General features: G+C 45.1%; 57 protein-coding genes and 2 pseudogenes (2 of these 59 only partly in view). 43 read left to right on the forward strand and 16 right to left on the reverse strand.

What is annotated here, in order from left to right:
* The 13 genes and pseudogenes from AC0YN0_RS13145 to AC0YN0_RS13205 form a co-directional block, all read left to right on the forward strand.
* On the forward strand, window positions 1–504 hold the 3' portion of the coding sequence (locus AC0YN0_RS13145) for an HNH endonuclease (protein ID WP_475821609.1). Its footprint begins 348 nt before the window's first position; only the last 504 of its 852 coding nucleotides appear in the window; its start codon lies beyond the left edge, outside the window; it ends in the stop codon at window positions 502–504.
* Window positions 505–784: 280 nt separating this feature from the next.
* Window positions 785–1,120 carry a hypothetical protein gene (locus AC0YN0_RS13150; RefSeq protein ID WP_475821610.1) on the forward strand — a complete coding sequence of 112 codons (336 nt, stop codon included), beginning with the start codon at window positions 785–787 and terminating at the stop codon, window positions 1,118–1,120.
* Between the two features lie 459 nt (window positions 1,121–1,579).
* The gene (locus tag AC0YN0_RS13155; protein WP_475821611.1) at window positions 1,580–2,347 is read left to right on the forward strand and encodes a nucleotidyltransferase domain-containing protein; all 768 of its coding nucleotides are present in this window, start codon (window positions 1,580–1,582) and stop codon (window positions 2,345–2,347) included.
* A gap of 448 nt (window positions 2,348–2,795) precedes the next feature.
* Window positions 2,796–3,191 carry a hypothetical protein gene (locus AC0YN0_RS13160; RefSeq protein ID WP_475821612.1) on the forward strand — a complete coding sequence of 132 codons (396 nt, stop codon included), beginning with the start codon at window positions 2,796–2,798 and terminating at the stop codon, window positions 3,189–3,191.
* Between the two features lie 885 nt (window positions 3,192–4,076).
* A complete protein-coding gene (locus AC0YN0_RS13165; protein WP_475821613.1) occupies window positions 4,077–4,493 on the forward strand; it encodes a DUF7674 family protein in 417 nt (138 codons plus the stop codon).
* A gap of 773 nt (window positions 4,494–5,266) precedes the next feature.
* A pseudogene (locus AC0YN0_RS13170) lies at window positions 5,267–5,710 on the forward strand (phosphoglycerate mutase family protein).
* 105 nt (window positions 5,711–5,815) lie between these two features.
* Complete coding sequence (locus AC0YN0_RS13175) at window positions 5,816–6,397, forward strand: hypothetical protein (protein WP_475821614.1); 582 nt, start codon at window positions 5,816–5,818, stop codon at window positions 6,395–6,397.
* Between the two features lie 312 nt (window positions 6,398–6,709).
* A complete protein-coding gene (locus tag AC0YN0_RS13180) occupies window positions 6,710–7,165 on the forward strand; it encodes an SRPBCC family protein (RefSeq protein WP_475821902.1) in 456 nt (151 codons plus the stop codon).
* 726 nt (window positions 7,166–7,891) lie between these two features.
* Window positions 7,892–8,449 (forward strand): hypothetical protein, encoded by a 558-nt coding sequence (locus AC0YN0_RS13185; RefSeq protein ID WP_475821615.1) that lies wholly within the window; start codon window positions 7,892–7,894, stop codon window positions 8,447–8,449.
* A gap of 49 nt (window positions 8,450–8,498) precedes the next feature.
* Window positions 8,499–8,924 (forward strand): hypothetical protein, encoded by a 426-nt coding sequence (locus AC0YN0_RS13190; protein WP_475821616.1) that lies wholly within the window; start codon window positions 8,499–8,501, stop codon window positions 8,922–8,924.
* A gap of 97 nt (window positions 8,925–9,021) precedes the next feature.
* Window positions 9,022–9,396: a VOC family protein gene (locus tag AC0YN0_RS13195; RefSeq protein WP_475821617.1), complete on the forward strand. Its 375-nt coding sequence runs from the start codon at window positions 9,022–9,024 to the stop codon at window positions 9,394–9,396.
* Between the two features lie 213 nt (window positions 9,397–9,609).
* Window positions 9,610–10,260, forward strand: coding sequence for a hypothetical protein (locus AC0YN0_RS13200; protein WP_475821618.1), 651 nt, complete (start codon window positions 9,610–9,612; stop codon window positions 10,258–10,260).
* Between the two features lie 111 nt (window positions 10,261–10,371).
* A complete protein-coding gene (locus AC0YN0_RS13205; RefSeq protein WP_475821619.1) occupies window positions 10,372–10,866 on the forward strand; it encodes a DUF6933 domain-containing protein in 495 nt (164 codons plus the stop codon).
* A 311-nt stretch (window positions 10,867–11,177) separates the two neighbouring features.
* Here AC0YN0_RS13205 and AC0YN0_RS13210 read toward each other — a convergent pair whose 3' ends face one another.
* From AC0YN0_RS13210 to AC0YN0_RS13220, 3 genes are read right to left on the reverse strand one after another with little or no spacing between them, the layout of a single operon-like run.
* Window positions 11,178–12,179, reverse strand: coding sequence for a sugar ABC transporter substrate-binding protein (locus AC0YN0_RS13210; RefSeq protein ID WP_475821620.1), 1,002 nt, complete (start codon window positions 12,177–12,179; stop codon window positions 11,178–11,180).
* Window positions 12,160–13,803, reverse strand: coding sequence for a response regulator (locus tag AC0YN0_RS13215; RefSeq protein WP_475821621.1), 1,644 nt, complete (start codon window positions 13,801–13,803; stop codon window positions 12,160–12,162). The genes AC0YN0_RS13210 and AC0YN0_RS13215 overlap by 20 nt, the downstream gene beginning before the upstream one ends.
* A gap of 7 nt (window positions 13,804–13,810) precedes the next feature.
* Window positions 13,811–15,610, reverse strand: a complete 1,800-nt coding sequence (locus tag AC0YN0_RS13220; protein WP_475821622.1) for a cache domain-containing sensor histidine kinase — start codon at window positions 15,608–15,610, stop codon at window positions 13,811–13,813.
* A gap of 282 nt (window positions 15,611–15,892) precedes the next feature.
* Between AC0YN0_RS13220 and AC0YN0_RS13225 the strand changes: the two genes are divergently transcribed.
* The 10 genes from AC0YN0_RS13225 to gyrA all read left to right on the forward strand — a co-directional run bounded on the left by AC0YN0_RS13225 (window position 15,893) and on the right by gyrA (window position 29,088).
* On the forward strand, window positions 15,893–16,903 hold the full coding sequence (locus AC0YN0_RS13225; protein WP_475821623.1) for an ABC transporter substrate-binding protein: 1,011 nt from the start codon (window positions 15,893–15,895) through the stop codon (window positions 16,901–16,903).
* Between the two features lie 87 nt (window positions 16,904–16,990).
* Entirely contained in the window at window positions 16,991–18,505 is a 1,515-nt protein-coding gene (locus AC0YN0_RS13230) for a sugar ABC transporter ATP-binding protein (protein ID WP_475821624.1), read from the forward strand.
* A gap of 4 nt (window positions 18,506–18,509) precedes the next feature.
* Entirely contained in the window at window positions 18,510–19,538 is a 1,029-nt protein-coding gene (locus AC0YN0_RS13235) for an ABC transporter permease (RefSeq protein WP_475821625.1), read from the forward strand.
* Window positions 19,531–20,496 (forward strand): galactofuranose ABC transporter, permease protein YjfF, encoded by a 966-nt coding sequence (gene yjfF / locus AC0YN0_RS13240; RefSeq protein WP_475821626.1) that lies wholly within the window; start codon window positions 19,531–19,533, stop codon window positions 20,494–20,496. The genes AC0YN0_RS13235 and yjfF overlap by 8 nt, the downstream gene beginning before the upstream one ends.
* Window positions 20,497–20,599: 103 nt before the next feature.
* A complete protein-coding gene (locus tag AC0YN0_RS13245) occupies window positions 20,600–21,652 on the forward strand; it encodes an ABC transporter substrate-binding protein (RefSeq protein WP_475821627.1) in 1,053 nt (350 codons plus the stop codon).
* 159 nt (window positions 21,653–21,811) lie between these two features.
* Window positions 21,812–22,636, forward strand: a complete 825-nt coding sequence (locus tag AC0YN0_RS13250) for a GDSL-type esterase/lipase family protein (RefSeq protein WP_475821628.1) — start codon at window positions 21,812–21,814, stop codon at window positions 22,634–22,636.
* Between the two features lie 24 nt (window positions 22,637–22,660).
* Window positions 22,661–23,614: an ABC transporter ATP-binding protein gene (locus AC0YN0_RS13255; RefSeq protein ID WP_475821629.1), complete on the forward strand. Its 954-nt coding sequence runs from the start codon at window positions 22,661–22,663 to the stop codon at window positions 23,612–23,614.
* Window positions 23,607–24,593, forward strand: coding sequence for an ABC transporter permease (locus AC0YN0_RS13260; protein ID WP_475821630.1), 987 nt, complete (start codon window positions 23,607–23,609; stop codon window positions 24,591–24,593). The genes AC0YN0_RS13255 and AC0YN0_RS13260 overlap by 8 nt, the downstream gene beginning before the upstream one ends.
* A 47-nt stretch (window positions 24,594–24,640) precedes the next feature.
* On the forward strand, window positions 24,641–26,611 hold the full coding sequence (parE, locus tag AC0YN0_RS13265; RefSeq protein WP_475821631.1) for a DNA topoisomerase IV subunit B: 1,971 nt from the start codon (window positions 24,641–24,643) through the stop codon (window positions 26,609–26,611).
* Between the two features lie 14 nt (window positions 26,612–26,625).
* Window positions 26,626–29,088 carry a DNA gyrase subunit A gene (gene gyrA, locus AC0YN0_RS13270; protein ID WP_475821632.1) on the forward strand — a complete coding sequence of 821 codons (2,463 nt, stop codon included), beginning with the start codon at window positions 26,626–26,628 and terminating at the stop codon, window positions 29,086–29,088.
* On the opposite strand, the gene AC0YN0_RS13275 is transcribed toward gyrA, so the two are convergent.
* Entirely contained in the window at window positions 29,069–29,236 is a 168-nt protein-coding gene (locus AC0YN0_RS13275; protein WP_475821633.1) for a hypothetical protein, read from the reverse strand. The genes gyrA and AC0YN0_RS13275 overlap by 20 nt on opposite strands.
* 234 nt (window positions 29,237–29,470) lie before the next feature.
* Between AC0YN0_RS13275 and AC0YN0_RS13280 the strand changes: the two genes are divergently transcribed.
* The gene (locus AC0YN0_RS13280; RefSeq protein ID WP_475821634.1) at window positions 29,471–29,875 is read left to right on the forward strand and encodes a MarR family winged helix-turn-helix transcriptional regulator; all 405 of its coding nucleotides are present in this window, start codon (window positions 29,471–29,473) and stop codon (window positions 29,873–29,875) included.
* 84 nt (window positions 29,876–29,959) lie between these two features.
* Entirely contained in the window at window positions 29,960–30,181 is a 222-nt protein-coding gene (locus AC0YN0_RS13285; RefSeq protein ID WP_475821635.1) for a hypothetical protein, read from the forward strand.
* Between the two features lie 141 nt (window positions 30,182–30,322).
* Here AC0YN0_RS13285 and AC0YN0_RS13290 read toward each other — a convergent pair whose 3' ends face one another.
* Genes AC0YN0_RS13290 through AC0YN0_RS13300 form a run of 3 tightly spaced genes read right to left on the reverse strand, consistent with a single transcriptional unit; the run spans window position 30,323 to window position 33,172 of the window.
* A complete protein-coding gene (locus AC0YN0_RS13290) occupies window positions 30,323–31,573 on the reverse strand; it encodes a CapA family protein (protein ID WP_475821636.1) in 1,251 nt (416 codons plus the stop codon).
* Window positions 31,574–31,589: 16 nt separating this feature from the next.
* On the reverse strand, window positions 31,590–32,306 hold the full coding sequence (locus AC0YN0_RS13295) for an RluA family pseudouridine synthase (RefSeq protein ID WP_475821637.1): 717 nt from the start codon (window positions 32,304–32,306) through the stop codon (window positions 31,590–31,592).
* Window positions 32,306–33,172: a class I SAM-dependent methyltransferase gene (locus tag AC0YN0_RS13300; RefSeq protein WP_475821638.1), complete on the reverse strand. Its 867-nt coding sequence runs from the start codon at window positions 33,170–33,172 to the stop codon at window positions 32,306–32,308. Before AC0YN0_RS13300 ends, AC0YN0_RS13295 begins: the two co-directional genes overlap by 1 nt.
* Before the next feature lie 84 nt (window positions 33,173–33,256).
* Here AC0YN0_RS13300 and AC0YN0_RS13305 point away from each other — a divergent pair, with 84 nt between their 5' ends.
* From AC0YN0_RS13305 to AC0YN0_RS13325, 5 genes and pseudogenes are all read left to right on the forward strand, one after another.
* Entirely contained in the window at window positions 33,257–33,913 is a 657-nt protein-coding gene (locus AC0YN0_RS13305; RefSeq protein ID WP_475821639.1) for a phosphatase PAP2 family protein, read from the forward strand.
* 16 nt (window positions 33,914–33,929) lie between these two features.
* Window positions 33,930–34,115, forward strand: a complete 186-nt coding sequence (locus AC0YN0_RS13310) for a hypothetical protein (protein WP_475821640.1) — start codon at window positions 33,930–33,932, stop codon at window positions 34,113–34,115.
* A gap of 100 nt (window positions 34,116–34,215) precedes the next feature.
* Complete coding sequence (locus tag AC0YN0_RS13315; protein ID WP_475821641.1) at window positions 34,216–36,837, forward strand: GH116 family glycosyl-hydrolase; 2,622 nt, start codon at window positions 34,216–34,218, stop codon at window positions 36,835–36,837.
* Window positions 36,838–36,969: 132 nt separating this feature from the next.
* Window positions 36,970–37,422 (forward strand): annotated as a pseudogene (locus tag AC0YN0_RS13320) (LytS/YhcK type 5TM receptor domain-containing protein); the annotation flags it as partial.
* A 126-nt stretch (window positions 37,423–37,548) separates the two neighbouring features.
* Complete coding sequence (locus AC0YN0_RS13325) at window positions 37,549–38,238, forward strand: ATP-binding protein (RefSeq protein WP_475821903.1); 690 nt, start codon at window positions 37,549–37,551, stop codon at window positions 38,236–38,238.
* A gap of 95 nt (window positions 38,239–38,333) precedes the next feature.
* Here AC0YN0_RS13325 and AC0YN0_RS13330 read toward each other — a convergent pair whose 3' ends face one another.
* The 3 genes from AC0YN0_RS13330 to AC0YN0_RS13340 form a co-directional block, all read right to left on the reverse strand.
* Window positions 38,334–38,441, reverse strand: coding sequence for a YjcZ family sporulation protein (locus AC0YN0_RS13330; protein WP_442956487.1), 108 nt, complete (start codon window positions 38,439–38,441; stop codon window positions 38,334–38,336).
* 161 nt (window positions 38,442–38,602) lie between these two features.
* On the reverse strand, window positions 38,603–39,031 hold the full coding sequence (locus AC0YN0_RS13335; protein WP_475821642.1) for a VOC family protein: 429 nt from the start codon (window positions 39,029–39,031) through the stop codon (window positions 38,603–38,605).
* 165 nt (window positions 39,032–39,196) lie between these two features.
* Window positions 39,197–39,448 (reverse strand): hypothetical protein, encoded by a 252-nt coding sequence (locus AC0YN0_RS13340; protein WP_475821643.1) that lies wholly within the window; start codon window positions 39,446–39,448, stop codon window positions 39,197–39,199.
* A gap of 202 nt (window positions 39,449–39,650) precedes the next feature.
* On the opposite strand from AC0YN0_RS13340, the gene AC0YN0_RS13345 reads away from it, so the two are divergent.
* The 8 genes from AC0YN0_RS13345 to AC0YN0_RS13380 all read left to right on the forward strand — a co-directional run bounded on the left by AC0YN0_RS13345 (window position 39,651) and on the right by AC0YN0_RS13380 (window position 48,665).
* The gene (locus AC0YN0_RS13345; RefSeq protein ID WP_475821644.1) at window positions 39,651–40,328 is read left to right on the forward strand and encodes an ABC transporter ATP-binding protein; all 678 of its coding nucleotides are present in this window, start codon (window positions 39,651–39,653) and stop codon (window positions 40,326–40,328) included.
* Window positions 40,328–42,796, forward strand: a complete 2,469-nt coding sequence (locus AC0YN0_RS13350) for an ABC transporter permease (protein ID WP_475821904.1) — start codon at window positions 40,328–40,330, stop codon at window positions 42,794–42,796. Before AC0YN0_RS13345 ends, AC0YN0_RS13350 begins: the two co-directional genes overlap by 1 nt.
* 37 nt (window positions 42,797–42,833) lie before the next feature.
* Window positions 42,834–43,508, forward strand: a complete 675-nt coding sequence (locus AC0YN0_RS13355; protein WP_475821645.1) for a response regulator transcription factor — start codon at window positions 42,834–42,836, stop codon at window positions 43,506–43,508.
* Window positions 43,509–43,511: 3 nt separating this feature from the next.
* Window positions 43,512–44,531 (forward strand): sensor histidine kinase, encoded by a 1,020-nt coding sequence (locus tag AC0YN0_RS13360; protein WP_475821646.1) that lies wholly within the window; start codon window positions 43,512–43,514, stop codon window positions 44,529–44,531.
* A gap of 16 nt (window positions 44,532–44,547) precedes the next feature.
* Entirely contained in the window at window positions 44,548–45,063 is a 516-nt protein-coding gene (locus AC0YN0_RS13365) for a heme-degrading domain-containing protein (protein WP_475821647.1), read from the forward strand.
* Window positions 45,064–45,172: 109 nt separating this feature from the next.
* Window positions 45,173–46,534 carry an MATE family efflux transporter gene (locus AC0YN0_RS13370; protein ID WP_475821905.1) on the forward strand — a complete coding sequence of 454 codons (1,362 nt, stop codon included), beginning with the start codon at window positions 45,173–45,175 and terminating at the stop codon, window positions 46,532–46,534.
* A 151-nt stretch (window positions 46,535–46,685) separates the two neighbouring features.
* A complete protein-coding gene (locus AC0YN0_RS13375; protein WP_475821648.1) occupies window positions 46,686–47,567 on the forward strand; it encodes an AraC family transcriptional regulator in 882 nt (293 codons plus the stop codon).
* A gap of 579 nt (window positions 47,568–48,146) precedes the next feature.
* Window positions 48,147–48,665 carry a hypothetical protein gene (locus AC0YN0_RS13380; RefSeq protein WP_475821649.1) on the forward strand — a complete coding sequence of 173 codons (519 nt, stop codon included), beginning with the start codon at window positions 48,147–48,149 and terminating at the stop codon, window positions 48,663–48,665.
* 180 nt (window positions 48,666–48,845) lie between these two features.
* On the opposite strand, the gene AC0YN0_RS13385 is transcribed toward AC0YN0_RS13380, so the two are convergent.
* Window positions 48,846–50,114, reverse strand: coding sequence for a carboxylate--amine ligase (locus AC0YN0_RS13385; protein ID WP_475821650.1), 1,269 nt, complete (start codon window positions 50,112–50,114; stop codon window positions 48,846–48,848).
* Window positions 50,115–50,400: 286 nt separating this feature from the next.
* Between AC0YN0_RS13385 and AC0YN0_RS13390 the strand changes: the two genes are divergently transcribed.
* The gene (locus tag AC0YN0_RS13390; protein ID WP_475821651.1) at window positions 50,401–50,856 is read left to right on the forward strand and encodes a DinB family protein; all 456 of its coding nucleotides are present in this window, start codon (window positions 50,401–50,403) and stop codon (window positions 50,854–50,856) included.
* Between the two features lie 249 nt (window positions 50,857–51,105).
* On the opposite strand, the gene AC0YN0_RS13395 is transcribed toward AC0YN0_RS13390, so the two are convergent.
* Window positions 51,106–51,465 carry a winged helix-turn-helix transcriptional regulator gene (locus AC0YN0_RS13395; protein ID WP_475821652.1) on the reverse strand — a complete coding sequence of 120 codons (360 nt, stop codon included), beginning with the start codon at window positions 51,463–51,465 and terminating at the stop codon, window positions 51,106–51,108.
* 128 nt (window positions 51,466–51,593) lie between these two features.
* Between AC0YN0_RS13395 and AC0YN0_RS13400 the strand changes: the two genes are divergently transcribed.
* Both AC0YN0_RS13400 and AC0YN0_RS13405 read left to right on the forward strand, forming a co-directional pair.
* Window positions 51,594–52,232, forward strand: coding sequence for an NAD(P)H-dependent oxidoreductase (locus tag AC0YN0_RS13400; protein WP_475821653.1), 639 nt, complete (start codon window positions 51,594–51,596; stop codon window positions 52,230–52,232).
* Window positions 52,233–52,528: 296 nt separating this feature from the next.
* The gene (locus AC0YN0_RS13405) at window positions 52,529–53,104 is read left to right on the forward strand and encodes a dihydrofolate reductase family protein (RefSeq protein ID WP_475821654.1); all 576 of its coding nucleotides are present in this window, start codon (window positions 52,529–52,531) and stop codon (window positions 53,102–53,104) included.
* A 124-nt stretch (window positions 53,105–53,228) separates the two neighbouring features.
* On the opposite strand, the gene AC0YN0_RS13410 is transcribed toward AC0YN0_RS13405, so the two are convergent.
* Window positions 53,229–54,149, reverse strand: coding sequence for a ketopantoate reductase family protein (locus AC0YN0_RS13410; protein WP_475821655.1), 921 nt, complete (start codon window positions 54,147–54,149; stop codon window positions 53,229–53,231).
* A 148-nt stretch (window positions 54,150–54,297) separates the two neighbouring features.
* On the opposite strand from AC0YN0_RS13410, the gene AC0YN0_RS13415 reads away from it, so the two are divergent.
* Both AC0YN0_RS13415 and AC0YN0_RS13420 read left to right on the forward strand, forming a co-directional pair.
* A complete protein-coding gene (locus AC0YN0_RS13415; RefSeq protein ID WP_475821656.1) occupies window positions 54,298–54,849 on the forward strand; it encodes a TetR/AcrR family transcriptional regulator in 552 nt (183 codons plus the stop codon).
* A gap of 57 nt (window positions 54,850–54,906) precedes the next feature.
* Window positions 54,907–55,452 carry a hypothetical protein gene (locus tag AC0YN0_RS13420; RefSeq protein WP_475821657.1) on the forward strand — a complete coding sequence of 182 codons (546 nt, stop codon included), beginning with the start codon at window positions 54,907–54,909 and terminating at the stop codon, window positions 55,450–55,452.
* Between the two features lie 150 nt (window positions 55,453–55,602).
* Here AC0YN0_RS13420 and AC0YN0_RS13425 read toward each other — a convergent pair whose 3' ends face one another.
* The 3 genes from AC0YN0_RS13425 to AC0YN0_RS13435 form a co-directional block, all read right to left on the reverse strand.
* Window positions 55,603–56,103, reverse strand: a complete 501-nt coding sequence (locus AC0YN0_RS13425) for an SRPBCC family protein (RefSeq protein ID WP_475821658.1) — start codon at window positions 56,101–56,103, stop codon at window positions 55,603–55,605.
* 123 nt (window positions 56,104–56,226) lie between these two features.
* Window positions 56,227–56,562: a DUF1801 domain-containing protein gene (locus AC0YN0_RS13430; RefSeq protein WP_475821659.1), complete on the reverse strand. Its 336-nt coding sequence runs from the start codon at window positions 56,560–56,562 to the stop codon at window positions 56,227–56,229.
* Window positions 56,563–56,727: 165 nt separating this feature from the next.
* On the reverse strand, window positions 56,728–57,671 hold the 3' portion of the coding sequence (locus AC0YN0_RS13435; RefSeq protein WP_475821660.1) for an MATE family efflux transporter. 409 nt of this gene lie beyond the right edge of the window; 944 of the gene's 1,353 nt are visible here — the last part of the coding sequence; its start codon lies beyond the right edge, outside the window — the gene reads right to left on this strand; its stop codon occupies window positions 56,728–56,730.

Here is a 57,671-nt window from a genome sequence, read left to right on the forward strand (position 1 = left end):
GAAAAATGTAGGAGTTGCAAAAAACTAATAAATTATGCTGATTGGATTGCAGACAAAATTGAGGAATTCAAACCAAGTATAATCCATTCTGCATTTCATGTACTTATGTTGAATAAACATTTCCTTCGGGATTTTCATGAGAGAATAGCAACTTATTTACAAAGAGATAGGGATTTATTGCATCAGTCATACCCGAAGTATATTACTAAACTTGGGAAGGTAAGAAGAATGTCGACGTGGCCAGTGTGGCTTAAACGAGGGATTTTCTTTAGAGACAAAGGGGTATGTACCATTTGTAGAAATCCACTTTCAGGGGATCTTTTTCTTGGTATTGATCCTGATTTAGATCACATTGTTCCGCTCGATAAATATGGGAATAATGATCCTTCAAACCTCCAGATTTTATGTAATAAATGTAACAATAAAAAAAGAAATTTAAGTAGCGATACCAGCTCATATGATATTCCATTTTGGAATTTACCAGTGATTGATAATGATCTGTAGAATTTGAGAGTAAATTCGATGAAGGAGCTGACATCCTATAACACCATATTCACGCATCGGGCAGTCGCCCTCGGTCCGGCACGAAGTTAGAGGTTAATTCGGAGTGGCATTTCAATTTCGAGAAAGCATAATCAGCCGGACACATCCGCACCGACTAAGCGCATCGCGCCCGGCGACATTCGTCGCCTTAAGTCGGTGGGACGTCGTGAATACAATAACGTTATGTTAAAGACGTGTAAATCGAATTTTCGAGGTGATTTCACTGAAGCTCAGAGGGACAATGATAGAACAATCATATAGAAACGATCTTTTGAAATCCAATGATTATATACTTCACGATCCCAAGGGTGCAAGATTACTTTCAGTAATAATCTCTACTTTTGAAGAATTAAAAACAGCATATATTTTAGGGTGGATACCAGAACAAGGTGAAGATATTTATACAGTGTTAGTCAATGGTTCATCAATTGCCTTTATCGAGTTGGATAGAGTAGATATGACAACAGAACCAATTGTAAGCAAAACATCAATAAAAGAATATATACAAGGCATGAGTAAAATGCATCAGATAAAACTTGCAGTTGCAATAGATCTATCAGAGGAAAAATTAAAGTGAACTAAATTATTGTTATAAGTAACTCGAAGAAGCCACATACTTCACATAACACCATATTCACGCATCGGGCATTCGCCCTCGGTCCGGCAGGAGTCTGAAGTGAATTCGATGAGGGATTTCAGTATTCGAGGAAGCTGAAGCAGCCAGACACATCCGCACCGACTAAGCGCATCGCGCCCGGCCACTTTGTGGCCTTAAGTCGGTGGGACGTCGTGAACACACCAACGTTAGCCGAAACTTCCTAGATCAAGAACATATGGGTAAACCCTCAAAGCGAGAAGCATCTAAGGTCAAGTTCGGATAAGGGCATATGAAGGTCAAGATCGGATAAGGGCATATGAAGGTCCGAAGTTGAGAAGTCAGGTAGCAGATTCAGCCGGACACATCCTAATCGGTCAGACGTCGAGAATTCAAGAACGTTAGCCGAAAGAAGTTTTTACATGTTTAGGAGGAGTCTATATGATATTAGAAAAAGTTATAAATAGAATTGTAATACAAAGTGAATATAAGGATTTTGTTGATAAGTATATAGAAAATATACTTACCGAATTTAAAGGTAAGATTCATAGCATTTATATGTGTGGCTCGATTCCAAAAGGAACTGCTAAACCTTTTAAGTCAGATGCAGACTTTACTATTGTATGTGTAAATCCCAAAGATATTGATTACGAAAGATTGTCAATTATTAAAGACAAGCTTTTGGAAGAATATCCAGTAGTAACTAAGATTGATACGATAATTTGCTCGATTGACGATGTATTAAGTAAACCGAATGAGTGGGGTTTTTGGATTAAGATAATTTGTGTTTGCATATATGGTCATGACGTTGGTGAAAAAGTGCCACCGATAATTACTTCTCCAGAGTTCATTTTAGACTTAAATACAGAGACCAAGGAGGAAGTAGATCGTATACATAGTTTACTTTCTAATGCTAATGATAACACAATGAAAACTAGATATATTAAAGGTTATTCTAAGAGATTAATTCGTGCATTATACTCTTTGGTTTTAGAAGATACAGGTGTATGGCAAGATGACATTATTAAGATGAAGTATGCCATATTAGACTATTGCGAGATTGACTCCGCTTTAGTTGATTATCTGTATGCTTGTTACTTGGATAGTCATGTACTTGTTGAAGAGTTTCTGGGAATTGCAGATGAAGTATATAGCTATTTTGAGAACGCCTTAAATACAATGGCTGCTTCCAGAACTTCCTTCGGCTAACACCATATTGATGCTCGGGGTCACTCTGAGAAGCGAGTGACCACATCCAACCCCTAAGCCCGTCGGGACGTCACTACATCAGGTGTTTGGCAAGCCTCACAACTATAAGCAACGGCTCTAAGGGGCCAGGACGTCGTCAATACAAAACGTTAGCCGAAATTTCCTAGGTCAAGAACATCTGGGTAAACCCTCAAAGCCAGAAGCATCTAAGGTCAAGATCGGATAAGGGCATAAGAAGAACAAGACATTTTCGGTGGGTAACTCGAAGAAGAGGAAGCATCGGCTAACACCGCATTCACTCTTCGGGCTACGCCCTCGGTCCGGACCGAAGTTGAGAAGCCAGGTAGCAGATTCAGCCGGACACATCTGACTCCGTCGGACGTCGAGAATGCAAGAACGTTATACGAAACATTGGCAAATTACATGAAATCAAAGGATGAATAATCATATGAAATATCCTTTTGGTCATGAGATGGGACTTGCAATGACTATGGGTCCAAAGCTTAAAAATGAAGTTGAACTACAATTGATTAAGGATTTGGAGGTTTATTATAAATTTGAAGGAGAACTCAGATTCGATTGGTCAAACAGTTGCATTGAAGGTAAATGTATGAATTATTTAGATGGTTCTTTAGATAGTTTTTCAGGGATCATGATTTACAATACAGCAAATCAGTTAGTATGTGATGGCTGGATGGATTTTTTATATGTTAAAGAAAGAGATCAATTAATAGTTTATTGGGAGTTTATTGATATATATATTAATGGCATTAAAGTAGAAAAAAAGAATGAAGTTGGAATGCCAGATCACATCAAAAATATGATTGGAAATCTCGAAAAATAAATAGGAAAAATGGTCAAAGATTTTCTAGTATTCCAGGATGACCAATGCATCGTATAACACCGTGTTCACGCATCGGGCATTCGCCCTCGGTCTGGCAGAGGCATTTCGGGGAAGTGGAGGCAGCCAGACACATCCGCACCGACTAAGCGCATCGCGCCCGGCCACGTTGTGGCCTTAAGTCGGTGGGACGTCGTGAATACAATAACGTTATCTGACATACTCCAAGTACATAAAATAAAATCAATAGGAGATAGATACACTTTGAAATTATTTATTGGTTTCGTTGTTATATTCATTAGTCATTATTTATTAGGAGTCATTTATAATAGTTCATATTTTGAGGCCCCACACGTTTCATATGTTATTGAATTCATAGTTTTGATTCTTATTGGTATACCGAACGGAATTCTTGCAACAAGATCATATAACAAAAGTCATTATATTAAATGGATTTTATGGTCTACGATACCCGGTTTATTATTTATGACATATGCCAGATTAGAAATACAAGACTCTCCTGGTGGTTATATATCGTTTCCATGGGATTGGGGATTATGGGAGTTATTCTTACCAGCAATATATTTCCTAGTTCAAGTATTATTTTTGATATATATTCTTTCAAATAGAAAAAAACAAATGAATAATTAGATATTTTAAACAATATGATAGATAATTTCAAAGAAGTAGAGTATGTCAGATAACACCGCATTCACGCATCGGGCTGCCGCCCTCGGTCGCCTAGAAGTAATTACGAGGAAGATGAATCAGTCAACAACACGCACCAACTAAGATAAGATCTATCTAATTTGGTGGGGTTCGTGAATACAACAACGTTAGAAGAAATAACCAGGTTCGAAATTAATGATCTATTCAAAGGTGAGTTCGATGATGATTCAGAAAGAGCAAGTAATGGACAAGTTAATAAACGCTTGTCCGTCTTACAAAAAAAGATATTCTAATTACCTTAAAGCTAATTATGAACTTGGGGAAGAAAGACTACTTTATGTTGATATTTATGATTTTATTGATTATTTGTTTGAGAGATATCAGAAGGAATGCATAGAAGAACTAGATAAGGTTTTTGATTGTATAGAAGAATTACATCTTAATGGAGACGATTATGTTAAGGAATGGGCAACTGTTGGATTTCTAGAAGATCTGCAGAATAAATTACTACGAGAGAATATTGAGCTTAATGAATTTGAAATTTATTTAAGATCTGAGTCAAAAATTTGGTGGAATAATTTAATTAATGTTTGGAATGGAAAGACAGAATACTTAGGCGGGCCAGATAAGGAATAAGGACATCTATCTAGATTCTTCAGAAAGTTGGTGACTTCATCTAACACCATATTCACGCATCGGACATTCGCCCTCGATCCGGCGCGAAGTTAGAAGTTGATTCGGAGAAACATTTCAGTTTCGAGGAAGCTTGGACAGCCGGATACATCCGCACCACCTAACCGCATCGCGGCCGACCTTCGGGACTAAGTTGATGGGACGTCGTGAATACGATAACGTTAGATGAAACTAATACTAGTTCAGATATTCATAAAACAGAAACGAATTCCAAAAGACCAATGAACATGAAAGGAACTAATGACTTGATAATAGAGATCGATGGATATTTTTATCAAGCACTTCTCCAATCATCCCAGATCTAATTGCTAAATAAACTAGCAATGCCTGAAATCGGATGTGGTTTAGACAAATTACAATGGGGTCGAATAAAGGAAATATTAAAAGAAGAATTTAAAGATATACCCATTGAAATAACTGTTTGTAGATTATAATTAAGGTCTTTGATTGCTTCTCGAAGTAAACAGGGACATCACCTATCACCGCATTCACGCTGAAGGGCTATCGCCCTTTGGTTGTCGGATGTATAATAATGGTAGTTATAGTAGACAACACATGACCCAGCCTAAGATAAGAGCTATCTATGGCTGGGTCATGTCGTGGATGAGCAGACGTCAGTTGAAGCCATTGCAATGCTGATATAAGAAAGCGGTGACATAGAAGTGGAAACCATTATTTACTTTGTCAGACATGCTGAGTCTATATATGTTGAGGGCATGGAAAGAAGCAGAGGGTTGTCGGAGATTGGAATGCTAGATGCATTAACGATAAAAGACTTTTTAAAAACTGAAGATGTTGATCAATTCATTTCAAGTCCTTATGAATGATCAATAGAAACCATTCGCCCAACGGCAATTGAGTATTTGAAGGAAGTTAAGATTGAAGAAGATTTAAGAGAATCTAGTTTGAAGGCACAGAAAAGAGCTGTGAAAATCATTGAAGACAAATTAGAAACATATGAAGGTAAGAAGATCGTAATTGGAACTCATGGAGACATTATGACGTTGATGATGAATCATTTTGATAGTCAATATGGATTTGATTTTTGGAAGTCCACATCGATGCCAGACATATATAAACTTATATTTCAAGATAAGAGATTGATAAGTTCGACACGAATGTGGGGAAGCTTACTCGAAGAAGGGAACGGCATCAGCTAACACCGTATTCACGCTGCGGGCTTGCGCCATTGGTCCGTTCCGTTCGTGAATACACAAACGTTATAGGAAATTAGTGCAAAATATAAAAAACAGAATGGTGGAACGATGATGTTTGAATATATCACACACTATTACTATGCCATTCCTTTTAGAAGTTTATCTGCACTTTCAAGGACCGAAGCAATGAAAGTCATGAAAGAACTATGTGATGATACGCCATTCTTTGAAAGATTTAAGGAACCCATACAATATTGGGACAACCGGGTAGAAGCTGAGACGTGGTTACGAAATGCATTTAAAGAAAAAGGTAGAGTGCCTAAACATAACTATCCATATTATGCTGTATTGGGCACAGGTGACTGGATAGAGAATTATGCTAGGAGTGCAGGGTTAGAAGTCAATTTTCTGAGGATTCCACTATCTATTTTCAACGAGGAAGATATAAGTTTTACATTACCTGATAGTATGGTTTCATTTTGGATAGGAAGAGATAAACCTGAAGAATATTACAATCCTACATACCATGGGCAGGTATTTACATTATCAGAGGTAAATTCATTGATGACGGCTGAATTAATGAATAAACTTGCATCAATGCACCCACAAGGAACAATTCCTTATGTTGAAGCACAGATTTGGAATCATGAGATTGCAATGAGCTATTATAACAGTCAAAAGTTAAAGTGAAGTAATCAGAGAAAAAATATATTTGAATGCTTAATCGTAGAAGTCACCGACTACCTAAAACACCATATTCACGCATCAGGCATTCGCCCTCGGTCCGGCACGAAATTAGAAGTAGATTCAGTGAGGCATTTCAGTAGCAGTGAATAGGAATCATCCGGACACTTCCGCATCACTTAACCGCATCGCGGTCGCCCTTCGGGCATAAGGTGGTGGGACGTCGAGAAATTCGAAATCAGTGCAATTAAAGTTCAAGAACTAAACATAAAACCAAAAACCATTAGTTACTTAATGAGGTGCATTTCATTGGTCGTTGTGACAACAGAAGTTCTAATTGCTGCACCAATTCAATTATGTTTTGACATGGCTAGAGATATTGATATACATACACAAACGGTATGGAAACATACGAATGAAACAGCAATAGAGGGTATAACATCAGGACGAATTAATCACGGAGAATATGTAACTTTTCAAGCAATACATTTTTTAATCAAACAGAAACTGACCTCGAAGATTACAGAATATCAAGAACCTAGATACTTTGTAGACGAGATGGTTAGAGGAGCTTTCAAGTCTTTAAGACATGAACATATATTTGAAGAACGAAGTGGCATGACATTAATGAAGGATAAATTAACATTTGAAGCCCCATTTGGAATCATTGGTTGGATCACAGAAAGAATCTTATTAAAACAATATATGAAGAGCTTTTTGAACCATAGAAATCAACAATTAAAAGTAATGGCAGAAGTGAATTATAAGGGATAATTGCAAGTGGGCGGGACGTCATGAATACAAAAACGTTAAGTGAGATCACTGCAAAAATGGTGAAAATTGAATCGAGGGAGTACAAGTGCAATTAAATGAAGTTAGAAATAAAGCTACCTTGAATAGTAGATTTATTCGAATATGGATGTCTATTTTCATGTCCGTTATATGTGGTTACTCAATGTTTATGGTTGTAATGTATTTTATTGATAAAGAATTATTCTCAGATATGTATTTAATCTCGCTTATTAGTGTACTTGTTATAACATTTCTGCTCGCAAAGATAGTAATAAAGGTAAAGAAACAAAACATCAATGCTTTATGGATAAGATTTTTACTTTGTTTATTTGCACCTCTGATTTTGGAGTTTTTATGGGTAATTATTTTTGGTAATGATTGGATAACTGTATATTTCATTAAGTTGAATCTAGATCGTATTGCAGAATTAATATCTTACAGTGCATTTCTTATATCAATCATTGTAGGTCAGGTATTTATAAAACCATGGAAAAGTGGTAGTAACTTTATTATTGGAACAGTTTATGTAGCAATCTATTATTATGTCCTATTAATATATGGATTAATGTTAACAGGATTGTTATATGATAACTGGCTATGATGTGGTCTATAGGCAGAGAAGCGGAAGCTGCTGATAAGTTGCTGTCTCAAGTTCGTGAAAGAAACGTTATTTGAAACCTGTGCAATAGCATAAAGGAGATTAATCTAATGAATAGGATAGCTGAATTCACAAGACCGATAAAGAGAATATACAAATTAGTATTATCAGGTACAAAGTCAAATTGGTCTATTGATGATTACCCTATTGAGTTTAGACAGCAAGAGATGCTAGATCTTTCAGATACTGATCTAACTATGTATCCTTGGGAAGCCAGAATCATTAATTGGTATTGGATGAACGGTGATGGGCATTCAAGAAAAGAAGCATATATAAAACTTAAAGAAAAATTTAATACATATAAATCTAAAGGTCATGAACTACCTAGACCAGGAAAAAAAGTAATGATTAAATTTGCTAGTGTTGAAAGTATCGATAATTTTGATCTTGAAGCGATTAAGTTCTTTCGGGATATATTTGATATGGATTACAATGGAATGTTTATTTCAGATGAATCATCAATGTATGATTTCTGCTGGACTGACGATTCTTTAAAAGAAAAACAAATAAAAATAGAAGAGATATATAGAATTAACATCTATGAAATTGTTGGATTAAAGATTGTAGGAATCTTGGAGAGAATTAGGGAAGGCACAGGTAACACATAACATCGCAATCCCCAGATGTAAGATGAAATGACTGGTATAGGTGAAGTGAATGGACGAAAACAATGATAGTGCTATAAGTAAAAGAGAAGAAAAACAAAAGAAATTTGTTTGGTTTATTGTCGGGAATATTTTGGAACAAGGGATGTATATCGAGTTTAATAAAACAATAGAATTCAATGGGACAAATCATTTTAAACCTAGAACGAAAGTTTATTGCTCACCCTTCATTTGGGGTGACAGGTACGAACGGATTAGAGTGATTGGAAGTGCAAAGGATACAAACAAATTCATATCAGTAATAATGGAGTCAAAGCTAATTTCAAATTGGAGAATACAGAAAGTTTTTACTCCCTACATACTTAGAAGAAATTCGCTTGAGAAAGATAAATGGGATAATACCGATGGAACAAAGATAATAATTGAAGAATTGCTTGAATGGCTCCTAGAAAGAACATTGAAAAAAGTATTTATTTAGTTCATTTAAAGATACCGGCCAATTCATATAACACCTTATTCATGAATACAAGAATTTTAGTTAAAATTATTGCAAAATTCGAGAGGAGTTTAATCGAATGATAGAGAGAATTGACCATCTAGTAATAACTGTTAAAGATTTGGCTAAAACCATTGAGTTTTATACAGATATATTAGGCATGAAACTAGTAACTTTCGGTACTAACAGAAATGCACTTTCCTTTGGTCAACAAAAAATAAATCTTCATGTATACGGTAGTGAGTTCGAACCCAAAGCTCAAGAACCAATTCCCGGTTCAGAAGATCTCTGTTTTATAACTAAAAAATCTATTGAAGAAATTCAGAAACAATTAAGCATAAAAGGAATCGAAATAGTGGAAGGACCAGTTAAAAGAACAGGAGCATTAGGACTGATAACATCAATTTATATCAGAGATCCAGATGGGAACCTAATCGAGTTATCAAATTATTGATGGCACACAGTCAAATCATTTTCTTACAGCACGGGAATCAATTAGTTCAGTTGAAGAGTGTGGAACGAAAGGGTATTCAATTTTATAATTTCAAAATGTTTAAAGACTCACGTTGAACTCCGTTTATATGAGCAGCAGCTAACAGCTTATTCAATCTGGCACTCGTCTTCGGTCTGGGTAAAATACAGAGAAACCACTTTGGAGGAGAAGCTTTTGAAGAGTAAAGGTATAATTAACATAATTATTTTACTACTCGGACTACTGATTATATCTAAAGATCATTTGGATAATTCTTTTGGAGAATATCTATTTAAATTTATTGGTTTGTCTCCATGGACAGATATGGATAAAACAGGACTGAATTTGCCAGCTATATTTGGTTTTTTGCTAATATTGTTTGGCGTGTCAGGAACAGCGAGAACGTATCGTCACCGATTTCCTAGAATATTTAGTAGCCTTATTATAGGTTGCATTGCATTTGTATTGATAAGCCCAATAGCAAGCGAAAAAGTGATGTTTCTTCTTAAGCATAATTCTAAGGGAATCCATTCTTTTGATTATTCAATTAAAGATAGTAAATGCTACTTTCAAACCGTGGAATCAGTGGTGAAAGCTGATTGTTCATTTACAATTTATAATTATGGAAATGAAGAGAACGTATTGATCAAACCTATATTAATTCATAGCTACTCTGATATGGATATTGATGTTCAAGCACATATCGTTAGCATAGCTCCGCATAGAAAGCATGTATTTAGTGTCCAATTCGATGGTATACAAAGAAATGGAATTGAACTCACAGGGTCACTGGATAGAGTCGGTATAGAACTTGAGGTCGGTGGAGTAAGGAAGCGGTTTGAATAGCATTTAACTTACTAAGTGCATCGTTCTCAGATCTTTCGGGGCTTTAAGTCGGTGGGAAGACGAGAATACGACAATGATATACGAAATAAGTGTGAGAAAGGGACGACCTAAATGATTACTTTAAGACTTACTAAAGATTTAATGAAAGACATGAAAACAATTCCAGTTGAAGATGTTCATGCAGCTTCGTTATTAAGTTGGCACGTAAATATTTATAACTTGAACAAACGAAAACACATCGTCTTTGTGAATGATTTAACTAGATTAGCTATTATCATAGATGGAATAAGGACAGGACAAATAGATCGATTGAAAAACAAATTCATGCTGACCATTCGAGAATATTTACTCCGTGAAGGAGTGAATGAGAGTTTGATAAATACCTATATAGCGCATGGCACAGAAGTAGTTATATCAAAAACAAATAACAGAAGTGTGCTTGGAACAATGAAGGAAGTTACTTGGTTTATTGAAGATGATTTTATCGATAATATTGAGCGATTGAAATGGCTGAATAGAATGATTCATAAACCTATTGATTATAAGCAGCCAATTGTCTTATTTAAAGAATTAATTAAGGATCATAGGAACTACACTACAGAGTGAAAGTTATGCAGGAAGTCACTGCGAATTGTGGTATTTGAAGTCCAGTTCCCGGAAGCCATAACTAGAGAATTTATGTGATTTTTCGTATACAAATCCAAAATCATCGCCTAATTCTCGATCTTTGTACGATAATTCGAACATATTCGATGAAAATGATGGGAACACCGCATATTTTGTATGATATTTCGAACAAATGAATGAGAACGATAGGAACACCGCAAATTTTGTATGAAATTTCGCATACAATTTGCGGTGTTCAGCAGATTTAGCTCATATATACCGCCTAATCGACCGCAGCATTTCCGTCCTCGCTACTCCTGCGACGGTGCGGGAGTTACATCCGTTACATCCTCAAACGTCACTTCGCTCGTTCCCGTCTCGATTCTATCCGGAATTTCGAGCCCGCTAGCTGCTTGTTCCAACGTCTCGATAATTTCTGTCCCCCACATATGCTCGTTCTGAGAGAGCGCTGCTGTAAGCTGCCCATTGCGCAAAGCTTCGGCAATCTCGGGCATCATACCGAAGGTAAGCGCGTAACGATTCAGGCCTTGTGCTTTCCATACGAGGACAGATGTTGATCCGGATATGACATCGATGGCGACGAAGCCGTCGAAATGCGGATGCGCATCAATCATCGCCTCTAGCTCCGTCAATGCGACGGTTTCACTGCCTTCGTTGTACGTAACTTCCAGCACTTGAATATCCGTCTGCGCTTCCAAATAAGCAAGCATTCCGCTTAGTCGCTCTTGCTCATTCCTCATCTTCGTTATGCCGGTTTCGACAATAATCATTCCCCGGCCCTTCAACAGCTGATCGACCATCTGACCCATCTGCTCGCCAGCCTTATAATTGTTCGTTCCGATGAACGCCAGTCGGTTGCTGGCAGGGGAGTCCGACTCGAATGTAATGACAGGAATCCCAGCCATAATCGCTTTGTCAATGACGGGAGTGAGCGCTTCGGCGTCGATTGGATCTATGGCAATGCCATCTACATCCTGAGCAATCATCGTCTCCATCATTCGAATTTGCTGCTCTAGATTAGCTTCATCCGGCGCTTTGACGATTAACCTCGTTTTATATTTCTCCGCCGCCTCCAGCGCTGCTTGAGTTACCGTTTCATAATAAGGATGAGCCATAGGATAGATAATGCCGAATTGATGGGATGAAGCTTCTGTGATTGCAGTCGGTTTTGGTGTTAGTTCTTTGTTTGGCTGCACGTTATTCTCCTTACATGCCGATGCAAATAGAAGGAGCATGACCATGCAAAAGCCGACGATACTGATCCGTTTCACGTTACTGGTTGCTATACTCATGTAATGCTCCTTCAGCGTGCAAGCCGCTGCTCTGCAACTGTTGCTTACGATATTGAGTAGTCGTTAATCCTGTAACCCGCTTGAATAAGTTAGAAAAGTAGTGCGCATCGTTGTAGCCGACACGATGGGCAATTTCGTAGGATTTGGAGCTCGTCGACAGCAATAGCTCCATCGCTTTGCGAATGCGCGTCTGGGTCAGAAATTCAATAAAGGTTTGGCCGCATTCCTGGCTGAACACTTTGCTTAGATGACTGGGGCTTACCATCGCATGGTCTGCGACATCCTGCAGCGTCAACTGGTCGTTGCTGTAGTTTTTGACAATATAGCTTTTCACTTGCTCGAGCATTTCCGAATATTTATCTGCAGCACCCGAACGCCATTGCCAATATTGCGAGAGCAGCCATTGCAAATAAGCGTATGCTTCATTGGCGCTCCTAACCATGCTCATCTTCTGCTCGAATTGCTTCATCGTCTCAGCAGGGGAGGAAGAGGCGAAATGCAGTCCATGTGCGGTTTGAAGTACTTCAATCGTATAATCATTCAACAAATAATAGCCGTAGAAGGAATCCTTCCAATCGACAAAACGGAAGCTGTCGGCAAGCGAAGCAAGCAGCTCTGCCGCTTCATGCTCGGAGCCCAGCTTCAGGAAATCGATGAAGCGCTGCCGGTCGGGCATTGACGATTGTACTTGTTGCGTGCGGCTAGCCGCCTGGAATAGCGCTAATCGATTATGCTGCGACAGTCTGCGCCAATGCTTATCGTCTTCAGCGTCAAGATAGGAGGCATGAACGCCTTGCAGCCTTTCATGGATACTCCCGATGCCAAGCGCAAGTGTGCATGGAAATGAATGCTCAAGCTGATCCTTCAGATTCGTTTGCAAATAAAGGAGCGCCTCTTCAAGCTGCAGGATTGTACGTCCCTTCAGCAGCCAGACGGTCTCCGTTTGACTGCGTTTGTAGGTCAATAGCTCTATGGGCAGCCGTGAAAGCTCGCCTAACATGTGTTGCTCCGCTTCTTGAATGAGATCGGCGCTTATCCGCTCACGCCCATCATTGCCTCGAATATCGGTAATAGCTGTTACGTAATGCTTGGCATGTAACGTTACGTTAAGCTGAGATGCCGTATGCATCGCTTCTGCCGTAGCAATGAGACCGCAGCATAAGTCATTTAGCAGCTTTTGCTGCGTCTTGACTGCGTGATTGCTTTGCATCTGAAGGAGCAAATGCCGCTGCTCTCGCTCTTGCCGTTCCTTATCGATCACTTTGCTCGTCTCCTGCAGCAGCCTAATGATATCGGCAGCGCTTACCGGCTTCAGGCAATATTCCATTGCGCCGACGCGAAGGGCGGCCCTCGCATATTCGAACTCGTCATGCCCGCTTAATATAATGATTTTCACGTCAGGCATTCGGGTACGTACGATTTCACAAAGCTCGATGCCATTCATGAACGGCATCTTGATATCGGTAATGAGGATATCAGGCTCAAGCTGTTCAATGAGCGGCAATGCGACTTCGCCGTCGGAGGCGTCTCCGCAATAAATGAAGCCTTCTTTCTCCCAATTAATGCAATCGCGTATGCTTTCCCTTACGAGTATTTCGTCGTCGACGAGCATAATTTTTTTCATAACGGCGTCATCCTCGCTTCTTCGGAATAGAGATGGTTACTTTCGTGCCTTCGTGGTCGACACTATCAATGCGAACAGAGAAGGCTTCCCCGTAATAGAGCTTAATGCGTTGATGGACATTATGCAGACCGAAACCGCCCGATACTTGCGACCCCGATTCATCTGGCTGCCGCTGCAAGCTAAGCTGCTCTCTCAGCGCGGACAAACGCTTGGCGCTCATGCCGATACCGTTATCCTCTACGGTAATAAGCAATAACGACGAGTCTGCTGTTACCGTAACCTTAATGAAGCCTTTGCCGCGTTTATTTTTGATCCCATGGTAGAGTGCGTTCTCGACGATGGGCTGCAGTGTCATTTTGAGAATCGAGTAGTCTACCAGCTCTTCGTCAACTTCTATGGCATAGTCCAAAATATCACGGTAACGCATTTGTTGGATGATCAAATAACTGCGTACATGCTCAAGCTCATCACGTAATGTGATCCAATCGCGACCTTTGTTCAAGCTGATGCGGAAGAAGCGGGACAACGCCTGTACGAGCTGGATAACTTGGCTGTTCTTGCCGGCTTCTGCCATCCATACGATCGAATCGAGTGTATTGTATAGAAAATGCGGATTGATCTGAGCTTGCAGCGCACGCAGCTCGGCTTTGCGAATTTGCTTCTGCTCACGGATGCTTTGATCGAGCAGTGCCTTGATTTTGCCAAGCATAATGTTGAAGCTCGTGCCAAGATCGGCGATCTCATCCCTACCGCTCGTGCTGACCTTAACCTCAAGGTATCCCGAAGCCGCTAATCGCATCTTGTTCTTAAGCACTTGCACGGGCTTCGTCAGGCGAGCCGTAATGAAGAAATGAAGCGTGAAGGCAAAAATGATGCTCAGAAGCACGCTCACAATAATAAGTCTGCGAATCGCATTCGCTTCTTCGACAATTTCTTGAAGCGGGACAATGCCGACGATCTTCCACCCGGTCTGTTCGGAGGTGGTGAAGACGACAAACTTCGGCTTGCCGCTATTCGAATCGACGAATTGATGGCTCTTCGCATTCATATAGGGCTGGAGGTTAACCGTGTTCAACGCGTTTTCTGCTTGATTTAGGGTGGAAGGCTTGAAAATAGGCATTCCGGAATGATCGACGACATAGAAGAAACCGGTCTTGCCAATGCGAACATCGTTGCAGAATTGCTCGACGACGGAATCGTTAATATCAATAATGATAAAACCGATAACCTCATGGGTTATTCTTTGCTTAACGGTAGCCATGATCGATATGACATTCGATTGCGGATATTGAAAGCCGTCGAGCCGATCGAGCGGATCGGCATCGGTGGGCGGAATAATGAGCACAGCGCCAGAATTGTTAAATAGATGCTGGAGATGCGGATTGCGAAGCGGATTGACGTTGATCTGAAATACGCCTCTGCGTTCGCTGATTCCCCGGCCGTATAGATTGACCATTGTAATATTGAGTACGCTTTCGAAATTGTTCGTCTCGCGGTACAGCTCGAACGTCTTCAATATTGCTTTCGCGTCCTCGTATGTATCGCTTTGCGAGAACAGGTAATGGAGCACCTGCGGATTTTGCTCAAGCTCGAGCAGCTTGCCCGTATCTTCGAATAAAACGTCGATATCGCGGCCGAGCTGGTCTGCGACAAGCATCGTTGCTGCTTTGCTATGGCCGGATACGGCGTTGTAAGACTTCTGATAAGAGACCAAACCGACCACTATGAGCGGAATGGACGTTAAGGCTATGAACATAAGCAATAGCTTTGCCCATAGGCTGGATGAGATCCATCGGATCAGCTTCATCGTATGTGTGTGAACCTTTCGTATTGGCTTAAATGAAGGCGTTTACAAGCAATATTCATCATTACTATAACAAATTGCCGCTTGATCAGCTACGCTTCCTGGAGCAATGACCAAAAATTCCACTTTTTGAACATAAAAACAAACCATGCTTTGAAATCGCTTGCAAACCGCCCAATAAATCAAACCTTACTCCTATGGAACTCCGTATCCCGCACGATTGAAAGCGTTTTATAATGGCCTCACACCGCAAGAACGGTGATGATAAAGGGAGGTTGCACAACTATGAAGAATGCAAGCAAGCTTGGAACGGCCATCGCGCTGACGGGTCTTATGTTGTTCGCGGCAGCATGCGGCGGCGGTTCGAACGAGGGGACGAACAACAAAGGGGAGAACAAGCCGGCAAGCGGTTCGGACAAAAAAGTTACGCTCGGCTTCGCGCAAGTAGGAGCAGAGAGCGGCTGGCGGACAGCGAATACGGAATCGATCAAAGCATCGGCAACGGAAGCGGGCTTCGATCTGAAGTTCTCCGACGCTCAGCAAAAGCAAGAAAATCAAATTAAAGCAATCCGTTCATATATTCAGCAGAAGGTAGACGCCATCGCGTTCTCGCCGGTCGTCGAATCGGGCTGGGATACGGTGCTTAAGGAAGCGAAGGATGCTGGCATCCCCGTATTTCTAACGGACCGCGCAGTTGATTCGAAGGATACATCGCTGTACGTAACGTTCATCGGTTCGGACTTCGTAGAGGAAGGACGCCGCGCTGGTCAATGGCTGTCCGATAAGTTCAAGGATGCGGCTGAAGATGTGAACATCGTTGAATTGCAAGGTACGACGGGTTCAGCGCCTGCGATCGACCGTAAAGCTGGGTTCGAAGAGATCATTAAAGGCAACTCCAAGTTGAAAGTGATCGCTTCGCAAACAGGCGACTTCACTCGTGCCAAAGGGAAAGAGGTTATGCAATCGTTCCTGAAAGCGCATAAAGACATCGACGTGTTATATGCACACAATGATGATATGGCACTAGGCGCTATTCAAGCGATCGAAGCTGCAGGACTTAAACCGGGCGAAGACATTATCATCATCTCCGTTGACGGCGTGAAGGACGGCTTCATTGCGGCGAGCGAAGGAAAGATCAACTTCATCGTCGAGTGCAACCCGCTGCTTGGACCACAATTGATGCAAGCGGTTAACGACGTACTTGCAGGCAAGGAAATTGACAAACGCATCGTGACGGAAGAAGGCGTATTCACATCCGAGGAAGCGAAGGCAGCATTGCCTGACCGCAAATACTAACCGTTACGGGATAGAGATTAGAGATAAGCCACTCTCATGCTGGACGGATGCGGGTGGCTTTTTTCTCCATAGAAGGGGGAAGCAACGATGAAGAAGGTACAAGAGCCGATTCTGGCCATGAGCGGCATACACAAACAGTTTCCAGGGGTCAAGGCGCTTACGGACGTAAGCTTTCGATTGTTTCCCGGCGAGGTTCACGCGTTAATGGGAGAGAACGGAGCGGGCAAGTCGACGCTAATCAAAGTGCTTACAGGCGTCTATTCCATAGACAATGGAGATATCCGGCTTGCAGGCAAATCTGTGCATATCAACAGTCCGTTGGAAGCCCAGCTTGCTGGCATTAGCACCGTCTATCAAGAAGTCAATCTATGCCCTAACTTATCTGTATCGGAAAATATTTTCATCGGCAGAGAGCCGCGGCGTTTCGGGAAAATCAGGTGGAGTCAGATGCACGCGGAAGCCCAAAAGCTGCTGGTGGAACGATTGCAGCTTCATATCGACGTTACAAAGCCGCTGAATGCGTATTCGGTAGCCGTGCAGCAGCTTATCGCTATCGCGCGTTCGCTTAATATATCGGCGAAGGTGCTTATTCTGGATGAGCCAACCTCAAGCCTTGATCGCAATGAGGCAAAGCAGCTGTTCCAGGTCATGAACAAGTTGAAGTCCGAAGGGCTCGCCATCTTGTTCGTCACGCATTTCCTTGATCAAGTGTATGAAATATCAGATCGCATTACCATTCTCCGCGGCGGGGAGTTTATCGGTGAATATGCAGCCTCCGATCTGAGCCGTATAGAGCTCGTATCGAAGATGATCGGCAAGGCGTTCGTCGAGCTTGAACAATTGCCGAAGGCCCACGGTTCTGCAAGCAAAGAGCTGTCGCAAGTAACGGCAGAGGCGCTGAGGCTCGGTCGAAAAGGAGGGATTGAACCGTTTGATTTGCGTATTCACAATGGCGAGGTAGTCGGGCTAGCCGGGCTGCTCGGTTCTGGCCGAACGGAGCTTGCAAGGCTGTTGTTCGGCGCGGATCGCTCCGATCAGGGCATGCTGTCGGTGCAAGGCGCAACGAAGACCATTGCTTCGCCTAGACAAGCGATCGATCACGGTATTGCATTCTGCTCGGAGAATCGGAAGACGGAAGGCATCATTGAAGAGCTGACCGTAAGGGAAAACATCATATTGGCTATGCAGGCGAGCCGTGGATGGTTTAAGACCATTAGCCGCAAGAAGCAGGATGAGATTGCGGACAAATATATCAAGGTGATTAACATTAACCCTCCCAATCCGGAGCATCTCGTCAAAAACTTAAGCGGCGGCAATCAGCAGAAGGTCATTCTCGCTAGATGGCTGCTGACCGAGCCGAAGCTGCTTATTCTAGATGAACCAACAAGAGGTATTGATGTTGGGGCTAAGGCCGAAATTCAGAAGCTTGTGCTCTCCCTTGCAGAGAAGGGGATGTCGGTGCTGTTCATATCCTCGGAGCTTGAGGAGGTGCTGCGCGTCAGCGATAAAATCGCGGTATTGCGCGATCGGCATGTCGTAAAAGTAATGACAGATGATGAAATGAGCCAGCAGCAAGTGATGCAGGCCATCGCAGGAGGTTAAGAGAATGGTAAAGCATCACTTATTCTGGCCGCTGACCGTACTCGGCGCATTGTTGCTGTTCAATTTGTTGTATTCGCCGGCATTTTTTCGAATCGAGCTGAGGAATGGGCAAATGTACGGCAGCTTAATCGACATTCTGAATTTCGGCGCGCCGCTTATATTGGTTGCAATCGGCATGACGCTTGTTATCGCAACCAAAGGCATTGATTTGTCCGTTGGTTCTGTCGTCGCCATATCAGGAGCAATCGCTTGTTTGTTAATCAGCAAAGGATCGGATCAGAATGGGCTCAGCCTCGTCATGCTTGCGGTAGCTCTGGCGCTGCTCGTTTCGGTTGTGCTAGGCCTTTGGAACGGCTTGCTCGTCTCTGTATTCGGCATTCAGCCTATTATTGCCACATTGATACTGATGGTTGCGGGACGCGGTGTTGCGCAGCTCATATCGGGCGGACAGATTATTACCGTGAATAGCAGCACGTATAACTACATTGGTGCAGGAGCATTAGGGTCTTTGCCATTCTCCATCTATGTTGTCCTCATCGTTCTGCTTGCAGCCGCGCTTCTCACCAGGCGTACGGCGCTTGGCATGTTCATTGAATCGGTCGGCGGCAATCCGACTGCCAGCCGTCTGTCGGGCATTCGTTCACGCGCAGTCATGTTCGCCGTGTATGTATTTTGCGGATTATGCGCAGGGGTTGCCGGGCTGCTGCTAAGTTCGAACGTATCCAGCGCGGACGGCAATAATGCGGGGTTATGGTATGAGCTTGATGCCATTCTTGCCGTCGTTATTGGGGGCACATCGCTGAACGGCGGACGTTTCTACTTGATGGGCACCGTCATCGGCGCTCTCATTATTCAGACGCTCACGACAACGATCTATATTATTGGCGTTCGTCCTGAAATTATGTTAGTCGTGAAAGCAATCGTCGTTCTAATCGTTTGCCTAGTTCAATCGGAGGCATTCCGCAAATCGCTCGTGCAGCGGTTCAAAATGCGCAAGTATCCGCTCGAACAGGAGGTGAAGCGCCATGCTTAAGAAACAATATTTGCCGATTGTGATAACCGTCTGCTTGCTGGGGCTTATGTTCGCCGCGGGATCGTTCCGATACACGGGCTTTTTCTCTATGCAAGTGCTCTATAATCTGCTCATCGATAACGCGTTTCTGATTGTCGCGGCGGTAGGAATGACCTTTGTCATCGTATCCGGGGGCATCGACTTGTCTGTCGGATCGATGATTGCGCTAACGACGATGATCTCGGCAACGCTCGTCCAGCAGCAAGGCTGGCCGCCGGCTGTCGTTATTCCGCTAGTCCTGCTGATCGGCAGCTTGTTCGGAAGCGCTATGGGCGCAATCATTCATTATTTCAAAATCCAGCCGTTCATCGCGACGCTTGCAGGTATGTTTCTCGCGCGTGGACTTTGTTATGTCATCAGTATCAATACGATAACGATCGACAACAGCTTCTATACTAGCGTTGCGCAGACGAAGATTAAGATGCCTGGCGGCCATTTCATCTCGATCAGCGTTATTATTGCTTTGCTCGTAGTTGCTGGTGCAATCTACTTGGCGCATTATACGCGATTCGGACGCAATACGTATGCCATTGGCGGCAGTGAGCAGTCGGCTTTGCTCATGGGTCTTCCTGTCGCGCGGACCAAAATTCTTGTGTATACGTTCAGCGGCTTCTGCTCGGCGCTTGCAGGTGTCGTATTCACGTTCTATATGCTATCGGGCTATGGCCTGCATGCGGTTGGTCTGGAACTCGATGCCATCGCTGCCGTCGTCATCGGCGGAACGCTGCTTACGGGCGGTTTCGGCTATGTCCTAGGGACGTTCTTCGGCGTCATGATTCAAGGCGTCATTCAGACGATTATCAGCTTCGAAGGAACGTTAAGCTCTTGGTGGACGAAGATCGTCATCGGGCTGCTGCTGTTTCTGTTCATCGTGTTCCAGCGGCTGCTTAGCGCTAGACGCTCCGTTCATAAAATTTAAGAAAACGAGTCCGTGCTGTCTCGCGGATAGGTTAGATCTAATGTACAATGGAGCTAAAAATGATGCAGCATGGGAACTAAGGTTGCGGAAGCGGGGGACATGGTTGAAGCGTGGGCTGCGATGGTACATATTTGTTCTTGCGATCGTTATTCTGTTAACGGCCTCGGGCTGCTTGGCGGGAGACAATAACCCTTCCAATGAACTAGCGCTAGAAGCTGAATGGCAAAGTCAAAATCATACAGAAGAGCCTTCAGCCGAGGCATATCCGCCCGCTCGTCCGTTGGTACTTGGCTTCTCTCAGCTGGGTTCGGAGAGCGATTGGAGAGAAGCGAACACGACCTCCATTAAGGAAGCGGCCGAAGAAGCGGGCATCGAGCTGCTGTTCGAGAATGCCGAGCAGTCACAGGAGAAGCAGTTCGAGGCTATCCGCTCTTTTATCGAGAAGCGCGTTGACGTTATTGCTATTGCACCGGTCGTTCATTCGGGATGGGACGAAATATTGAAGGAAGCGAAACAAGCGGGCATTCCCGTCATTATAACCGATCGCTCTATCGATATTGACGATCCGTCCTTGTATGTTACACATATCGGTGCGGATCTGTACGAGGAAGGCGTGAAGGCAGGCAAATACTTGCTCGATAAGATGCGCGATCAACAAGCGCCGATCGGGTTTGTGGAGCTGCGCGGGACAGAGGGCTCATCGCCATCGATCCAGCGAGGCAAAGGATTTCAGGACACGATTAAGGGCCACGATGAATATAAGCTGCTGGACAGCAAAGCGGCCGACTTTACGATGGAGAAGGGCAAGGAAGTCATGAAAGGTTTCCTGCAGGAGCATGGCAGCGAGATTCGAGTATTGTTCGCCCATAATGACGATATGGCGCTGGGGGCAATCGAGGCGATTGAGGAATACGGACTTCGTCCGGGCAAAGACATCGTTATTATCTCGGTTGATGGCACGCGCAAGGCGTTCGAGAAGCTGGTCTTAGGCCAAATTAACTGCGTTGTCGAGTGTAATCCGCTGCTCGGACCGAATGTGATGCAGGCCGTTCAGGAGCTTGCTGCAGGCCGAACGCTGCCGAAGCGGATCGTCTCATCCGAAAGCGTATTTACGGAGCAGATGGCGGAGAAGGAAGTCGGGAATCGCAAATATTAGACATTGTTGTTTACTAACATGTCTCGGAATGACAGGAGAGCGCGGTAGAGCTGCTCTTCTTTTTTTGCGTGTTATCACATAATTCCCGCTTTTTTGTAAAACATGGTAACAGAGACAGGTTGACGCAAGGAATAGATGAGAGGCCGAGGTGCATGGTTAATGATGACTTCTTCTCGATTATTATGGCCGATAATTGCGGTAATGACTGCCGTTTCGACCGCCTGTCTGCTGCTCGGCTTCGGCTGGGCGGTCAAGGATATGCTCTACAAGGCAGAAGCGGGGGTAACGCCAGATCGAACCGAGCAACCGGAAGCTAGCGCATTACTGCCGCTAGAGAGAGCGAACGAAATTAGAATCGTCGCATTTGGCGACTCGTTAACGAAGGGAACCGGGGATACGTCAGGCAAAGGTTATGTGAAGCTGGCGGCAGCCGGTCTGCAAGAAAAGCTGGGCAAGCCGGTTCGCATTATCAATAATTTGGCGATTAACGGCATGTTAACCAGCGAGCTGAGCAAGAAGCTGGAGCTTGGAAGCGGATATCGGCAAGCTATAAAAGGTGCGAATCTCATCCTGTTCACGATCGGCGGCAACGATCTGTTTCAATCTGCCAGAGCAGCCAACAAGGGGCGTCCGATGTCCGCGCTGCAAATTGCATCCATGATGACTGCGTTAACGAAGACAATAGACGACTTCGAGAATATCGTGCAAGCAATAGGAGCGATAAATGCCGATGCGACAATCGTATATATCGGCTTATACAATCCCTTTTACGATGTAGAGCAGCTTAGGAATGGCAGCCTGGAAGTGCAGCAATGGAATATGAACGCCTATTCCATTCTGCATAAGCATCCTAATATGATGATGATTCCAACGTTCGACCTTTTCGAACGTCAAATTGGGAAGCGGCTGTCAGAGGATCATTTTCACCCGAATCATGAAGGGTATAAGCAGATAGCCGAACGTATTGTGAGCGGATTGGAATAAGGCTCGAAGAGGACGGAGAGAGCAATGAAGGAAGCAGTACTTGCGGTACATCGACTTCACAAGAAGATTAGAGGCAAGACGATTATTGAGGATGTCAGCTTCGAGATCAAGGAAGGTGAAATATTCGGTTTTCTTGGTCCGAACGGATCCGGCAAGACAACAACGATAAGGATGCTTGTCGGACTCATTAAGCCTACGTCGGGAACGGTGCGAATCTGCGGTCATGATATAGCGGGGCATCCCGAGCAAGCGCTTAGTCATGTCGGATGTATTGTAGAAAATCCCGAGGTCTATACTTATTTAACAGGCTGGGACAACCTGGTCTTCTCTGCCCGCATGTTGGATAACGTTACTGAGGAGCGTATAAGAGAGGTCGCCCGGATCGTCCAGCTTGACGATCGCATTCATCATAAAGTGAAAACGTATTCGCTTGGCATGCGCCAACGATTAGGTATCGCGCAAGCGCTGCTGGGACAGCCTCAGCTGCTCATTCTCGATGAGCCGACGAACGGTCTCGATCCGAAAGGGATTAAGGAGCTTCGCGAATTTATTAGGCAGCTTGCCGCAGATGGATTAAGTGTAATGATCTCCAGCCATTTGTTAAGCGAGATTCAATTGCTTTGCGACCGTGTCGCTATCATTAGCGAAGGAGTTGTCATCGCTGAAGGTTCCGTAGAGGAGCTTGTGGAGAGAGCGGAAAGTTATGTGGTTTGGCAGTTGGAAAAGCCGGAAGCAGGAAGGAAATTGCTTGAGGAGACGGGACAGGTACACTTCGTCTCTGATCATGAGCATCGGTTGGATGAGGCTATTCTGGCTTCACTACCCGGCGCTATTGTTACAGTGATGTCCAAGGAGCTTATAGCACCGATGATAGAAACACTCGTTCAGCATCAAGTCGGCGTGCTTGCGGCGCTGCCAATCGCACCGACACTTGAAGAGCTGTTCCTTAGCATGACAGGGGGCGAAACGCTTGCATAAACTGTTGCCTCTCATCCAGAATGAGACATTGAAGATTTGGAAGAAAAAAAGATTTTACGTCATTATCGCGATATTGTTAGCTTTAATTCCTATTTTCACCTATGCTGAGCTTAAGGTTGCTCAGAATAATGCCGATAAATTTACGGATTGGCGAAGTCAAGTGCTGCAGCGGATGACCGATATTGAGAATACGGTGTCCAGCGACCGCATTCCCGAGGAATGGAAGCGCGGCAGACGCGTTCTTCTCGGACAGCTCCAATATTATTTGGATCATGATGTTGACCCAAGCGCTCCCAATGCGGTTACGTTCACAAGAGGATTTCTGAACAATTCGGTAACGCTTTTTATTCCGCTGCTCATACTCGCGCTTGGATCGGATTTAATATCCGGCGAGAGGACGAGCGGGACGATCAAGCTGCTGCTCACAAGGCCGGTTCGGCGATGGAAGGTGCTGTTCAGCAAGCTATGCGCCTTAGTCCTATATGCATCGTTGACAGTTGTCGTAACGGCATTGTTGTGCTATGGTATTTCAGGCTTGTTCTTTGGTTATGAGGGCTGGGGCTTGCCAATCTTCACCGGGTTTCGAATGGCTCACGGAACGATTGACAGCAGCGGGGCGCATGCCGTTCCGCAATGGCAATATATGCTGATGCAAGCTGGACTTGTCTGGTATTCCGCGATAATCATAGCGGTTCTAGCACTCATGGTGTCGGTACTTATACGCAGTACAGCGGCAAGCATGCTGACGATGATGGCAGCGATCATCACGGGCACGATTCTTTCTAATATGTCTTCCTCGTGGACGAGCGCGAAATATTTGTTCGCTGTTAACTTGAATCTAACGGGTTACCTTGAAGGGTCGCCGCCGCCGATTGAAGGAATGTCGCTCCCGTTTTCCCTTGTCGTGCTTGCGATTTGGGGGATTTGCGGATTGATCGTTTCCTTTGGCGTCTTTACGAAACAGGACATCTTGAATTAAAATAGCTTGAAGATACGAGAAACGTGATTTTGGATTGGGGGACGCTCATGTCAGAGCAAATAGATCTCTTCACAAATACGACGGCCCAAGACCGTAATTATGAGGCCGATGATATACAAGTCCTGGAAGGCTTGACGGCAGTCCGCAAGCGTCCGGGCATGTACATAGGCAGTACGAGCAGTTCCGGTCTTCACCATCTTGTCTGGGAAATCGTCGACAACGCGGTGGACGAGCATCTCGCCAAGTTCTGCTCGGCGATTGATGTGACACTGCATAAGAACGGTTCGATTACGGTACAAGACAACGGCCGCGGCATTCCGACCGGCATGCATAAGACCGGTATTCCGACGCCGCAGGTTGTGTTCACGATCTTGCATGCTGGAGGCAAGTTCGGCGGCGGGGGATACAAGAAATCGGGCGGCTTGCACGGTGTAGGCGCCTCGGTTACGAATGCATTGTCCGAGTGGCTTGAGGTGGAAATCTTCCGCGATGGCAAAGTACATAAGATGCGGTTCGAATATTGGGTCGACGATAAAGGCAAAGAGCATGTAGGCGAGCCTGTTTCCGGTCTAGAAGTGACTGGATCGACGAACCGGACGGGAACGAAAGTAACGTTCAAGCCGGATGCCCGCGTATTCCAAAGCGGAACGTCCGTCAGCTACGACACATTGTCGGAGCGCTTGCAAGAAATTGCCTTTCTGAACTCAGGGCTCAAAGTATCGATTAAGGATGATCGAAGCGGGAAGCAGGACGTCTTCCATTATGAGGGCGGAGCGCGTCAATTCGTGCAATTTTTGAACGATGACAAGACGGTGCTGCATGAAGTCATTCATTTCGCGGGTGAACGTGACGAGATTGAAGTGGAAGTAGCGCTGCAATATAACGACGGGTACACCGAGACGATCGCTTCCTTCGTTAACTCGATCCCGACACGCGGCGGCGGTACGCATGAGACCGGCTTCAAGACGGCCTATACCCGCGTAATGAACGATTATGCGCGCAAGGCAGCGCTCTTGAAAGAGAAGGACAAGAACTTAGAAGGCAATGATCTTCGCGAAGGCATGATGGCAGTCATTAACATTAAGATGTCCGAGGTTGAATTCGTCGGTCAGACGAAGGATCAGCTCGGCAGCGCATCGGCTCGAAGCGCGGTTGACGCGGTTGTCTCGGATAAGATGCAGGTGTTCCTTGAGGAAAATCCGCAAGTTGCGCAGATGCTGCTGAAGAAAGCGGTACAAGCGTCAAGGGCCCGCGAAGCAGCGCGCAAAGCGCGTGAAGAAATTCGCAGCGGCAAGAAGAAGAGCGAGAGCTCCAATCTAGGCGGCAAGTTGACACCGGCGCAATCGAAGGACGTCACTCGCAATGAGCTGTTTATCGTCGAAGGCGACTCGGCTGGCGGTTCGGCTAAGCAAGGCCGCGACTCGAAGCATCAAGCGATATTGCCGCTCAAAGGCAAGCCGATGAATCCGGAGAAGGCGAAGCTTGTCGACATCCTGAAGAACGACGAGTACAAGGCGATTATTGCGGCGATTGGCGCAGGCGTCGGACCGGAGTTCGAAGCCGAAGAGAGCAATTACAACAAAATCATCATAATGACCGATGCAGATACGGACGGCGCGCATATTCAGGTGCTGCTGCTTACGTTCTTCTATCGTTATATGAAGCCGCTTATCGACACTGGCCGCATCTATATCGCTCAGCCTCCTCTCTACAAGATTACTCGCAAATCAGGCAAGCTGGAGACGGTTAGATATGCTTGGACGGATGAGCAGCTGCAAAATTACTTGAAGGAATACGGCAAAAATTATGATCTTCAGCGTTACAAAGGACTCGGCGAGATGAACCCCGATCAGCTTTGGGAAACGACGATGGACCCGGAATCGCGCACGCTGCTTCAAGTGCAGATCGAAGACGCCGCGAAGGCGGAGCGCCGCGTATCGACGTTAATGGGAGACAAGGTCGATCCGCGCAAGCGCTGGATTATCGAGAATGTCGACTTTACGGAATACGAAGAGTAGGGGGAAATTGACGTATGAGTATGCTGGAACAGTTTTTGCCGGCGTTTCTGGAAGAAGTCGTAGGCGACCGGTTCGGTCGCTATTCGAAATATATTATTCAAGATCGTGCAATTCCCGACGTGCGCGATGGCTTGAAGCCGGTACAGCGCCGTATTTTATACGCGATGTACGATTCCGGCAATACGCCGGACAAGCAATATCGCAAGTCGGCCAAGACGGTCGGCGACGTAATGGGCAACTATCATCCCCATGGCGACTCATCTATCTACGATGGAATGGTGCGGATGGCGCAGCCGTGGAAAATGGCGCATACGCTCGTCGACGGACATGGCAACTGGGGCTCTCAGGATGATGACCCGCCGGCGGCTATGCGTTATACGGAAGCAAGACTATCGCCTATCGCGATGGAATTGCTGCGTGATATCGACAAGCGCACCGTCATGTTCAAGGACAACTTCGATAATACGACGAAGGAACCGGTCGTGCTGCCTTCGCGGTATCCGAATTTGCTCGTTAACGGAGTTAGCGGCATCTCCTCCGGCTTCGCGACGGAAATCCCGCCTCATAACCTTCGGGAAATTATCGATGCCTGTATCGCGGTCATGGCTCGTCCAGACACGACGCTGGAAGAGCTGATGACAATCGTCAAGGGACCTGACTTTCCTACTGGCGGTATCATCATGGGCGAAGAAGGCATACGTGACGCTTATGCGACGGGCAAAGGCAAAATCTATCTTCGTTCGAAAACAGTCATTGAGGATATGAGAGGCGGCAAGCAGCAGCTTGTCATTACCGAAATTCCGTATCAAGTCGTAAAATCTCGTCTTGTAACGGCGATGGAGAACATCCGGCTTGAGAAAAAAGTGGAGGGTATTGCCGAAGTTCGCGACGAGAGCGGCCGGAACGGCCTGCGTATCGTCGTCGAGTTCAAGAAGGATGCCGATGCGCAAGGCATTCTTGCCTATCTGCTGAAGAAGACGGACCTTCAGGTGGCCTATAGCTTTAATATGGTTGCAATCGTTAATAAGACGCCGCAGCAGCTTGGTATCAAGCAAATGCTGGACGCTTATATTGCTCACCAAAAAGAAGTGGTTACTTATCGGACGAAATACGAGCTTGAGAAGGCTGAAGATCGCGCGCATGTCGTAGAAGGTCTCGTTAAAGCGCTTAATTTGCTCGACGAGGTGATCGCGACAATCAAAGCATCGAAGAATCGTGCCAACGCGCAAGAGAATCTCGTTGCTAAGTTCGGCTTCACCGAGCGTCAAGCAGACGCGATCCTGACGTTGCAGCTCTATAGGCTGACGAATCTAGAGATTACGTCTCTTGAGAAAGAGCTTAAGGAAGCGCAGAAGAAAATCGCTTACTTGCGTTCCATTCTCGACAGCGAGAAGAAGTTAATCGGCGTCATTAAGGATGAATTAATAGAGATCCGTGATAAATACGGCATCGATCGACGCTCCGATATCCGCGGCGAAGTAGAGGAGCTTAAAGTTAACCTTGAAGTTCTCGTAACTCCGGAGGATGTGCTAGTGACGCTTAGCCAGCAGGGCTACATCAAGCGAACTAGCATGCTGTCGTATACGAGATCCGGAGGCGAGATTGACAATGCCGGAGTCAAGGATGGCGACGTCATTCGTGAGCTGCTGCCAGTCAACACCATCGACAATCTGCTGTTGTTCACGCGCAAAGGTCAATATTACTTGCTGCCTGTCCATCAAATTCCTGAGTTCAAGTGGAAGGATGCCGGCACGGCAATCGTCAATATTGTACCGATTCCGAAGGATGATTCGATTATAAGCGTCATTCCGGTGAAGGACATGAATGCGGCGAATGTGTCGCTCGTCTTCTTGACGAAGCGAGGACAAGTAAAGCGTACGGAGCTGAAGGAATATGCAACAACAAGGTCCACAGCGGTCGCGGCTTGCAAGGTTGCCGAAGGCGATGAGCTAATCAAGGTCGCGTTAAGCGATGGAGAGAAGCAACTATTGCTGGTAACGAAAAACGGCATGAGTATCCGATTCGTCGAGACGGAAGTAAATCCGATGGGCAGAGTAGCAACTGGCGTAAGAGGGATCCAGCTCAAGGACGACGATGAGCTTGTTGCCGCCGAGTGGGTTGCCGATGATGAAGGCGAAGTGCTGGTCATCTCCGATATAGGTTACGCGAAACGTTCGCTGTTGCTCGATTATCCGATTCAAGGACGAGGCGGCAAAGGCGTACAAACGTTCGAGTTCAAGGAAGGCAAGCGTGTTCGTCCGAATGGCGCGACGCTTGCGGCTGCATTCTACTGCCGCAATCCGCTTGATATCGTTGCGATTACGACATCAGGAGCGAAGCTGCAAGTCAATTCCGAGCAAGCGCCAATCGAGGATCGCAAGTCGATCGGCAGACTTATGTTCCCGGTAGACAAAAACGATGTTATCGTTTCCACTTTCGTTCGGACGACGATCGAAATCAATCAAAAGGCCGATTAGGAGGGTCGAGCTTCTCGATCACTTCCAATAAAACCTCTAACATGACCCACAATGGCACCGGTTCATCCGGTTTCTCCAGCCATTGCGGGTCTTTTATTATGCCTTGAGCCTTTGCCTTTCGGATAATTTCCGCAATTTTCTGGTCCACGTTGGATCACACTCCTCATAATCATCCATCGATTTTGCCTTCGCCTACTAAGGAACTAGAGGCATTCACACAGTACTGGGCCTTCGTCACAATGTATGTCTAATGCTGTCAAAACGTTCGGCAATTTATCGATTAATCTCGCAAATTATTAATTAGATTAATCTTTTATTCGACATTGAACACTGCTATAATAAAACTACGAATAGGTGAAAATTGCCAGGAGGGTGTGAGATAATGGTATCTGATGAATTTACCAAGTTGTGGACGAAGCTGTCGCGCGAGTGGAAAACCAGTTTGGAAGAATCGCTTGCTCCTTTAACGGAAGGCCAGTTGAATGTGCTGGAGCTGCTAATGCAGCATCAGCCGATGAAGCCATCTGACCTGCTGCAATATTTGGCTACAACGCCAGCTGCAATTACGACGCTGCTGGATCGGATGGAGCGCAATGAATTGATCGTACGTACGAGAGACGACAATGACCGCAGAATTGTGTGGGTAAACGTATCGGAGAAGGGACAAGCCGAGGCGGGGAGAGGTTCTGCTCTGCGAGGTGAAATGATCGGACAATCGTTGGACCGCATATCTGCGCATAATCAACAGCTGCTTGTCTACTTGTTGGGGAAAGTTGCTAACGCATAGATGAATCAAGAGTGTACAAATAAGCTGCCCCTGCTTGGGCAGCTTATTTCATGTTTCTATCAAATGTTTGTAAGGAGGACGGTCATGAGCGTTGAGTTAGAAGCTGCAAGCTTTCCCGGCATACGAGGAACACGCACAATGAAATCGTTGGTCTATGAATCCTACGGATCACCGGAAGTGCTCCGATTGGAAGAAGTAGATGTCCCTTTACCGAAGGACCATGAAGTATTGATCGAGGTTCATGCGGCTTCGGTAAATTCCTGGGACTTTGATCTTCTCCGCGGTCAACCGTCGCGGGGCGTGTAATCGCCGTAGGTGCCGCTGCCAAGCGATTCCGACCTGGGGACGAAGTATTCGGAGACCTTTCCGGCAAAGCATGAAAAAAACGAAAAGAGCGGCAATCACGGACATTATTTCTCGTCCCTGGTTGCCGCTGCTTCTTGATACTTATTTCATAGAGTCCAGTCGTTTGCGAAGCATTTCGTAATCTTTCCTCAATGTCGCGAAATCGGTTTTCGTTAACATCGGATCAGATGCGGCGGTAACCGTCTGCTCGAGAGGCAATATAAGATAACGGAACGCATTGTCAGGCTTATAGCGGTGAACCCAGGTCGGAATCGACTCGACTTCAGATAGCTCGATGGAGCCGTCGGTCATATTTTTACGAATATGAACTTTATAAATGACGCCGTAATCTTTGGAATCGCCGCGCTGGTTCGAAATGAAATTGCCCATGGAATATATAATAAGTGCTTTTCTTGGTTGGCCGTTCTCGCCGGTCGTTTCGATAACCTCGTAAGGCTGCACCACATGCGGGTGCGAGCCTGCAATAATGTCCGCTCCGGCTGCAACGAGCGACCTGGCAAGCTGCTTCTGCTCCTCGCTTGGCTGCGTCTGATATTCATTGCCGAAGTGGAGCGACACGGTAACGAAGTCAGCACCCGCTTCACGCAGACGCTTCATATCGGCTATGATCTTCTGTTCATCAATCATATTGACCAAGTAGTCTTTGCCAGTCGGAATTGGAATACCGTTCGTGCCGTACGTATAAGCGAGCAGTCCCATCTTGATCCCGTTGCGCTCAGCGATGAGCAACTGATCGGCTTCCTGCTGCGAGGAGGCTGTTCCCGTATGCTCTATCCCGTAATCCTTCAGCGTTTCTAACGTCCCTAGCACGCCGCCTTCGCCTTTATCAAGGGAATGGTTGTTAGCAGTCGTCAGCAGGTTGAATCCAGCGTTCTGGAGGGCCTCAATCAGTTCTGAAGGGGCATTGAAGCTTGGATAGCCGGTGTATCCGTATTTTTTGCCCGCGACAGGTGTCTCCAAGTTCGCAATGACCCAATCTCCTTCTGCAAATAAAGGCTTCACTTCAGTGAAGTACGGATTGAAGTTGTACAGCTTCGTCGCTTGATCGTAAGAGCCCGGCAACTGCGGCGAGTGCATCATGATATCACCTACTGCCATCCATACGGTCTCCGAAAATACGGGCTGCGGCGGCTCGGTCGGCGCAGGCGTCGGAGGTTCGGTAGGCTCTGGCGTTGGTTCATGAACGGCGGTTGGAGATGGGCTTGGCTGTTCCGTCGCGTCTGTGTCGCCGCTCGTATAGCTCCAATAAATAAAAACAATTCCTGCTATCGCTAATAAAAGCAATATCGATTGAAAAATAATAAGCCGCTGTCGTAATCGCTTACGTCGCATAGTAGGCTAGTCCTTCCTATTCAGGCGTAATGAGAAGAGTAGAGGCACGCTCCAGCTGGTCGGTAGACCACCAGTCCCAACAAGCAGAACCGCTAGGAGAGGAAGTGAATAACAGCTCTTCTTTCGTAACCGGGTGCTCTACGGAAATGGAGGTAGACCATAACGCGATATCGCTTATGCCAGCTGTCTTGGCTGCCCCGTACTTCAGATCGCCTACGAGCGGGCAGCCGATATGCGACATTTGTGCTCTTATTTGATGAGGCCGACCGGTGTGCAGCCGAATAGCGACAAGCGCATGTTTGCCGGATGAAGCGGCGACCTGATAGGAAAGGATCGCTTCCTTAGCGTCCTCTGAAGGTTGGTTATAGACCGTCACTTGATTTCGCTTCGTGTCTTTGCGAATGTAGTGCTTAAGCGTAGCCTGTTGCTCGGAAGGCGTACCCTGCACGATGCATACGTACGTCTTTCCGAAGCTGCGGCTCCGAATGCTCTCCGATAATCTCGAAGCAGCCTTCGATGTCTTGGCGAACAGCATAGCGCCGCCTACCGGCCGGTCCAAACGGTGGACGAGGCCGAGAAACACGTTGCCAGGCTTATTGTAGCGTTCCTTCAAGTCCTGCTTCAGCAGCGTAAGCATATCCGGATCGCCCGTCTCGTCCTCCTGCGAAGGGATGCCGGGAGGCTTCACAACGACAAGCAGATGATTGTCTTCGAATAACACTGGAATCGACATTAGTTGGACTCCCAGCGTCCCAATATGCCGCACGGCAAGTTAAGGCCGGACTTTGTTATCGGCAAGCCAATCTCGCCGCAGTTGATCTCGCCGCCGAACTTGGATTTCATTGTAATGTGCAGCAGATTATGCAGGACAGAAGGAGACAGTCCCGTCGTATAGGAGTTAATCAGCATGAACAACGGCTTGTCCGACAAGATCGACATGCAGGATTGGAGAAACGGGAATAAATTCTCTTCCAGCTTCCATGTCTCGCCGTTCGGGCCGCGGCCATAGGATGGTGGGTCCATGATGATGGCATCGTATTGGCGGCCTCGACGCTGCTCGCGTTGTACGAATTTGAACACATCGTCCGTAATGTAACGTATCGGCGCGGACTCCAGGCCAGATAGCTGTGCATTATCTTTCGCCCATTGCACCATGCCTTTGGCTGCGTCTACATGGCATACGTCAGCGCCTGCAGCGGCAGCTGCAACAGTTGCTCCGCCGGAATAGGCGAATAGGTTAAGCACGCGGATAGGACGGCCTGCAGAACGGATCTTATCCATCATCCAGCTCCAGTTGACGGCTTGCTCCGGAAATAGTCCGGTGTGCTTGAAGTTGGTAGGCTTGATATGGAATGACAGCTCCCCATAAGAGATCGTCCAACGTTCAGGAAGCCCTGGGCTCATGACCCATTGCCCGCCGCCGGAGTTGCTGCGGTGATAATGTCCATCCGGCTTTTTCCATAGTCCGCTCTCATCGGCAATCGGCCAAATGATCTGCGGATCGGGCCGGCGCAATATATGGCTGCCCCAGCGCTCGAGCTTCTCGCCGCCGCCTGTATCTATAACTTCATAGTCTCTCCATTGATCTGCAACATACATGTTTGTTCGTAACCCTTCCCTGACTTCAAATTTGTATTATAATCATGTCATCGATTATTATATCGAAGCATCACTTATGAATCAATGAAACGAATGATTTGGAGGCTGGTATTTATTCAGAAGCAAATGAAAGGTTGGATTGCAGTTCTAGCGGCAGCCATTATTGTCTTCGCACTGCTCGCTATAACGCTTCCGAGCAGCGGGGGCAGCGTCATGGATCAGAGCGTTCAGCGCGCAATGGCGAATTTGAAAGGAGAAGGAGCGACGGCGCTGTTCAAGCTGTTCTCCTATGTTGGATCAACGGCGGCCATTGCAGGCATTACGCTGTTCGCTTCGATACTGATTGCCTGGAAGCAAGGAATATGGAGAGGCGTATCGATCATTGGTTCCGTACTCATTGCGTTCATTCTGAACACGTTATTGAAGAAAGGATTTGACCGGATAAGACCCGAGGAAGCATGGGGGATCACTGCTGACGGAGCAAGCTTCCCAAGCGGAAATGCGATGCTGGCCTTCGTCATGTTCGGAATGATTGCAATAGCTATTGCACAGTCCCGATCCGCAAGCAAAGGGATCAAAGGGGTTGTCTGCATTGCAGCGGTAGTTGTAATTGTAATGATGGGACTTAGCCGAGTATACTTTCATGTCCATTACATATCGGACATCTTCGGCGGCTTCGCAGCAGGATTAGCCGTTATAGCGTGTATACAAGCTGTTATGCTGTTAGCCAACAAAAAGTAAAGAGGTGTACGTGCCAATGATGAACTTTGAATGTGAGTGCGGCAATACGACCCGATTTTTCGCAACGGGAGATCAGGACGAACAAAGAAGGGAATATATCGAGGTAGAGGACGAGGAGCGGCTTGCGGTTATATTTGGGGAAGACAGCGTGTTATTCCAATGCAAGTTCTGCAACTATACATACCGCTTGCAAAAATTTTAAAACAGAATGAATTGCTTTGAAGTATGCTTGCACCATAGGAGACCATGCAACGATTATCTTCGAGATTGAAGAATCTAAACGTAACGCAGGAGGTCATTTTATGAACTTTAGTGGCAAGTCTTACCGCGGTAACTATACAAAGGAAATATCGTTCCCGCTCGGCGGAATCGGCACGGGCAGCATCGGCCTAGCCGGGAACGGTAGACTAATCGACTGGGAGATATTCAATCGCCCCAATAAACGAAGCTTCAACGGCTTCAGTCACTTTGCGGTGAAAGCAGAGCATGACGGCAAGTTGATAGACGCGAGAATACTGAATGGAGATCTTCAATCTCCATATATGGGAGAGCCTGTTCGCGGAGGCGCGATTCACAGCGGATACGGCTTCGGCCCGGAGGGCCATACAATGGGGGGAATGCCGCATTTCGAGGATATGGTATTCGAAGGCGGTTTCCCTCTAGCGCGACTATCGTTCAATGATCAACGATTTCCGGGTAACGTAATTCTTCATGCTTTCAACCCGTTCATTCCTTTGAACGACAAGGATTCCAGCATTCCATGCGCCATGTTCGAGATTGAATTCACTAATCCATTGCCTCATGATGTGACCTACACAGCTGCGCTCACGATCTCCAATCCTAAGCCTACAGAGCAGATCGTTAACCGTTATCATTCTAAGGACGGTATCCATCTTCTACAATTAAGCTCGGAGCAATACGGTCAAGATGACCCGTTGTTTGGCGACCTTACGATGGCTACCGACGAGGCCAATGTCAGCTATCAGGAGTTTTGGTACCGGGGAGGCTGGAGCGACAATCTCGAAATGTATTGGCGGGATTTCGCCAAGCCAGGCCCGTTCATCAACCGGAATTATGCGCCCGAGCAACCGCCTCATCCCCGTCACAAGGATAATGCTACGCTTGCGGCTCATGTAGAGCTACGTCCGGGGGAGAGGCGCAAAATTCGCTTCGTCCTGACCTGGAGCTTCCCGAATGTATACAATCATTGGAATGAAGAGCCGGTCAAACGCACGGTCTGGAAAAATTATTACGCCACTATGTTTGAAGACTCACTTGCCAGCGCCGATTACGTGCTCCGTAATTGGGAACGGTTGCTGGGTGATACGCTGCTTTTCCGGAAAGCGCTGTCATCGTCAACACTTCCGCCTGTCATTCTAGAGGCAGTAGAGGCTAATTTATCCGTATTGAAATCGCCAACTTGCCTTAGGTTGACGGACGGAGCATTTTACGGCTTTGAAGGCTGCATAGAGGATGTTGGCAGCTGCGAAGGTTCTTGCACGCATGTATGGAATTACGCTTATGCGCTTCCTTTCTTGTTTCCATCTCTCGAGCGCAGCATGCGTTCATTGGACTTCCGTTACAATAACCGAAACAACGGCAATATGGCGTTTCGTCTTATGCTGCCACTGGGTCGTCCTGCAGAGACGTTCCGCGCGTGCGTCGATGGACAAATGGGAGGCGTAATCAAAGCATATCGCGATTGGAAGCTATCTGGCGATAACGATTGGCTGGCATCTCATTGGAATGCAATTAAGCAATCGATTGAATTCGCATGGTCGGAGCATAATCCGGACGGCTGGGACGCCAATAAGGACGGAGTGCTGGAGGGAAGACAGCATCATACCCTCGATATGGAATTGTTCGGGCCAAGCGCATGGCTGAACGGCTTTTATCTTGCCGCATTGAAAGCCGGCGCTGAAATAGCGGAGTATTTTGGCGAAGAAGAGAAAGCGAAGGAATACTTGGATTTGTTCCAACAGGGCAAAGCATGGGTCGACCAATATTTGTTTAACGGCAGCTACTATATGCAGCAGATCGACTTGAGAGATCGTACAATTTTGGACAAATTCGATAGCGGACAATCCCTCTTCCATGAAAGCGCGACTGCTGCTTACTGGAACGATGAAGTTGGCGAGATCAAATATCAAATCGGTGAAGGCTGCGGCATTGATCAGGTCGTCGCGCAATGGCATGCGAACTTGTGCGGCCTTGGCGAAATATTCGATGGAGGACAAACAAAATCCGCCCTTAAATCACTTTTTCATCATAATTTCAAATCGATGCGCGATATTGCCAACCCGTGGCGCTTATTCTCATTTAATGACGAAGCGGGATTAGTCATTTGTACGTGGCCCGATGAAAGGGAGCGCCCTGCGGTTCCTTTAACGTATTCAACGGAAACGATGACCGGCTTCGAATACCAGGCTGCTTCGCATATGATACAGGTTGGCTTAATTGATGAAGGAATTGCAATCGTCGCAGCAATTAGACACCGATATGACGGGGAGAAGCGTAATCCGTGGAATGAAATGGAGTGCGGAAGCAACTACGCGCGAGCGATGGCCAGCTATTCATTGTTATTGTCATATAGCGGATTTCAATACGACTTAAGGAAAAATAGGATTGGATTTCATCCTGTCCAGATCGATAATGGCGAGTTCCGAACATTTTGGTCCGTTGACAGTGGATGGGGAGTTTTCCACTTGGACAAATCCGTAGCTGTGCTGAGTGTTGCTGCCGGGAAGCTTGTCCTGCAAAGCTTCACGCTGCCTAACATGAACGAGTCAGTGATCTGCACAGTGACATGGAACGGAGTGGAACAATCGTATGTCGCGCCTAAAGGCGTGTTGACATTACATGAACCGATCATCATACAGACAGGGATGTCATTCAGGATGGAGTGGGATCCAATTAATTTGTAAAAGTATGATTTCTATCTTGTACAAATGTGATATTATAGCGTTAGTGGTTATAGGACTTTAGTTCTAATTAATAATCGTTCGTATATAGAAAAGATGTAGGGGAGGATTTATCTTCTTACTATGATGAACGAAATGTTTATCCATGTTATTATCATTTTGTTTCCGATCTTTATAAACTCCTTTTTTTATACGAACAGACGGTTTACTAATCGCAGTATTTATTACATATTAAATGGTTTACTATTCGGCCTATCATCCGTGCTATGTATGTCATTGACGATAACGATAACCGAAGGATTCGAATGGGATTTACGATTAATTCCTATCCTGGTAGCGATATTATATGGCGGACGGAATTACTTAACAGGAATATTAGCTTCGATTGTCATGCTCCTCTACCGCGTAACTGTCGGCGGAGATGATATCGTAATCGCTCTTGTTTGTTTTCTTTGGTTTGCACTGCCGTGTTTTTTGATTGCGAAATCCTTCCTTAACTACCCTCCTAAAAAAAGGGTATATACGAGCATTGCTATAACGCTTTACTCCAACGGAATCATTAGCGCGATATTACTTTATTACACATCAGCGAATCAGATTGAGTTAGTTTGGAAGTCGGAGGGAGTCTTATACTTCCTTATTATTGGCGTGCTCGCATTGTTCAGCATCGTTGTTTCTTCACTTCTCTATGAGAATATGATTGAGAGAAACGCCATGCGACTTGAATTGGAGCAAAGCGAGAAGCTGAAGATCGTCAGCCAATTGGCAGCATCCGTAGCGCATGAGGTAAGGAATCCGCTAACCGTAGTGAAAGGTTTCCTCCAATTGTTTAAGGAAACCGCCGACGATAACAAGAAGAAATTTTTGCAAATCGCTCTTTCAGAGCTTGAGCGTGCTGAGTTCATTATTACGGATTACTTAAACCTTGCCAAGCCGCATGTCGAACATATGGAGAAAATACATGTGCCGAACTTTCTTCAGCATACGGTAGAGATGATGTATTCCTACGGCCTCATCAAAAATGTAGAGCTTAAGCTCGTTATAGTCGAGGAAGAACTATACATATTGGCTGATAAGACAAAGCTGTCGCAGGTTATCATTAATTTGATCAAGAACGGCGTGGAAGCGATTGCGGAATCGGGAACGGTGACGATCAAAGGTAAGAAGGATGGCGATCTGGGTCTGATCGAAATTGTCGATACGGGCGTAGGCATGTCAGAGGAGACGATCGCGAATATAGGCACACCGTTCTTCACAACGAAGGAAAGCGGTACAGGACTAGGAACGCTCATCTCCATTAGACTAATAGAGGCAATGAGCGGGAAGATCAAATTCGCGAGCAGGCCGGGTGCGGGGACGAAGGTCACTTTATCTTTTCATTTATTAAGCCGCACCTTTTCATAAGCAAGCTCTCATGAAAAAAACAGTCCGTTCCTCAGGGGAAGCGGACTGTTTTCATTTTGGTGTGGTTCTAATTGTCGCTTATTCAGGTATTCGTCTTAGTATCTGCCGAATACTCCACAACTGCAAGCTATGATTACTAACAGAATGAAGAGAACCAGGATTGTACCCGTGTTCGTGAAGGCACCGCCAACATAACCGGACATTATTCATGCACCTCCTTGCGTTTTGAGTACACCATATCTTATGCATACTCAGAGGGAAGTGCTTGGGTGTTTGTCGGGGAGGCACATGTCGGTATGGCAACTGTCATGACATGATGGTTGTACCTTATTATGCTGAGCGCTTCACAAATGTCGAGCGGCGTTTAGCCAAAGGTCTCGCCGCTGTCCAAGTTGAATTGCCATTCGATGCCGAAGCGGTCGCGAACGCTGCCATACAATTTGCTCCAGAACGTTTCTTGAAGCTCCATGACGACAGTGCCGCCTTCTTTCAGCTTATGGAAAGCAGCCGTGATCGTCTCCTGATCTTTATGTACAAGAGCGAGACTGAAGTTGTTGCCTTGAATGAACGGCGAACCCGGGAACACATCGGAGAACATGACGTTGCTGCCGTAGACGTTAAGTCTCGTATGCATTACGAGACTTTTCGCTTCCTCCGGAAGCGGATAGTCCGGGTGCGGCGGCGTCTCGCCGAAGGTCATAATCTGCGGCAGTTCTAAACCAAACACCTCTGCGTAGAAAGTTACTGCTTCACGAGTGTTACCGTCAAAATTCAGATAGACGTCAACGGACATTGTATCGCTCCTCTATTCTCATTGGTATGCTTGTACTACGTCACTATTGTAGCAATATTAGGTAAGAAATACAAAGTAGAAAAGCAGGAAATCGTCGTCGATTTCCTGCTTGCTGCAATTGCAAATATGTAGGAAAGCCTGAATGAACAGGCTCCCCCTGGAATCTTAGCAATAAGGTTTCCATTTTTTGTGATGCTCTTTTTTCTTCCAGCAATGATGAACTTTTTTGCCGTAGAAATGATGCTCTTTCTTACAGCCGTAAGAATGCTCTTTTTTGCCGTAGAAGTGATGCTCCTTCTTGCCGTAGTCGTAAGAAGGGCGCTCTTTTTTACAGCCATGCTCTTTTTTGCCGTGGTGATCTTTTTTCCACGATTTTTTGAACACTGGTTTGAAGCATTTTTTAACGTAGTATCCCATTCGAATCTCCTCCTTCTTTTAGAAGTTAATGCAGTTTATTCGCTAGGTTACAGATTCGATTGGACGAGTGCGTTTAATAGAATAAAATAGGTTTTCATTGATAGATTGATAGGTAGTGTGATTCCGATTGTCACGAGTTTGTAAGAAGTTCAGCGTAATATAGCCTCTGTAGGAACAAGCTATAGAACAGGAGTGATCGTTAATGTCAATATTGCGCACAGTGGACTTGAAGAAGATATACGGATCGCAGCAAAATGAGGTCAAAGCGCTCGACGGCGTAAATATAGAGATCCAAGAGGGCGAATTCGCAGCAATCGTGGGGATGTCGGGAAGCGGGAAGTCAACGTTATTGCATATGCTAGGCGGACTGGATCGTGCGTCAAGCGGCCAAGTGTTCGTGGAGGGGAAAGCGATCTTCAATATGAGCGACGACGACTTGACGGTATTCAGACGACGAAAGATCGGATTTGTATTCCAGCAATACAACTTAGTGCCGATTCTTAATGTATATGAAAATATCGTGCTTCCGATCGAGCTTGACGGAAATGCCATTGATAAGCCGTTTCTTGATCATATCGTTAAGACGCTAGGTTTAGCGGATAAGCTGGACAAGCTGCCGAATCAGTTGTCCGGCGGGCAGCAGCAGCGTGTCGCGATCGCCAGGGCGCTTGCTACGAAACCGTCGATTGTGCTGGCAGACGAGCCTACGGGCAACTTGGACAGCAAGACAAGCCAAGAAGTAATCGGATTGTTGAAAGTGACGAGTAAGCAATTCAATCAAACGATCGTCATGATTACGCATAGTGAGGAAATTGCTCAGCTTGCCGATAGCATTATACGTATCGCGGACGGCAAGGTCGTAGGAGGGAAACGGCTGTGATGTTTCCCAATTCGAACAAACGGATCATTAAGACGCTTACTAGCAGAAGTCTGAAAGCGAATCGTTCACGCAATCGTTATGTCATTCTAGCCATCGTCATGACTGCTTGGCTGCTGACCTCCGTATTCAGCATCGGTATGAGCTATATGAAGTCGTTCAGCATGCAGGATCAGAAGTTTCTAGGTACGAAAGCGGATGTTGCATTCGTCAACCCTGCGCAGGAGCAATTAGACAAGCTTGCTAACCTCGCTTATGTGAAGAGGATTGGTCTCGACTACGAGGTAGCGCATCTCGCGACAAAGGAGCATGAAGCCTATAAGGCAACCTTTCACCTGTATGATGAGCCAGAATGGAACAATATGAAAGCGCCGTTGCTTGGAGGGAAGACGAATGGCTACCCGCAGCAGCGCAACGAGGTGCTTATGCCTAGATGGCTGCTGAATGAGATGGGGATAACCGAACCGAAAGTCGGGATGAAGCTGGACTTGTCCTATATTGCCGGGAACGACGCTAACGGGAAAGTGCGCAAGGAAAGCTTTGTGCTTAGCGGCTGGTATGACGATTATACGCAAATGTTCTCGGACAATTCGGGCAAAATACTCGTTTCGAAGTCTTTCGCGGAAGCATTGGGAGCAGAGCATAGAAGGAATGGCATTGCCTCCATTATGTTCAAAGGAGGCACTTCACAAGATGAAGGGATTAGCAAGCTGGAGCAAGATTTTGCACTCCAAGAAGGTCAGGACGTGTATGCTTACTCCAGATCGATAGAGGACGGTTCGTTATCGACGTGGTTCGGTACGGTGGGGGTGTCCTTGATCGTTATGTTCAGTGGTTACCTGCTTATATACAATGTGCTTTATATTTCGGTATCGACGGATACGAAATTTTATGGCTTATTGAAGACGATTGGCATGACTCGCAGACAAGTGAAGAAGCTTGTAAATGGGCAAGCGCGTCGATTAATGTGGATCGGCATTCCGATTGGATTGTTATTAGGCGCGATAACTTCTTACCTAGTCGTACCGTTCGCGCTTAGCATGTTCAGTCTTGAAACGGAAGTCGAGATTTCCTTTCATCCTCTCATCTACATGGGTGCAGCGCTATTCGCAGTGGTCACAACGATGGCAGGTTCGAGGAAACCAGCACGTATAGCGAGCAAAATATCGGTCGTAGAAGCGTCGAAATATGTTCGTGCCGGCTCGAAGAAAAGCAGGAGCGGCTCGAAGCTGCACCGGATGGCATGGCGAAATATTTTCCGCGATAAGAAGCGAGCAACGACGGTATTTCTATCGCTTGTGCTGGGCCTCACTACCTTCTTGACCATCAATACGCTTATTCTGAGCATGAGCACAGATAACTTCATCGGCGATTATGTGGCTAACGATTTCGAGTTAATTAATAAATCGGCAGAAGGCTATAATGGAGAAGTTCGACAGCTATTCACGGATAAGCTCCTATCTTCCGTAGATCAGATTGACGGTATTAAACAGATACGAAGGATGTATATGTCGCAAGCTTTCCCGGAATATACACAAGAGGTGTTCGGCAAGCATGTGGATGAGTTCACGACGAGATACGGCGCTGAGAGGCCGACAGATGAGATGCTGCGGCAAGAAGAATACATGTTCTCTTCGCGGCTCGTAGGCATCGAAACGAAATATATCGAGGAGCTTAACGAAACGCTTGAGACGCCAATCGATATTGAACGGTTCGATAATGGCGAGATCGCGTTGCTTGATATGAGTCAACAATCGCTCAAGCTGGGCGATAACTTCAATCTTAAGCTGCCTAATGTCGAGCGGAAGCATTCGTTCGAAATCGGCGGCGTTGCGGAACAGCCGTTCAAGCTCATGTTCGGTGGTCTTGCGCCGAATATTTACATTAGCGAGAAGGCGATGAAGCAATTGATCGCAGATCCGATTATTTATAAAATGAATCTATCAGCCGACAAAGAGGACCATCCAGCCATTCAGGAGCAACTGGAACGATTGACGGCAGGTTCTCGCGACATAACGCTGGAGTCGAAGCAGCAATGGATTGAAATGATGGAAAGCGCCAAGCTGATGTTCTACATTCTTGGCGGAGCGATAACGCTTATTCTCGCGTTCATCGGTATCATGAACTTTGTGAGTACGATGTTCACAAGCGTCGTTATTAGGCGCAACGAATTTGCCATCATGGAGAGCATCGGAATGACGAGTAAGCAGCTTCGCAAGCTGCTGATGCTCGAAGGATTGGGCTACGCTGTTATATCCTCCTTGCTCGTGTCCACGCTAGGAAGCTTGGTGAGTTACGGCGCTTATAAGGTGTTCAGCCAAGAGGCGACTTATGCGGTTTTTGAATACCCTCTGATTCCGCTCATCATCATACTGGTCATCGTCTTTGGCGTATGTCTGACCGCGCCGATTATCTCGTATAACCAGACGAGAAAAAGCAGCATTGTGGATCGAATGAAGGAAGCAAGCTAAGCATGCAACGAAACAGATAAGGAGTTGAACGCGCGAAATGGCAACCATTGTCGTCGTTGAGGATGACCGGCTGCTGAATGAGGGACTATCCTTTGCGCTTGAGAAGGAGCACTATGAAGTATGGTCTGCATATACAGCTGCTCAGGCTATGGAGATGTGGAGAAGCCGCGACGTTCATCTTCTTATTCTAGATATTCATTTACCCGATCGAAGCGGAATTGAGCTTTGCAAACAAATTCGCGAAACGTCGGATGTGCCGATCCTGTTCTTAACGGCCAACGATACAGAGCAGGACATCGTGAACGGCTTCTTATCCGGCGCGGACGACTATATTGCCAAGCCGTTCAGCATGGCGATATTGAATCAGCGCGTCAAGGCTGTCCTTCGCCGTGGCGGCGAGGAACAGATCGACAGGTTCGTATATAAGGATTTAACGGTATATTATGATAAAATGAAAGTGTTCAAGGGAAACGAGGAGATTAAGCTTACCTCGAATGAATACAAGCTGCTGTCTATTCTCACACGCAATAGCAAGCAGATTTTGACAAGACAAATGATTCTCGAGAAGCTATGGGATCTGGACGGCGCGTTCGTCGACGAGAATACGTTAAGCGTCAATATTAAGCGTCTGCGAGGCAAGATCGAGGACGACCCGAAGAACAGCATTTATATCAAAACCGTATTCGGCATCGGTTATACATGGGGAGAATAGATTGTGAAGAGCTCCTTTACTCGTATTATTCTGATAAGCTACGGGCTGTATGCAATGGCATACGGCCTGTTTCTATATGCGTTGCTGGAACTTGATGCAGGCCGCAAGCTGATCTTTTTATCCAGCTTGTTCGCGATTGTCGGAGCGTTAATTCTCGTCTTTTTCATGCTTGCTATTAGAAGGCAAATGGGTGACGTATTGACGAAGCTGTCGCTGACGATTCAATCCATCATCGATCGGGAGGATCGCGAGCTGTTCTCCACGGTAGAAGACAGCATATTGTCCAAACTGCAGGTGCAGGTGATCAAGCTGTCTCGGATCATGAAGATGCAGAGTCTTAAAGCAAAAGAAGAAAATGAGGAAATGAAGACGCTCATATCCGATATTGCGCACCAGTTGAAGACGCCGCTTGCGAACTTGAACATGTATGTAAGCCTGCTTGGAGACCGTCATTTGCCGTCTCAGAAGCGGGAAGCGTTCATTGTCATATTGGCGAACCAGACCGATAAGCTGAGCTGGCTGATGGACAGTTTAATCAAAATGTCGCGTCTAGAAAGCGGTATCGTTGCGATTAGGCAGGAAACGAGCAGTATTAACAGTACGGTATTATCCGCTATCAAGCAGATATTTCCAGTGGCTGAACGGCATGGCATCGTGATTGAATTCGAGTCGGAGCGAGAGACAAACGTGTCTCATGATCGGAAGTGGACGGCTGAAGCTATCTTCAATGTACTGGATAATGCGGTCAAATACGGACGTGATTCAGGTACGATTAAAGTCACGGTTCAACCCTACGAGATGTTCGTTCGCATCGATATTGAGGATCAAGGCAGCGGTATTGAAGAGAGCGAGATCAGCGATCTATTCAAGCGCTTTTACCGGGGAAGAGAAGCGAGCGAGACGCAGGGCGTAGGGATCGGTCTCTATCTGGCCCGTAAGATAATTACCGATCAGTCTGGCTATATGAAGGTAACATCCGAGGTAGGCAAAGGCAGTATATTCTCTATCTATCTTCCGATTTAACGATTTAGGAGGTATAATGAATGGGGCTGTACGACTTAGGATGAAGAAAGAAGGATTTCACTTGGAAAATTACGACGTATTATTAGCAGAGTTGCTTGAGCAGGAATCCGAATTACAGTTCACCTCGTTCTCGAATCAAACAGCTGTCCAGATTGGCAGCGCAATTCTCGCGAAAGCGCAAAATGAGAACAAACTTATTGTCGTAGATATCAGGAAGAACGGGCAACTGCTATTCCACGCGAAGATGGATGGTACTGGCGCTGGACATGATCGTTGGATTGAACGCAAAAATAACGTCGTCAAACATTTTGGACATAGCTCCTACTATATGCACGTGCTGTACAAATCATGGAATACCAACATTAAGGACAGTGAATATCTCGATCCGATGGAATATGCGACGGAAGGCGGCAGCTTCCCGATCATCATTAAGAATGCTGGACCTGTCGGTACGATTACGGTATCCGGACTTGAAGGCCATATGGATCATGAGATGATTACGACAACGCTTACCAAATTATTGAAATCATAGACAAATAATAAGGCACGATAAGAAGACACTAACTGTGCAGTTAGTGTCTTCGTTAACTTCCATAGAAAAGAATGTGATCGTATTGATTCCGATTCGTTTGCGAACGCAGATGAGTGCGTATTTGAATAAGTATTTGACTGGCGAGTCGATGGATTACAGGGCGATTATCGCTTTGTATATCCCGATTCTGATCGATCAGGCGTTTATCGTCGGACTGAATCTCGTGAACACCGCGATGATCAGCTCCTCCGGCGTATCGGCGGTTAGCGCGGTCAATATGGTCGATTCCTTGAATTTATTTCTTATTAACGTTTTCGTAGCCGTAGCAACCGGGGGCACCGTCGTCGTAGCGCAATATAAGGGGAGCGGGAACAATCAGATGGTAGCTCGTGCCACGTCGGGCAGCATTGCTTCCGTCTCCATGCTCTCTGTAGTAATCGGTCTGCTCATAATAGCTTTGCATAATCCGTTGCTGCGCTTACTGTTCGGTTCCGCGTCAGCCGAAGTGCTGGATAGTGCAAGAATTTATCTTATAGGGAGCGGCATTTCTTTCCTTGGGCTGGCGATTGTTCAAGCCGTATGCGGCGCGCTTAGAGGAGTCGGGAAGAGCCGCGCTTCGCTCGCGCTTTCGTTAATAATGAACCTATTGTATGTGCTGCTTAACATTGTATTCATTACGATGTTGAATATGGGTGTTATGGGGATGACAATTGCGATCAATATCGCCAGGTTTGCCGGGGCCGCTTGCGCGATCTATTATTTGTTCAAAATGGATGGGACGATGCATCTGCGCTTGCGCGATATGTTCCATGTTCCGATCTCCATGCTGAAGAAAATTATGTCCATCGGACTGCCATTCGCCGCCGAGCAGATGTTCTTCAACGGCGGCAAGCTGCTCACCCAGGTGTTCATCGTTAGCCTAGGAACGTACGCGATTGCTACGAACGCGATTGCGTCTGTACTGACGGGTCTCCTGCAAATTCCAGGTGCCGCATTGTCCTTAACGATCGTCACTGTTGTCGGTCAGTGCATTGGACGAGGCGATGTGGCCGATGCGCGCAAGTTCGTCAAGTCGTTTCTATGGATAGCATCGCTAATGTTATTCGTGATGGGGATTATACTTATGCCGTTCTATCCGTTATTGGTAGGGTTGTTCGAACCTCCTGCCGAAATTGTAGACGACATCTTCTGGGTGCTGCTGCTTACGGCAATCGTGCAAATCCCGTTGTGGGCGATGAGCTTCATATTGCCGTCCGCGCTGCGGGCGGCCGGCGATTCCCGCTTCACTTCATTGTCTTCGATGCTTAGCATGTGGTTATTCCGCGTCATACTAGGTTACTTGCTGGGGATTACAGCGGGCTTAGGCATTATGGGGGTATGGATTGCAATGAACTGCGAATGGGGCGTACGCGGAGCGATCTTCCTATGGCGCTTCCGCGGGAAGAAGTGGTATAAGCATAAGCTCATATGAAGCATGAGCACGATTGGAAAGACGACTCGCTTAACGCTTGGCGTCTTTCTTTGTTGCAACCCCTGCATCATCGGACACGAAAAGTCGGAACGGTCGGCAATATATTTGTTACGTTATAGTTGCGGAAGAAGAAAGGAAGGAGTCATACCGAATGCTTGAATCTATGAATGCAGCGTTAAACTATATTGAGGAACATCTGGCGGATGATATTGATTTCAAGGAGGCATCGCGGCTGGCATTTTGCTCGGAGTTTCATTTTAAAAAAATGTTCTCGTTTCTTGCAGGGGTGCCGTTGTCCGAATACATTCGCCGCAGACGCTTAACGCTAGCCGCCTTTGAGCTTAAGGACAGCTCCGTGAGGGTTATTGACGTGGCAGTCAAATACGGATATCAATCGCCGGATTCCTTCTCGAGAGCGTTCCTGGGCATGCATGGTATAACTCCAACCGAAGCGAGGGTTAATGGGCAGCCGCTGCTTGCCTATCCTCGTATGACCTTCCAGCTGACTATCAAAGGGGTAAGTGCAATGAACTATCGTATTGAGCAAAAAGAAGCATTTCGCATCGTCGGCCTTATGAAGCGGGTTCCCATTCAATTCGAGGGAGTGAATCCTGAAATTGCTGCGATGTGGGGAAGCTTGAACGAGGAGATAATCGGGCAGTTGAAAAGCTTATCCAATACGCAGCCTATCGGGTTAATCAGCGCATCGGTCAATTTCTCCGAAGAGCGAATGGAGGAGAAAGGGGGGCTCGATCATTATATCGGAGCGGCTACGACTTTGGCATGTCCAGATCATCTGGCGAGCTTGGAAGTGCCGGCATGCGACTGGGCGGTGTTCGAGGCGGTTGGTCCGTTTCCCCAAACGCTGCAAGAAATATGGGGTCGCATCTATTCCGAGTGGTTCCCTTCCTCAAGCTATGAGCAGATTAACGGACCTGAGCTGTTGTGGAATGAAAGCAAGGATATCTCCTCTCCGAATTATCGAAGCGAAATATGGATACCGGTAGCGAAGCGAATTCTCGAGCAGCAATAATGGAAAATGCAATGGAGTGTAGAAAGAGATGTCGATCTTCGACATCTCTTTCTGTTTGTTTGTGAATTAACAGACTGAAGGTTCTTCATTAAGTTAACGGACAGAATACTTACAGGCGCATATAGAGATCGGGTAACGATAGTCTTAAAGATAGATGGATGAGGAGGCGCTATGGTATCCTATTCATTTTAATAAACTATCAGGCAGGTATGTTTGGATAATATCGCGAATTCATTGACATTAGAGAGGTGTTATTGAATGAATTTTGAGACATTGAGGCAAAAGAACATACAATCAGGAGAATGTATGAATGGTTCGTATTTTTGGTCCAGTGACATGGTATTAATTGACGTGATAAGCAGGCAGAGAATTGAACAGCTTATCGACCATCTAATTATATAAGGCAATTTTCAGTCCGTTTTTAAACGATACTCTGATGTAGATACGGATGAAGATAAAATCTACCCAGATGGATTTTTTATAACTTAATCAAAAGTACAACTCATTATGTTAAAGGGTAGAATGTTCTGGATAAATATAGGAAAATACTTACGTCTTAAAGATAATGGAGTGGTATTTATGGGGACAGATATTCATTGTTATGTAGAAGAGAGAGTTTATGAAAATGATGGTGTAAACCGAATTGGTAAATGGGTATCCACTGATAAGTGGACAAGGAATTGGGCGAGCACTTTTTCCGATTTCGACGAGGCTCCAATCTGGGGGGTTGAAAGAAGGGATATGGTTTTCACGGATAGAAATTATGACCTCTTTGCAATCTTGGCTAATCAACGTAAATCTGAGAACATGCTTTATATCAGCGATTTGCGAGGACTACCTGAAGACGTTAGTCCAAGGATTCCGCTTCAAATTATTATATTAGAAGGTCATAGCACGACGTGGTTTACTGTAAAGGAATTGCTCGAATTTAATTGGGATCAAGTGTTTAAATACGAAGATGAAACCATGAATGGCGAAAAAATTATTGAATCAGTTAACTATAGAGAATGTGGAAAGAGATTTTTGGAAGTAGTTAATCGTTTAGTTGAAAGTAAAGATCCTTCCGATATTAGATTAATCATTACATTTGATAATTAAATGTATTGTTCATGTGACAATTACGCTAACTGATAGATCAACAAAAACAAAAAGACAACCGTCCAGAAATGACCGGTTGCCTTTCTTCATCTACATGAAATTAACTATATATCTATGGGAGTCCATATTAATTATATTTAGCTTATCGGCATAGCTGCTTCAGTTGGCTATCGATTCTTGTTATCGTTCCGAGCGGTCTTGATCCACAAACAAGGCTTGTTCTTTATTGAAATAATAACGTCGATAGTTGTTGATGTGTCCGAAAAAATAGCGCGAGACACTAATAATACGCTTCACATTTAGGTCTTTGTTGTACCAAAGTGAGCGGATCACTTTCTTCTGCTTATAAAGCTTATCGATCTCGATCGATAACGCCGGATCGGTGACGTAGCGCTTCAATACCATTTTCGGTACGTTAGTCCATAATGCGGTAGCTTGGCCGTATTTGCATTCGGTGTCTTCGCCGTAAACGACGTGACTTATAAGCGCTGTTATCATATTCAACCCGGCCCCCCGTACGAACAAACTACTTCTACCTAATCGCGGGTTGATTTCAAACATCATGTATTTGCCCGTCCTGCTGTCGAACTTCATGTCGATGTTGGAAAATCCGACATAACGGACTTTCTCCAAGAATGCCTTAACCTTCTCATATATGTCCATATCTGAGCGGCTAATGATAGCGGCGTAGTTACCTAACGTATTCGGCGCATATTCTTCGAGCACAGGCTGACCGAGACACATCATTTTCACGTTCCCACTATCATCGGAGTAGCTGTTGATCACTCGCATTGCGCTATCGCCGCCGGGAATAAACTCTTGTATGATCAGTTTGCCATTATAGCCGGATGTATTCATGTTGCTGATCATCGCTAAATATTCTTCACGATTGTTAAAGAAGAACACTTTCTTTTTGCCTTGGAAGTAACAATGAAGGTATTCATAGGCATTGCTATTCTCAGGTTTTACAACAATCGGAAATTGAAATTCTATGCGTTCCAAAGCATTTTCACGTTCATGCGGCTCACAAACAAGCGTCCTTGGATAATCCAAACCGAATCGATCGCACAGTTCATAGAACTTGTCTTTAGTATCGAGCGTTTCCAACAACATGTCTGATAGAAAATGATTTGCGATCAATCCATTGAATTTGCCATAGTGGCGCGACAACATCCCGGCATAGTAATCAGAACAAGGAATGACGATCAGTTTCTTGTTCGAGGAGGCATGTTTCTCCAAGATGGACAACAACGCGCCGGGGAAAACATCCTCTTTGTCGAAATGATCGATTTGGATAAGATCGAATAAGTTGCTGTGTCTGGTTGGAATCAGCAGTCGAGTACAAACCAGGAGCGGTTTGGTCTGATAGGTTTCATGGATAAGTCTGACGTTGCCATAGGCATTCTCATCACTGCCAAGTATTATCGCTACAAAATCGTTAGGATTCATACTTTCTCCTCTTTCAATAAATTTTTCGTTCTTTGCTCTTATTATAGCTTAGTCTCAGCATTAAAAAGCCTATCTATGTGTACAATAGTCTGCTGTATTACGGGAGCGTGATAACTTTGAGGTTTCTGTCAAAGCTACTACGCCCCCATCTAGAAACGACTGATGGGGAAGTGCTACAGCAACAATGAATTCACAAGAAAAAAGTTGTTTTAGTTCTTTGAAATGATTAAACTTACGGATAATAGTAGGTTCAAAAAATCGATGTGACGAAGAGGGGGAAACCGAAATGAAGACGATTAAGTGCATGATGGACCACCTGTACTGGGCGGACGGACGCATCTTGGACGCGCTCGAGGAGAGTGAGACGAAGAACAAGGATCTACTGAAGCTGGTTCGACACATCGCGGTCGCGGAACGAGTCTGGCTGTCCCGATTGCAGGGCAAGGGCAGCGCACAGTATTCGTTGTGGGAGGACGTGGAAGACCTGATAGCGGTCCGGGTGATGTTCGAAGAAAACGCCAATCAATATCGCGTCTATATCGAAGGGCTGGAGGAATCCGAGTTGGACGAGATGATCGACTATGCGAACCAGATCGGGGTTCCGTTCCAAACGTCCGTCCGGGACATCCTGTTGCAGGTTCTCTTACATGGGCAATATCACCGTGGGCAAATCAACCGGGCACTTCGGATCGAATCGGCAGAGCCTGTCCAAGTCGATTACATCACGTTCGCGAGGCTCTAACGGGCCTGTTAATCACCAGTATTCGGAATGGGAGTGGCATTGAACTAATTGGCAACTATAGCTTAATGTACAACGCGGCAGCCGGTATACGATCGGCTGCCGTTCGCCATTGAAGTAACGGGCAGGATAGTTCGGATTTATCGATCTTCTTTATGTTCTGGCAGGCCGCGCTGCCGGACATGCCTCGTAATCACGTTCGTTATATTGTAACTCGGAGCAGAATGAAACGGACTAGCGTAATGTCGAACGCTAGTCCGTTTCTGTTTGTTCATTTTTCTCTTTTTTGAGCTGCTTTCGCTCAACATGGGCAACTCCCCATTGATGTAAAGTTTCTAAAATCGGAGACAGGCTCATGCCGTATTCCGTGATGGAGTATTCTACTTTCGGCGGGATTTGCGGATAAATGACTCGTTTAACGATCTCTTCCTCTTCCAATTCACGCAGATGGAGCGTAAGCATCCTTTGAGTGATATCGGGCAGCAATCTTCTTAGCTCATTGAAACGCAAAGGTTTACCTTGAAGCAAATGATAAAGGATAACCGGCTTCCATTTGCCGACGATGGAATCAAGCGCCACAACGAATTGACACTGGACAGGGTTCTTTTGCATACGCAGCCTCCGTTACAGTACCTTTTTTAATACTATACCACATTAATGTGCGTACTTAAAATATGTGACTATATATAATATGATTATCCTTGAAAGTATAACTGATTACAGAAGGGAAGTTTTGATTCATGGCAACCTTATTGTACATCACCGCACACCCTCTCGATCCTCAATCTTCGTATAGTCTCGCGGTAGGCAAAGAGTTTATCGAAGTGTACCGCGAGGCAAATCCGAGAGATGTAGTTGTTCATTTGGATCTCTACAAAGAGAATATTCCGCAATTTGATGCTGATGTTTTAAGAGGTTGGGAAAAGCTTCGGTCGGGTTCATCTTTCGATCAACTGTCTGATGCTGAGAAGTCGAAAGTGGCTTGTCTTGAAGCGATTGTTGATCAATTCGTGGCTGCTGATAAGTACGTATATGTTTCCCCGATGTGGAATTTCACGATCCCACCGGTTTTGAAAGCATACACCGATGCGACTTCAATTCCGGGTAAGACTTTTAGATATACGGGAAAAGGACCTGAAGGTCTGTTGACCGGTAAGAAAGGCTTACACATTCAAGCAAGTGGTTCTGTTTATTCAGAAGGTCCTTTAGCTCCACTTGAAATGGGATACAGCTATCTGTATAAGGTTTTACAGTTCTATGGGATTCAATCTATTGAGGCAATTTTTGTTGAAGGAACGGCATTAAAATCACAAGAGCAAGCTTCAGCTATTAAAGAAAAAGCAATTGCTCATGCTAAGGAAGTTGCCAAACGTTTCTAATCGTGGGATCGTTCTCAAACCGGAATCCATAAGAGCAAATCCACCATAAGTGAATAATGCCGCGAAGCTGATTCGATTACTTTCAGGGGAGCCCCCATTATCCACAGGAAATCAAGTTGTGTATATATCCCAAATAATAAAAAGCCTGTTGAAGTATTGTTGTCTTCAAAAAAATTCAAATTCCTCTTGAACCTTACGTTACGTAATGATTTATTATGAACGTAACAGCGGGATGATACGCGGGCCAACGGCCAAAAAATCAAACAAATAAATTCAAAATTGGAGGAGAAACGAACATGAGAAAACTCGTTCTATTTCTGCACGCATCGCTTGACGGTTTTGTAGAAGGGCCGAATGGTGAAATGGACATTGGCTGGGTTTCCTACGATGCTGATTTGGAGAAACACGCGAAAGAAATTTTGAGTACTGCCGACACTGTCATTTGGGGACGTGGGACTTATCAGATGATGCACAGTTACTGGCCATCTGTGCCATCGAACCCATCAGCTTCGCAGCATGAACGGAATCATGCCGAGTGGATCGAAAAGACAGCCAAAATCGTGTTTTCCACGACGCTGGAGAAAGTTGAATGGAATAATTCCAGACTTGTGAAAGAAGATGTCGAGAAAGAGATCAATAACCTCAAACGGCAGCCAGGCAAGGATATGGTCATCCTCGGCAGTCCTAGGTTCGCACATCACCTTATGCAGCTTGATTTAATTAATGAGTATAAAATTACGGTTTCTCCCGTCCTGATCGGTAAGGGATTGCCGTTATTCCAAGGACTCAATGAGAAGGTCAATCTTAAGCTAATCGAAAACAAGACCTTTAATTCTGGAGCCTTAGGTCTTGTTTACCAGACGGTAAGATGACCTTGTCTCCTATAGTAGATTATGTTTTGTGAAATTAAAGTCTTAGACTGGGTCCAATAAATAAAGCAGCGACAGAACAAGACTCGATAAATAGAGTCTTAGACTGCCGCTGTTGTTGTTCATATTACTGAACATGTATTTCCGAATTGACATTTTGACTTAAAAATTTCATTAAATCATTACTCAGTTTCACAATCTCATTGTTAGCACTGTTCGCATAATCCGGCAACATCATATCCCTAACCATTTTAGTTCGTAGCCATGCCATAAAGAAAAGATTCAAAAATAAGTTTGGACATTTAAACACCATTTTAAGCATAGGTGGATCAATTGAAACGCCTGCTTTTTGTATTGCCCTTAGATGCGCTTTTAAAGTGACTGTTATTTCGCGTGCCTTCTTACTGGTTCTGGCTGTTTTTTTGTCAATTATCTTATTCTCAGAACGTAAAACGCTCAACATGGCAATGTCTGATACGGAATGTGTGATTAGATACGCTTGCATATCCTTTTTAATATCGTAGGGAAGCTTTGCTGCTTTAAATAGTTTAGCGAGGTTTTCTATGCGTTCTGTCACTACACCATTAATTTCTCCAAATGCAGTTGCCGCTATAATCTTCGGTAGAAATCGAGCATGCAATACTCCATCTTTAATCTGTCCGCCGAATCCTGGAAAAGCTGGTAAAAGTCTATCCCCTACGATATCCAGCCACGAAGAAAATCCAATTGAATTACTAATCATTGTAACTATATTTTTGCTTTGATTATCTTTTAGCGCTAACAACGCTGATTCGGACCGATCATAACGAACGGTAACGAATATAAAATCGTATATATCGTCATGTTCGAGCGTATCAATGACATTCACTTGTATCGATCTAACTTTACCTTTTTCTTTATATTGCAGGCCATTTTCTCTTAATGATTGAAATCTATTAGAATGTGCAAACAGGCTAACCTCAAACCCTGCTTCAATAAGCTTAATTGCGTACATGCTCCCGATGACACCTGCACCAAAAATTAAAATTCTATCTTGTTTGGCTGACATTAAAACCACCCCTACTTATTAACATTTCCTTTTGATCATCAGACAACATGTTGTATGATGTGATTGTAAATCTTTATTATTCCTTGATCAACCATCAGTTTTTTATTAATTGTTGGATGATATTCTTATTCGCTAGTAGGAGGGAAACATGAAAAAGCAACCCCAAATAACGGAAAAAACAAGACAAAAGTTTGTAGAGGTTTTTTGTGAGTTATATAGCCAAAAGCCGATTGAGAAAATTTCGGTTCAGGAAATTGCGAATAAGTCAGGCTTTAACCGCAGCACCTTTTATCAATACTTTACTGACATTTACGAATTGTTAGACTCTGTTGAAAATGACTTATTGAATGAAATAAAAAAAGAATTGGCGAATAAAGAGCTATCGATGCATACGGTTCAAGATACGTTCTATTGTCTGGACAAAAGAGAACATCTCCTGGTTCTTAATGCCCTTTTGGGCGATTATGGAAGTGTCCGTTTTTTAAAACGATTAAAAAAAGAAATCACTTTGGATCAATTAGAACTAAACGTTCCGCAAAACCATTCCTTAACGCCATACTTAATGGAGTTTTACCTGACAACTTCCCTTTCTTTATTTCGTCTTTGGCTCCAGCGTCAAAAGGATTTATCGTCAGAAGAATTTTTTAAGTTAGTGGAGAACCTATATTTAAGAGGGATTACGCCCTACTTTAAAGAATGAGTCTGTCATTCAAACCAAATCCATATGTTGTATAACAATAAAAGGGGGGCATTCGTTATGTCGATTAGTAAAAGGAAACTCATAATTTCAATTTCATTTGGTTTAAATATTATTTTTATTGTGTGCTTATTTTTCTTGTATCAGTTGCATCAAAAAAATACAGATATGAAAAAAGGAGTTATCCTTCAATATGCTATACAGCAAAATGAAGTGCTACTAGATTTAGAAACTGCACTTAACCATGAAGATGACAAAGTAGATTATGTTAATTCGCTAGTCGGAGCGTATGCGAACATCTATCATAACTTTAATCTAACCAAAAACTATAATTCTGTTGGAGAGAAAGTGAATTTTCCTGAAAATATAAATATGTTCAACAACCCGAAATCTTCGTCGCCTGTAGTCTATTCTTTAGATAATCGTGTAACAGATGTATTCAACGATGAAACGAATCAGAAATTGAAACAATATATCTCTTATGTTTCGCAAGTAGTTAAAACACTGGATTTTCAAAATAAAATAAAAGGAAAGAGTTTAAGTGAGCAGTATAAAACATTAAACGAAGTTAGCGTTTTAATCGATGGATTTAATTTAGAAAAGTAATCGAATCCGTTTATTACGATATCGGGGAACGATAGTTGAATAACACACTCTGGGGCAGGAAGTACGGTAGTAGTCTGGGATCCGAAGGGCACGTCAAAAAAAAACGCGTGCCTGTATTGGCACGCGGGAAGTTTGGATGTTATCAATTTTTTATAATTGTGTGGACAGATAATTGGCCAGTTGCTCGAACGTTCCCTCCATACCTTGTGCAGCCATCGGTGCCATTGCATCGTATGCGGCCTGTTCTTCATCGGAAGCATTCAGTGGACCTCCTTGAAGCGTCAGGATAGTTTTACCTTCGACTTCTTCAAGCGTCAGAATGTTCAAGATTTCGAGAGGCCAATGTGGGTTAAACGGAGCGCGGATGGTGTTGCCATTTTCGTCAGAGAAGGATTGGACCCATATCAGCTTCTCAGGCGGCTGAACCTCTTGGTAAACAAACTTGCCCCACATGACATGCTGTCCGTCCGGCGACTTCTGACATCCGACAAACATTCCGCCTGGACGCACTTCCATCTTAACGACTTCAAGGGTGAATCCCTGAGGGCCCCACCAGTTACCGAAGTGGTCAGGCTCGGTCCACACTTTGTACACCAGCTCGCGCGGAGCGTTAAATTCACGTGTCAGAAAAACTCCTTTAGGGTTGCTCATTCTTACTCCTCCTCAGATCTAAGTATTGTCTTTGATTTTTGCAATTTCTATAGATAGTCGGCTAACCCAAAACAAATATATTAAATGTTTGGATGCTTCTTGGTTCCCTCCCGTTTAAGGCCTTTACAGCGTGTCGGAAGCTTGTTTCAGAAGCTCCGACAACAGTGAAAGATCCGCAGAATCGCCTTCACGTAGTTTGATCCACTTTCGTTCGGCAGGCCCATCAAATGTTTTTGGGAATTCGATGCCGTTAGCATTCATGATCATAAATGCAATCGCATCTTTAGAAGGCGAAATAACGGCAGCATAATGTCCATTTTTCAGAAAATGTGGCTTCTTATATTGAATTCGTTCTTCTACCGCCGGAATTGTCTCATGCACTAGTTTGCGTAGCGTGGAGCTGATAATGAACTGCCATTTTGGCAAATTTTCAATATAGGCTGTAACTTCCTGATTCATTCTTTCATTTCCCTCCAGTTGGGATATTTTTTACTCACACGTCAAATATACCTGCAAAGGAATATTCCTGTCAATGCATATTTTGGCGCGTTAATGTACCTAAAAAAGGCAGGATCGGGGATCACCGATCTCCCTAATCCTGCATTCATGCGTGTTGCATGTTTTTTAGTGTACTAAACTATCCAAATCCGGCTGCAATTTATTCCGCAGAACATACAGCATGATGGCTCCAACAAGGAATGCGACGGCATCCGCAATGACCAGCGACCAAACTACCCCGTGGAAGCCGTTCATTTGATTGGCGATATACAGCACAGGAATTAGAGTAATGCCTTGAATAACTGACATAATAAATGCGGCGGTTCCTTGCGCTGTTGCTTGGAAGATCCCCGTAAACAACGAGGTCATTCCTGTAATGAACAAGGATAAGAACGTTACATGTAGAATGTAGCTGCCCATTTCAATTAATTGCGGATCATTCGTGAATAAACCAATTAAATGATCGGAAATCAGATAGACGATAACGCCGAACACGGCTGCTAACACCACGATCGCTTTGATCGTGAATGCAATCGTATTTTTCATCCATAATTTATTCGCTGTAAAAGAGAAGGCAATGAGCGGCACGACGCCCTCGCATAAGCCCATCAGAATAAACTCAGGAAATTGCAATAGTCGTGATGAAATTCCGTAAGCAGCTACGGACTGATCTCCATATTCGACCAGAAAATGGTTAAAGATGAGCGACATTGCACCCAAAAAGATACTCATAATAAAAACGGGAACTCCGATTTTGAATACATTGCTCAAAATGTCATTGGTAGCCTTGAACCATTTTACGGAGACGGTTAAGAATTGGCTCTTATATCCGATATGGAAGGCGTAAAATGCACTCGCAACCAAGTTAGAAATAACCGTAGCAGATGCTACGCCGATCACGTCCCAATGGAAGACGAAAATGACTAAAGCATCGAGAATAATATTTACAACTACACTAAGAATCATACCGACCATCGACGTTAATGCTGCACCCTCAGACCGGACGATATTCTCCAGCGTGAAGAATAATACGACGATTGGTGAACCTATTAGCATAATCGTGACGTAGT

Source organism: Paenibacillus sp. J22P218 (genome assembly GCF_056269195.1).

What these genes read in the sequence shown, in the direction of transcription:
- AC0YN0_RS13150 (WP_475821610.1), top strand. Translation starts at nt 785, where the DNA reads ATGATAGAACAATCATATAGAAACGATCTTTTGAAATCCAATGATTAT.
- AC0YN0_RS13155 (WP_475821611.1), top strand. Translation starts at nt 1,580, where the DNA reads ATGATATTAGAAAAAGTTATAAATAGAATTGTAATACAAAGTGAATAT.
- AC0YN0_RS13160 (WP_475821612.1), top strand. Translation starts at nt 2,796, where the DNA reads ATGAAATATCCTTTTGGTCATGAGATGGGACTTGCAATGACTATGGGT.
- AC0YN0_RS13165 (WP_475821613.1), top strand. Translation starts at nt 4,077, where the DNA reads ATGATGATTCAGAAAGAGCAAGTAATGGACAAGTTAATAAACGCTTGT.
- AC0YN0_RS13175 (WP_475821614.1), top strand. Translation starts at nt 5,816, where the DNA reads ATGATGTTTGAATATATCACACACTATTACTATGCCATTCCTTTTAGA.
- AC0YN0_RS13185 (WP_475821615.1), top strand. Translation starts at nt 7,892, where the DNA reads ATGAATAGGATAGCTGAATTCACAAGACCGATAAAGAGAATATACAAA.
- AC0YN0_RS13190 (WP_475821616.1), top strand. Translation starts at nt 8,499, where the DNA reads ATGGACGAAAACAATGATAGTGCTATAAGTAAAAGAGAAGAAAAACAA.
- AC0YN0_RS13195 (WP_475821617.1), top strand. Translation starts at nt 9,022, where the DNA reads ATGATAGAGAGAATTGACCATCTAGTAATAACTGTTAAAGATTTGGCT.
- AC0YN0_RS13205 (WP_475821619.1), top strand. Translation starts at nt 10,372, where the DNA reads ATGATTACTTTAAGACTTACTAAAGATTTAATGAAAGACATGAAAACA.
- AC0YN0_RS13210 (WP_475821620.1), bottom strand. Translation starts at nt 12,179, where the DNA reads ATGAGTATAGCAACCAGTAACGTGAAACGGATCAGTATCGTCGGCTTT.
- AC0YN0_RS13215 (WP_475821621.1), bottom strand. Translation starts at nt 13,803, where the DNA reads ATGAAAAAAATTATGCTCGTCGACGACGAAATACTCGTAAGGGAAAGC.
- AC0YN0_RS13220 (WP_475821622.1), bottom strand. Translation starts at nt 15,610, where the DNA reads ATGAAGCTGATCCGATGGATCTCATCCAGCCTATGGGCAAAGCTATTG.
- AC0YN0_RS13225 (WP_475821623.1), top strand. Translation starts at nt 15,893, where the DNA reads ATGAAGAATGCAAGCAAGCTTGGAACGGCCATCGCGCTGACGGGTCTT.
- AC0YN0_RS13230 (WP_475821624.1), top strand. Translation starts at nt 16,991, where the DNA reads ATGAAGAAGGTACAAGAGCCGATTCTGGCCATGAGCGGCATACACAAA.
- AC0YN0_RS13235 (WP_475821625.1), top strand. Translation starts at nt 18,510, where the DNA reads ATGGTAAAGCATCACTTATTCTGGCCGCTGACCGTACTCGGCGCATTG.
- yjfF (WP_475821626.1), top strand. Translation starts at nt 19,531, where the DNA reads ATGCTTAAGAAACAATATTTGCCGATTGTGATAACCGTCTGCTTGCTG.
- AC0YN0_RS13250 (WP_475821628.1), top strand. Translation starts at nt 21,812, where the DNA reads ATGATGACTTCTTCTCGATTATTATGGCCGATAATTGCGGTAATGACT.
- AC0YN0_RS13255 (WP_475821629.1), top strand. Translation starts at nt 22,661, where the DNA reads ATGAAGGAAGCAGTACTTGCGGTACATCGACTTCACAAGAAGATTAGA.
- parE (WP_475821631.1), top strand. Translation starts at nt 24,641, where the DNA reads ATGTCAGAGCAAATAGATCTCTTCACAAATACGACGGCCCAAGACCGT.
- gyrA (WP_475821632.1), top strand. Translation starts at nt 26,626, where the DNA reads ATGAGTATGCTGGAACAGTTTTTGCCGGCGTTTCTGGAAGAAGTCGTA.
- AC0YN0_RS13280 (WP_475821634.1), top strand. Translation starts at nt 29,471, where the DNA reads ATGGTATCTGATGAATTTACCAAGTTGTGGACGAAGCTGTCGCGCGAG.
- AC0YN0_RS13285 (WP_475821635.1), top strand. Translation starts at nt 29,960, where the DNA reads ATGAGCGTTGAGTTAGAAGCTGCAAGCTTTCCCGGCATACGAGGAACA.
- AC0YN0_RS13290 (WP_475821636.1), bottom strand. Translation starts at nt 31,573, where the DNA reads ATGCGACGTAAGCGATTACGACAGCGGCTTATTATTTTTCAATCGATA.
- AC0YN0_RS13295 (WP_475821637.1), bottom strand. Translation starts at nt 32,306, where the DNA reads ATGTCGATTCCAGTGTTATTCGAAGACAATCATCTGCTTGTCGTTGTG.
- AC0YN0_RS13300 (WP_475821638.1), bottom strand. Translation starts at nt 33,172, where the DNA reads ATGTATGTTGCAGATCAATGGAGAGACTATGAAGTTATAGATACAGGC.
- AC0YN0_RS13305 (WP_475821639.1), top strand. Translation starts at nt 33,257, where the DNA reads ATGAAACGAATGATTTGGAGGCTGGTATTTATTCAGAAGCAAATGAAA.
- AC0YN0_RS13310 (WP_475821640.1), top strand. Translation starts at nt 33,930, where the DNA reads ATGATGAACTTTGAATGTGAGTGCGGCAATACGACCCGATTTTTCGCA.
- AC0YN0_RS13315 (WP_475821641.1), top strand. Translation starts at nt 34,216, where the DNA reads ATGAACTTTAGTGGCAAGTCTTACCGCGGTAACTATACAAAGGAAATA.
- AC0YN0_RS13325 (WP_475821903.1), top strand. Translation starts at nt 37,549, where the DNA reads ATGCGACTTGAATTGGAGCAAAGCGAGAAGCTGAAGATCGTCAGCCAA.
- AC0YN0_RS13330 (WP_442956487.1), bottom strand. Translation starts at nt 38,441, where the DNA reads ATGTCCGGTTATGTTGGCGGTGCCTTCACGAACACGGGTACAATCCTG.
- AC0YN0_RS13335 (WP_475821642.1), bottom strand. Translation starts at nt 39,031, where the DNA reads ATGTCCGTTGACGTCTATCTGAATTTTGACGGTAACACTCGTGAAGCA.
- AC0YN0_RS13340 (WP_475821643.1), bottom strand. Translation starts at nt 39,448, where the DNA reads ATGGGATACTACGTTAAAAAATGCTTCAAACCAGTGTTCAAAAAATCG.
- AC0YN0_RS13345 (WP_475821644.1), top strand. Translation starts at nt 39,651, where the DNA reads ATGTCAATATTGCGCACAGTGGACTTGAAGAAGATATACGGATCGCAG.
- AC0YN0_RS13350 (WP_475821904.1), top strand. Translation starts at nt 40,328, where the DNA reads ATGTTTCCCAATTCGAACAAACGGATCATTAAGACGCTTACTAGCAGA.
- AC0YN0_RS13355 (WP_475821645.1), top strand. Translation starts at nt 42,834, where the DNA reads ATGGCAACCATTGTCGTCGTTGAGGATGACCGGCTGCTGAATGAGGGA.
- AC0YN0_RS13365 (WP_475821647.1), top strand. Translation starts at nt 44,548, where the DNA reads ATGAATGGGGCTGTACGACTTAGGATGAAGAAAGAAGGATTTCACTTG.
- AC0YN0_RS13370 (WP_475821905.1), top strand. Translation starts at nt 45,173, where the DNA reads ATGAGTGCGTATTTGAATAAGTATTTGACTGGCGAGTCGATGGATTAC.
- AC0YN0_RS13375 (WP_475821648.1), top strand. Translation starts at nt 46,686, where the DNA reads ATGCTTGAATCTATGAATGCAGCGTTAAACTATATTGAGGAACATCTG.
- AC0YN0_RS13380 (WP_475821649.1), top strand. Translation starts at nt 48,147, where the DNA reads ATGGGGACAGATATTCATTGTTATGTAGAAGAGAGAGTTTATGAAAAT.
- AC0YN0_RS13385 (WP_475821650.1), bottom strand. Translation starts at nt 50,114, where the DNA reads ATGAATCCTAACGATTTTGTAGCGATAATACTTGGCAGTGATGAGAAT.
- AC0YN0_RS13390 (WP_475821651.1), top strand. Translation starts at nt 50,401, where the DNA reads ATGAAGACGATTAAGTGCATGATGGACCACCTGTACTGGGCGGACGGA.
- AC0YN0_RS13395 (WP_475821652.1), bottom strand. Translation starts at nt 51,465, where the DNA reads ATGCAAAAGAACCCTGTCCAGTGTCAATTCGTTGTGGCGCTTGATTCC.
- AC0YN0_RS13400 (WP_475821653.1), top strand. Translation starts at nt 51,594, where the DNA reads ATGGCAACCTTATTGTACATCACCGCACACCCTCTCGATCCTCAATCT.
- AC0YN0_RS13405 (WP_475821654.1), top strand. Translation starts at nt 52,529, where the DNA reads ATGAGAAAACTCGTTCTATTTCTGCACGCATCGCTTGACGGTTTTGTA.
- AC0YN0_RS13410 (WP_475821655.1), bottom strand. Translation starts at nt 54,149, where the DNA reads ATGTCAGCCAAACAAGATAGAATTTTAATTTTTGGTGCAGGTGTCATC.
- AC0YN0_RS13415 (WP_475821656.1), top strand. Translation starts at nt 54,298, where the DNA reads ATGAAAAAGCAACCCCAAATAACGGAAAAAACAAGACAAAAGTTTGTA.
- AC0YN0_RS13420 (WP_475821657.1), top strand. Translation starts at nt 54,907, where the DNA reads ATGTCGATTAGTAAAAGGAAACTCATAATTTCAATTTCATTTGGTTTA.
- AC0YN0_RS13425 (WP_475821658.1), bottom strand. Translation starts at nt 56,103, where the DNA reads ATGAGCAACCCTAAAGGAGTTTTTCTGACACGTGAATTTAACGCTCCG.
- AC0YN0_RS13430 (WP_475821659.1), bottom strand. Translation starts at nt 56,562, where the DNA reads ATGAATCAGGAAGTTACAGCCTATATTGAAAATTTGCCAAAATGGCAG.